The organism is Pseudomonas sp. Mn2068, assembly GCF_049319725.1.
GTDB lineage: Bacteria > Pseudomonadota > Gammaproteobacteria > Pseudomonadales > Pseudomonadaceae > Aquipseudomonas > Aquipseudomonas gingeri.
This window is the reverse complement of record NZ_JBMOUG010000015.1, coordinates 56,061-112,485: the sequence shown is the minus strand read 5'-3', so window position 1 is coordinate 112,485 and position 56,425 is coordinate 56,061. Positions and strand designations below refer to the sequence as shown.

Annotated in this window: 55 protein-coding genes, 2 tRNA genes and 3 pseudogenes (1 of these 60 running past the window's edge); 20 read left to right on the top strand and 40 right to left on the bottom strand. The window is 60.4% G+C overall.

All coding sequences use genetic code 11. The annotated features are described in order from the left end of the window. Together ACL9RJ_RS26870 and ACL9RJ_RS26865 are read left to right on the top strand one after the other, a co-directional pair. Positions 1-133, top strand: the final stretch of a protein-coding gene (locus ACL9RJ_RS26870) for an MFS transporter (protein ID WP_017124575.1). It extends 1,094 nt beyond the left edge of the window; 133 of the gene's 1,227 nt are visible here — the last part of the coding sequence; the start codon falls outside the window, past its left edge; it ends in the stop codon at positions 131-133. Positions 134-586: 453 nt separating this feature from the next. Then, positions 587-1,072: a LasR-specific antiactivator QslA gene (locus tag ACL9RJ_RS26865; protein ID WP_177088625.1), complete on the top strand. Its 486-nt coding sequence runs from the start codon at positions 587-589 to the stop codon at positions 1,070-1,072. Positions 1,073-1,147: 75 nt separating this feature from the next. Here the strand turns inward: ACL9RJ_RS26865 and ACL9RJ_RS26860 are convergent, their stop codons facing one another. The 7 genes from ACL9RJ_RS26860 to dapA form a co-directional block, all read right to left on the bottom strand. Further along, positions 1,148-1,681 (bottom strand): hypothetical protein, encoded by a 534-nt coding sequence (locus ACL9RJ_RS26860; RefSeq protein WP_146049258.1) that lies wholly within the window; start codon positions 1,679-1,681, stop codon positions 1,148-1,150. Beyond that, the gene (locus tag ACL9RJ_RS26855) at positions 1,674-2,153 is read right to left on the bottom strand and encodes a Panacea domain-containing protein (protein WP_017124578.1); all 480 of its coding nucleotides are present in this window, start codon (positions 2,151-2,153) and stop codon (positions 1,674-1,676) included. The genes ACL9RJ_RS26860 and ACL9RJ_RS26855 overlap by 8 nt, the downstream gene beginning before the upstream one ends. Before the next feature lie 338 nt (positions 2,154-2,491). Continuing rightward, a tRNA-Ser gene (locus tag ACL9RJ_RS26850) sits at positions 2,492-2,581 on the bottom strand. An 84-nt stretch (positions 2,582-2,665) separates the two neighbouring features. After that, positions 2,666-3,376, bottom strand: coding sequence for a phosphoribosylaminoimidazolesuccinocarboxamide synthase (gene purC / locus ACL9RJ_RS26845; RefSeq protein WP_017124579.1), 711 nt, complete (start codon positions 3,374-3,376; stop codon positions 2,666-2,668). A gap of 28 nt (positions 3,377-3,404) precedes the next feature. Further along, positions 3,405-4,163, bottom strand: coding sequence for an MBL fold metallo-hydrolase (locus ACL9RJ_RS26840; RefSeq protein ID WP_017124580.1), 759 nt, complete (start codon positions 4,161-4,163; stop codon positions 3,405-3,407). 5 nt (positions 4,164-4,168) lie between these two features. Then, positions 4,169-5,281, bottom strand: a complete 1,113-nt coding sequence (gene bamC, locus ACL9RJ_RS26835; RefSeq protein WP_017124581.1) for an outer membrane protein assembly factor BamC — start codon at positions 5,279-5,281, stop codon at positions 4,169-4,171. A 17-nt stretch (positions 5,282-5,298) separates the two neighbouring features. Next, positions 5,299-6,177: a 4-hydroxy-tetrahydrodipicolinate synthase gene (dapA, locus tag ACL9RJ_RS26830; RefSeq protein ID WP_017124582.1), complete on the bottom strand. Its 879-nt coding sequence runs from the start codon at positions 6,175-6,177 to the stop codon at positions 5,299-5,301. 327 nt (positions 6,178-6,504) lie between these two features. On the opposite strand from dapA, the gene ACL9RJ_RS26825 reads away from it, so the two are divergent. Further along, positions 6,505-7,065: a glycine cleavage system protein R gene (locus tag ACL9RJ_RS26825; protein WP_017124583.1), complete on the top strand. Its 561-nt coding sequence runs from the start codon at positions 6,505-6,507 to the stop codon at positions 7,063-7,065. A gap of 9 nt (positions 7,066-7,074) precedes the next feature. After that, a complete protein-coding gene (locus ACL9RJ_RS26820) occupies positions 7,075-7,548 on the top strand; it encodes a peroxiredoxin (protein WP_017124584.1) in 474 nt (157 codons plus the stop codon). A 167-nt stretch (positions 7,549-7,715) separates the two neighbouring features. Here ACL9RJ_RS26820 and ACL9RJ_RS26815 read toward each other — a convergent pair whose 3' ends face one another. Next, on the bottom strand, positions 7,716-8,786 hold the full coding sequence (locus ACL9RJ_RS26815; protein ID WP_017124585.1) for an AI-2E family transporter: 1,071 nt from the start codon (positions 8,784-8,786) through the stop codon (positions 7,716-7,718). Positions 8,787-8,829: 43 nt separating this feature from the next. Beyond that, positions 8,830-9,069, bottom strand: a complete 240-nt coding sequence (locus tag ACL9RJ_RS26810) for a sulfurtransferase TusA family protein (RefSeq protein ID WP_177088630.1) — start codon at positions 9,067-9,069, stop codon at positions 8,830-8,832. Between the two features lie 128 nt (positions 9,070-9,197). Here ACL9RJ_RS26810 and ACL9RJ_RS26805 point away from each other — a divergent pair, with 128 nt between their 5' ends. Beyond that, positions 9,198-10,631, top strand: coding sequence for a M48 family metalloprotease (locus ACL9RJ_RS26805; protein ID WP_017124587.1), 1,434 nt, complete (start codon positions 9,198-9,200; stop codon positions 10,629-10,631). 75 nt (positions 10,632-10,706) lie between these two features. Here the strand turns inward: ACL9RJ_RS26805 and nadA are convergent, their stop codons facing one another. Next, positions 10,707-11,765 (bottom strand): quinolinate synthase NadA, encoded by a 1,059-nt coding sequence (nadA, locus tag ACL9RJ_RS26800; protein ID WP_017124588.1) that lies wholly within the window; start codon positions 11,763-11,765, stop codon positions 10,707-10,709. Between the two features lie 248 nt (positions 11,766-12,013). Here nadA and coaA point away from each other — a divergent pair, with 248 nt between their 5' ends. Continuing rightward, positions 12,014-12,940, top strand: coding sequence for a type I pantothenate kinase (gene coaA, locus ACL9RJ_RS26795; protein ID WP_017124589.1), 927 nt, complete (start codon positions 12,014-12,016; stop codon positions 12,938-12,940). A gap of 58 nt (positions 12,941-12,998) precedes the next feature. On the opposite strand, the gene ACL9RJ_RS26790 is transcribed toward coaA, so the two are convergent. Further along, entirely contained in the window at positions 12,999-13,541 is a 543-nt protein-coding gene (locus ACL9RJ_RS26790; protein ID WP_422765847.1) for a hypothetical protein, read from the bottom strand. Positions 13,542-13,789: 248 nt separating this feature from the next. On the opposite strand from ACL9RJ_RS26790, the gene gspE reads away from it, so the two are divergent. The 13 genes from gspE to ACL9RJ_RS26725 all read left to right on the top strand — a co-directional run bounded on the left by gspE (position 13,790) and on the right by ACL9RJ_RS26725 (position 24,860). Further along, the gene (gene gspE, locus ACL9RJ_RS26785) at positions 13,790-15,493 is read left to right on the top strand and encodes a type II secretion system ATPase GspE (RefSeq protein ID WP_177088634.1); all 1,704 of its coding nucleotides are present in this window, start codon (positions 13,790-13,792) and stop codon (positions 15,491-15,493) included. Between the two features lie 2 nt (positions 15,494-15,495). Further along, on the top strand, positions 15,496-16,704 hold the full coding sequence (gspF, locus tag ACL9RJ_RS26780) for a type II secretion system inner membrane protein GspF (protein WP_422765846.1): 1,209 nt from the start codon (positions 15,496-15,498) through the stop codon (positions 16,702-16,704). Positions 16,705-16,716: 12 nt separating this feature from the next. Further along, positions 16,717-17,139, top strand: coding sequence for a type II secretion system major pseudopilin GspG (gspG, locus tag ACL9RJ_RS26775; protein ID WP_422765845.1), 423 nt, complete (start codon positions 16,717-16,719; stop codon positions 17,137-17,139). Positions 17,140-17,141: 2 nt separating this feature from the next. Further along, complete coding sequence (locus ACL9RJ_RS26770; RefSeq protein ID WP_422765844.1) at positions 17,142-17,597, top strand: GspH/FimT family pseudopilin; 456 nt, start codon at positions 17,142-17,144, stop codon at positions 17,595-17,597. Further along, the gene (locus ACL9RJ_RS26765) at positions 17,594-17,965 is read left to right on the top strand and encodes a type IV pilus modification PilV family protein (RefSeq protein WP_422765843.1); all 372 of its coding nucleotides are present in this window, start codon (positions 17,594-17,596) and stop codon (positions 17,963-17,965) included. Before ACL9RJ_RS26770 ends, ACL9RJ_RS26765 begins: the two co-directional genes overlap by 4 nt. Next, positions 17,962-18,591, top strand: coding sequence for a prepilin-type N-terminal cleavage/methylation domain-containing protein (locus ACL9RJ_RS26760; RefSeq protein WP_422765842.1), 630 nt, complete (start codon positions 17,962-17,964; stop codon positions 18,589-18,591). The genes ACL9RJ_RS26765 and ACL9RJ_RS26760 overlap by 4 nt, the downstream gene beginning before the upstream one ends. After that, a complete protein-coding gene (locus tag ACL9RJ_RS26755; RefSeq protein ID WP_177118573.1) occupies positions 18,588-19,298 on the top strand; it encodes a general secretion pathway protein GspK in 711 nt (236 codons plus the stop codon). The genes ACL9RJ_RS26760 and ACL9RJ_RS26755 overlap by 4 nt, the downstream gene beginning before the upstream one ends. Then, entirely contained in the window at positions 19,295-20,356 is a 1,062-nt protein-coding gene (locus tag ACL9RJ_RS26750) for a PilN domain-containing protein (RefSeq protein ID WP_422765841.1), read from the top strand. Before ACL9RJ_RS26755 ends, ACL9RJ_RS26750 begins: the two co-directional genes overlap by 4 nt. A gap of 1 nt (position 20,357) precedes the next feature. Next, complete coding sequence (gene gspM, locus ACL9RJ_RS26745) at positions 20,358-20,981, top strand: type II secretion system protein GspM (RefSeq protein ID WP_422765840.1); 624 nt, start codon at positions 20,358-20,360, stop codon at positions 20,979-20,981. Beyond that, the gene (locus ACL9RJ_RS26740) at positions 20,978-21,478 is read left to right on the top strand and encodes a hypothetical protein (protein ID WP_422765839.1); all 501 of its coding nucleotides are present in this window, start codon (positions 20,978-20,980) and stop codon (positions 21,476-21,478) included. The genes gspM and ACL9RJ_RS26740 overlap by 4 nt, the downstream gene beginning before the upstream one ends. A 55-nt stretch (positions 21,479-21,533) precedes the next feature. After that, positions 21,534-23,819 (top strand): type II secretion system secretin GspD, encoded by a 2,286-nt coding sequence (gspD, locus tag ACL9RJ_RS26735; RefSeq protein WP_422765838.1) that lies wholly within the window; start codon positions 21,534-21,536, stop codon positions 23,817-23,819. 121 nt (positions 23,820-23,940) lie between these two features. Further along, positions 23,941-24,396, top strand: a complete 456-nt coding sequence (locus ACL9RJ_RS26730) for a glucosaminidase domain-containing protein (protein ID WP_017124600.1) — start codon at positions 23,941-23,943, stop codon at positions 24,394-24,396. Further along, entirely contained in the window at positions 24,390-24,860 is a 471-nt protein-coding gene (locus ACL9RJ_RS26725; RefSeq protein ID WP_017124601.1) for a hypothetical protein, read from the top strand. The genes ACL9RJ_RS26730 and ACL9RJ_RS26725 overlap by 7 nt, the downstream gene beginning before the upstream one ends. Before the next feature lie 72 nt (positions 24,861-24,932). Here ACL9RJ_RS26725 and ACL9RJ_RS26720 read toward each other — a convergent pair. The 27 genes and pseudogenes from ACL9RJ_RS26720 to ACL9RJ_RS26590 all read right to left on the bottom strand — a co-directional run. Next, a pseudogene (locus ACL9RJ_RS26720) lies at positions 24,933-25,103 on the bottom strand (VapC toxin family PIN domain ribonuclease); the annotation flags it as partial. Between the two features lie 306 nt (positions 25,104-25,409). After that, positions 25,410-25,799, bottom strand: coding sequence for a barstar family protein (locus ACL9RJ_RS26715; protein WP_177118569.1), 390 nt, complete (start codon positions 25,797-25,799; stop codon positions 25,410-25,412). A 186-nt stretch (positions 25,800-25,985) separates the two neighbouring features. Next, positions 25,986-26,687 (bottom strand): transposase, encoded by a 702-nt coding sequence (locus ACL9RJ_RS26710; protein ID WP_177118567.1) that lies wholly within the window; start codon positions 26,685-26,687, stop codon positions 25,986-25,988. An 81-nt stretch (positions 26,688-26,768) separates the two neighbouring features. Next, positions 26,769-27,116: an immunity 8 family protein gene (locus tag ACL9RJ_RS26705; RefSeq protein ID WP_422765837.1), complete on the bottom strand. Its 348-nt coding sequence runs from the start codon at positions 27,114-27,116 to the stop codon at positions 26,769-26,771. A gap of 434 nt (positions 27,117-27,550) precedes the next feature. Next, the gene (locus ACL9RJ_RS26700) at positions 27,551-27,898 is read right to left on the bottom strand and encodes a hypothetical protein (protein WP_422765836.1); all 348 of its coding nucleotides are present in this window, start codon (positions 27,896-27,898) and stop codon (positions 27,551-27,553) included. Next, complete coding sequence (locus tag ACL9RJ_RS26695; protein ID WP_422765835.1) at positions 27,895-28,242, bottom strand: hypothetical protein; 348 nt, start codon at positions 28,240-28,242, stop codon at positions 27,895-27,897. Before ACL9RJ_RS26695 ends, ACL9RJ_RS26700 begins: the two co-directional genes overlap by 4 nt. Before the next feature lie 582 nt (positions 28,243-28,824). Further along, positions 28,825-29,607: pseudogene (istB, locus tag ACL9RJ_RS26690) on the bottom strand (IS21-like element helper ATPase IstB). Then, a pseudogene (locus ACL9RJ_RS26685) lies at positions 29,604-29,918 on the bottom strand (IS21 family transposase); the annotation flags it as partial. The pseudogenes istB and ACL9RJ_RS26685, both read right to left, overlap by 4 nt. Before the next feature lie 386 nt (positions 29,919-30,304). Continuing rightward, on the bottom strand, positions 30,305-40,441 hold the full coding sequence (locus ACL9RJ_RS26680) for a filamentous hemagglutinin N-terminal domain-containing protein (RefSeq protein WP_422765834.1): 10,137 nt from the start codon (positions 40,439-40,441) through the stop codon (positions 30,305-30,307). Positions 40,442-40,794: 353 nt separating this feature from the next. Then, a tRNA-Lys gene (locus ACL9RJ_RS26675) sits at positions 40,795-40,870 on the bottom strand. 63 nt (positions 40,871-40,933) lie between these two features. Further along, a complete protein-coding gene (gene queC / locus ACL9RJ_RS26670) occupies positions 40,934-41,623 on the bottom strand; it encodes a 7-cyano-7-deazaguanine synthase QueC (RefSeq protein WP_422765833.1) in 690 nt (229 codons plus the stop codon). Between the two features lies 1 nt (position 41,624). Further along, a complete protein-coding gene (queE, locus tag ACL9RJ_RS26665; protein ID WP_212809999.1) occupies positions 41,625-42,272 on the bottom strand; it encodes a 7-carboxy-7-deazaguanine synthase QueE in 648 nt (215 codons plus the stop codon). Between the two features lie 165 nt (positions 42,273-42,437). Beyond that, entirely contained in the window at positions 42,438-43,262 is an 825-nt protein-coding gene (gene ybgF, locus ACL9RJ_RS26660; RefSeq protein WP_178991267.1) for a tol-pal system protein YbgF, read from the bottom strand. Positions 43,263-43,268: 6 nt separating this feature from the next. Next, complete coding sequence (pal, locus tag ACL9RJ_RS26655) at positions 43,269-43,766, bottom strand: peptidoglycan-associated lipoprotein Pal (RefSeq protein ID WP_083875268.1); 498 nt, start codon at positions 43,764-43,766, stop codon at positions 43,269-43,271. 52 nt (positions 43,767-43,818) lie between these two features. Next, positions 43,819-45,069 (bottom strand): Tol-Pal system beta propeller repeat protein TolB, encoded by a 1,251-nt coding sequence (gene tolB, locus ACL9RJ_RS26650; protein WP_370590988.1) that lies wholly within the window; start codon positions 45,067-45,069, stop codon positions 43,819-43,821. A 47-nt stretch (positions 45,070-45,116) separates the two neighbouring features. Beyond that, positions 45,117-46,196 carry a cell envelope integrity protein TolA gene (gene tolA / locus ACL9RJ_RS26645; RefSeq protein ID WP_017124281.1) on the bottom strand — a complete coding sequence of 360 codons (1,080 nt, stop codon included), beginning with the start codon at positions 46,194-46,196 and terminating at the stop codon, positions 45,117-45,119. Further along, positions 46,196-46,648 (bottom strand): protein TolR, encoded by a 453-nt coding sequence (gene tolR, locus ACL9RJ_RS26640; protein WP_017124282.1) that lies wholly within the window; start codon positions 46,646-46,648, stop codon positions 46,196-46,198. Before tolR ends, tolA begins: the two co-directional genes overlap by 1 nt. 14 nt (positions 46,649-46,662) lie before the next feature. Beyond that, entirely contained in the window at positions 46,663-47,358 is a 696-nt protein-coding gene (gene tolQ / locus ACL9RJ_RS26635; protein WP_103033137.1) for a protein TolQ, read from the bottom strand. After that, positions 47,348-47,815 (bottom strand): tol-pal system-associated acyl-CoA thioesterase, encoded by a 468-nt coding sequence (gene ybgC / locus ACL9RJ_RS26630; RefSeq protein WP_017124283.1) that lies wholly within the window; start codon positions 47,813-47,815, stop codon positions 47,348-47,350. Before ybgC ends, tolQ begins: the two co-directional genes overlap by 11 nt. Positions 47,816-47,943: 128 nt before the next feature. Further along, positions 47,944-49,002 (bottom strand): Holliday junction branch migration DNA helicase RuvB, encoded by a 1,059-nt coding sequence (gene ruvB / locus ACL9RJ_RS26625; RefSeq protein ID WP_017124284.1) that lies wholly within the window; start codon positions 49,000-49,002, stop codon positions 47,944-47,946. Next, positions 49,003-49,617, bottom strand: a complete 615-nt coding sequence (gene ruvA, locus ACL9RJ_RS26620) for a Holliday junction branch migration protein RuvA (RefSeq protein ID WP_017124285.1) — start codon at positions 49,615-49,617, stop codon at positions 49,003-49,005. A gap of 114 nt (positions 49,618-49,731) precedes the next feature. Continuing rightward, positions 49,732-50,256: a crossover junction endodeoxyribonuclease RuvC gene (gene ruvC, locus ACL9RJ_RS26615; RefSeq protein ID WP_177088222.1), complete on the bottom strand. Its 525-nt coding sequence runs from the start codon at positions 50,254-50,256 to the stop codon at positions 49,732-49,734. Between the two features lie 148 nt (positions 50,257-50,404). Next, positions 50,405-51,151 carry a YebC/PmpR family DNA-binding transcriptional regulator gene (locus ACL9RJ_RS26610; RefSeq protein ID WP_017124287.1) on the bottom strand — a complete coding sequence of 249 codons (747 nt, stop codon included), beginning with the start codon at positions 51,149-51,151 and terminating at the stop codon, positions 50,405-50,407. 133 nt (positions 51,152-51,284) lie between these two features. Further along, positions 51,285-53,060 (bottom strand): aspartate--tRNA ligase, encoded by a 1,776-nt coding sequence (aspS, locus tag ACL9RJ_RS26605; RefSeq protein ID WP_177088220.1) that lies wholly within the window; start codon positions 53,058-53,060, stop codon positions 51,285-51,287. Positions 53,061-53,154: 94 nt separating this feature from the next. Then, positions 53,155-53,376, bottom strand: a complete 222-nt coding sequence (locus ACL9RJ_RS26600) for an FmdB family zinc ribbon protein (protein ID WP_003193872.1) — start codon at positions 53,374-53,376, stop codon at positions 53,155-53,157. A 211-nt stretch (positions 53,377-53,587) separates the two neighbouring features. After that, positions 53,588-53,923, bottom strand: coding sequence for a ribbon-helix-helix domain-containing protein (locus ACL9RJ_RS26595; protein ID WP_042934596.1), 336 nt, complete (start codon positions 53,921-53,923; stop codon positions 53,588-53,590). A gap of 225 nt (positions 53,924-54,148) precedes the next feature. Next, positions 54,149-54,619 carry a Dps family protein gene (locus ACL9RJ_RS26590; RefSeq protein WP_017124291.1) on the bottom strand — a complete coding sequence of 157 codons (471 nt, stop codon included), beginning with the start codon at positions 54,617-54,619 and terminating at the stop codon, positions 54,149-54,151. A 461-nt stretch (positions 54,620-55,080) separates the two neighbouring features. Here ACL9RJ_RS26590 and ACL9RJ_RS26585 point away from each other — a divergent pair, with 461 nt between their 5' ends. Further along, complete coding sequence (locus ACL9RJ_RS26585; protein WP_017124292.1) at positions 55,081-55,683, top strand: cold-shock protein; 603 nt, start codon at positions 55,081-55,083, stop codon at positions 55,681-55,683. 76 nt (positions 55,684-55,759) lie between these two features. Here the strand turns inward: ACL9RJ_RS26585 and ACL9RJ_RS26580 are convergent, their stop codons facing one another. Both ACL9RJ_RS26580 and ACL9RJ_RS26575 read right to left on the bottom strand, forming a co-directional pair. Continuing rightward, entirely contained in the window at positions 55,760-55,966 is a 207-nt protein-coding gene (locus tag ACL9RJ_RS26580; protein ID WP_017124293.1) for a SlyX family protein, read from the bottom strand. Then, complete coding sequence (locus ACL9RJ_RS26575) at positions 55,963-56,394, bottom strand: HIT family protein (protein WP_177130809.1); 432 nt, start codon at positions 56,392-56,394, stop codon at positions 55,963-55,965. Before ACL9RJ_RS26575 ends, ACL9RJ_RS26580 begins: the two co-directional genes overlap by 4 nt. Positions 56,395-56,425: the final 31 nt, after the last annotated feature.

The following is a 56,425-nucleotide window of genomic DNA, read 5'->3' as shown; positions in this document are numbered from 1 at the left end:
CGGCCGGATCGTCGATCAGTTGGGCAGCTCGGTGCTGCTGAGCCTGGCCACGGCCCTGGTGGGCTGCGGCTTTGCCACGGTGCTGGTGCTGGGGCGCAACGTCAGCAATAGCCTGGTGGCCCAACCCGGCTGACCGGTAGCGTTCAGGCGCTGTCTGAAACTATCTGGCAGGAAAAAGCCTACAAGATAATAAGACCCAGGCCTCTATTGCCTAGTCCATGCCTGACTATTAGATTGGCAGCGCCGCCACTAGCCTAGTCCCGCCACAGTCAATCCTGTGGCCGGGTGTGACAACCTGAAAGTGTTCGAGGCGCGGTATCGCGTCATGGCTGTTTGGCTGCCGCATTATTGCGCTCGGTTAGTACACCTATGGCGGACCGTGTGGGGCAGGCTTCGGCCTGGCCGGTTCCCTCGGACGCCGGTTTGTCACCCTCGCACGGTCTGCCTCCCTACTCCGCGTGACAACGGTGGGAGTCAGTTCCTCAATCGTCCGAGGAGACAAGGAGAATGGCTTACCCCCCTTTTACGCACGGGCACCGCCCGCTACGTCCAGCCTTGCCGCACCGCGATCACGGAGGTCCCCTCCATGATTGATCGCTCGCTACTGTCCCGTCTGCCACCGCCCGACCTGATCCGGTTGGCCTCCCTGCATCCCAGCGAGGCAGCCGCTCATTTCCGTGTCGCGGCCAGATTCTGCCTGGACGGTGCCCGTTGCGTGGCCTTTCGTGACCCGGAACAGGAGCGCCTGGCCCATCGCCTGATCGCCGACGCCATCGCGCTCTACACCCTGGCCTTCCAGCGGTTCGACTCGCCACCGCCCCGCCCCATCACGATTCCGGCGACACGCCGCGCCGCCAACGATGCCAACGAAGGCCCGACGCCCTGGGACACCCACTTCGCCCGGGAGCTCGCCGATGGTGCCCGCGAGGCCGAGCGATGGCTGAACGGGCACGGCACATCGCCGCTGTGGACCGAACTGGCTCAACGTCGCCGACTTTATCTGAAGAAACAGTGCCGAGAGGCCTTCGAAGCAGGGTTTCTGCGACGGATTCAAGGCTATCTGAAGGCCTGAACCCTGTGCTTTTGGAAAGCGGTCTTGGTCTGGCGGGTTCTGGCAGGACAAGACCGTACTTGCTGAGCTGCCTGGTCAATCTTTTGCATCATCCCTCTTCTGCCTGTCGCTCTTATCGGACTTCAACGGTGGCTTTTTCCCGTAAAGCCAGTAGGCAGCAATACCATATAAGCCAAGAACAGTGGCTGTAGTTGACGTCATGAACGCGACTATCACCGTATTGGACAGAGCGAACCGGAGATACTTCTCGTCAGGTCCCGGAGCCGGAAAAGGTAAAAACCATTGCCCAAATCCTTGCAAAAGAACCACCAACCAAATCACCCCCACCCATCCAACAGTCAACCCAAACAAAAGCCATGCATGCTTGGTACGGATCGAATGGAGGTCGCGACGCTCAGACAATTGTTGTGATAAGTCATCAATCTCTGTTTGAAGTCGCTTGAATTTGTAATCGTCAAGGCTGGCTGCTGGGTCTTCTTGAACGATAGAAGTCAGCCTGGATGAGGGCGTGAAGTCCTCCGGAATGACTTCAATGTCGAGAGGCGGCAAACCTTCGAGGCTTGCCGCCAATACATCCTGTGGCGAGGGAGAGGGGTCCTGATCAGGCAACCTGTGACGCCCCTGTGTGCTTCACTCGGTCAGAGTAATAACTACGGATCAGGTCGTTTGGAATATCGCAGTAGTGCATACGGCGTTTATTCCAAACCGCATCCCAAGGAGATCCCTCCTGATGGGAAATCTCGGAAAGGGACCAGCCGTCACGATTCCCGTAGGCTTTCCAGACAGCGCGGATAGCCTGAAACTCTTTACCGGATGGATCAAGGGTACCTCTTGTTTCCGGTGCCAGGTCTCTTGAAACATCCCCCCGACCAAACCTGCGAAGCTTCTCATATAGAGCGGGAATGACAGGGCCAAAATCCCATGCCTTCACAGGTTCCTCAATAAGCGAATCACCAAATGCAGCGAGATGAATCCCGTGCGAGAAGAACACGAGTTTCTGCAGTTGCATGTTCGTGAGAGACCGCCTCTCCTTGGCTGCCAAGTCAAGGAAAGCTTGTGCGACAGCGATTGCTGAAGTCATATGCCTGTCCTCTGGTTTTTTTGGGGCGCGGAATTCTAAAGCAAAATCATACCAATACAAGCCCCTGATTGGCCGAAGGTACACCCCCTTGATGCGTTCAAGCAAGGACGGTATCAGCCTTTTACAATTGGGATTCAAGCGACGTTTTCAACCGATTTCACCTGCTCCCCCGGCATACCGGTTGCACTGGCACAGCCCTCTCCCTGATGGACCACGGGAGGTCTGCGGGGCCGCCTTGGCGCCCTGAAAATGCCCTGAAAATGCCCTGAACAAAACGCCGAAAACGAAAAAGCCCCTGAAAACTTTAACGTTCTCAGGGGCTTAGTCGTATTCAATAATGGCGGAGAGATAGGGATTCGAACCCTAGGTACCGGTGAAGGTACAACGGATTTCGAATCCGTCCCATTCGGCCACTCTGGCATCTCTCCAACGGCGCGCATCATAACAACACTTTTGCCGGAAGCGAAGCCCCAATTGCAAAAAAATTACGTGCTATCAGATGCTTGCGTCGATTACAGCGGTACGCCCAGGCGATTGGCGACTTCTTCGTAGGCTTCGATGACGTCACCGAGGCCCTGGCGGAAGCGGTCCTTGTCCATCTTCTTGCGGGTTTCCTTGTCCCACAGGCGGCAACCGTCCGGGCTGAACTCGTCACCCAGGACGATCTGGCCGTGGAATACGCCGAACTCCAGCTTGAAGTCCACCAGCAGCAGGCCGGCGTCGTCGAACAGCTTGCTCAGCACTTCGTTGACCTTGAGCGACAGTTCCTTCATGCGGACCAGTTGCTCGGCGGTGCCCCAACCGAACGCCACGACGTGGGATTCGTTGATGAACGGGTCGCCCTTGGCGTCGTCCTTGAGGAACAGCTCGAAGGTGTAAGGGTTGAGCTTCAGGCCTTCCTCGACACCCAGGCGCTTGACCAGGCTACCGGCCGCGTAGTTACGCACCACGCATTCCACCGGGATCATGTCGAGCTTCTTCACCAGGCACTCGTTGTCGCCCAGCAGCTTGTCGAATTGGGTCGGCACGCCGGCTTCTTCGAGTTTCTGCATGATGAAGGCGTTGAACTTGTTGTTCACCATGCCCTTGCGGTCGAGCTGTTCGATGCGCTTGCCGTCGAACGCCGAGGTGTCGTTGCGAAACAGCAGGATCAAGCGGTCGGCGTCGTCGGTCTTGTATACCGACTTGGCTTTGCCGCGGTAGAGTTCTTCACGTTTTTCCATGATGGGCTCCGCTTGTTAAGTTGTTGGGCTAGGCGATATGTCGCCAGTCGAGCCCTGAATCTTGATCGGCCAGTTGCAGCCAGTCCGGGTCGCACCCGAGGGTGTCGACAAAACATTGCCGGGCCAGCTGCGGCAGGTTGTTCTTGCTGCTCAGGTGGGCCAGCACCAGGTGTTGCAGGTCTTGCCAGCCCAACTCGGCCACCAGGCTTGCGGCCTGGTGGTTGTTCAGATGTCCCAGTTCACCACCGACCCGCTGCTTGAGGAAGGTCGGGTAATGCCCCCGCGCCAGGCGGTCCCGGCAATGATTGGCCTCGACCATCAACGCATTGAGGCCACTGTAGCTGTCCATGACGCTTGCACAATACGATCCCAGGTCGGTCAGCAGGCCGAAACGCCGCTGGCCGTCATCGAACACATACTGCGTCGGCTCCAGGGCGTCGTGGGCCACGGCAACCACATCGATGGCCAGCGCGCCGACCTGCAACCGCTCGCCGCCCGCCACGAAACCCGCGGGCTCGATGGGCTTGCGCATCCCGCGCAAGGTCCCGCGACTGAGATACACCGGTAGATTGTAGCGCCGAGACAGCAAACCCACGCCATGCACGTGGTCGGCATGTTCGTGGGTCACCAGGATCGCGCTCAGTTGCGCCGGGCTCATGTCCAGGCGTGCCAGGCGCCGCTCGGTTTCACGCAGGGAGAAACCACAGTCGACCAGCACGCAGGTATCGCCACTGGCTATCAGCGTGCCGTTCCCCTGGCTACCACTGCCGAGAACGGCAAAACGCATGGCAATCAGCCCAGGTTGTCTTGAATCACGCCCAACACCTTGCGCGCGACATCCGCCGGCGCCACGGTGTTGATGTCCTTCTCGACAGTCACCTGCACGTTGTCGCCGACCTTGCTCAGGCGAACCTGGTAACGCTCGGCACGGGCTTCGATTTCTTCCTTGGCCGGCTTGCTGCCGAAGAGTTTGCCGAAGAAGCCAGGCTCTTCGTTTTTCTTCTCGGCTTTTTCCGCCAGGTTGATGTAGTACAGGCCCAGGCTGCGGTTGATGTCTTCAACGCGCCATTCGCCCTGCTCCAGCGCGCGGCCGACGCTTGACCAGGCACGGTCGAGGTCTTCGCCGACGTTGAGCACCGGGTTGCCGCTGCCGTCCTGGCTCAGGCTGACACGGCTCGGGGTGTCGAAATCGCGGGCCGCCAGCAGGGACACCGAACCGCCCTTCTCGGCGCTGCGGCTCATGCTGGACAGCATTTCGTCGATCAGGATCGAGTCGCGACCGATATTGACCGAACGCGCGGTGAAGTCGACGTTCGCGGTGCTGCCAGCCGGACGCTCGGCGCTGACGACGTAGATTTCGCTGCTGTTGCGCTGCACGCCCGGCTCGATACGAACCCGTACGCGCGCTTCGGTATCGGCGGAGTTGCCGGTGCCCAGGCGCTTGGCCATGTTCGCGGAGAGCTCGCTGGCAGGCTGCCAGGCCGTGGTGAATTCACCGGTCTGCGGACGCTGGGAGTCGATACGGAAGCCGTTGTCCTGGAAGAACTGCATGGCCACCGGCCAGACCTCGGCCGGGGCGTGCTGGCCCATGATCCAGCTCGAGTCGCCGCTTTTCTGCAAGGTGTAGTCGCTGGCACTGGCCGCGGCCTGCAACGGCTGCGGACGCGGGACTTCGTACTCGCCCTTGACGGTTTCGGTGGCGACGTTGCGTGGAATCGGCAGCAGCGGGTCAAGGCGTTTGCTGGTGGTGACATCCGGCGGCAACTGCATGGCTGGCGTCTGTTGCGCCTCCAGGTAATCGCTGCCGCGGTCGCGGAAGTAACCTTCCGGGCCCCAGATCCAGCCACAACCGCTGGTGCTGGAGATAATCAAGGCAAGTGCGGAAAGTCCGGCCAATCGCTTCATGCGGTGTATTTCCTCAATTAAACCAGGACGCCGGACTGGCGCATGGCCTGCCGCAGCGGTTCGTGACTCGGGGTGCTGAGCCAGGTGAGCGGCAGACGGATACCGTCCGGCATCAGGCCCATCTCATGCAGCGCCCATTTCACGGGGATAGGGTTGGATTCGATGAACAGGGTCTTGTTCAGCGGCATCAGTTTCTGGTGGATCGCCCGGGCGGTGACGGCATCGCCGCGCATCGCGGCGGCACACAGCTCGCTCATGTCACGCGGGGCGACGTTGGCGGTCACCGAGATATTGCCCTTGCCGCCGAGCAGGATCAGCTCGACCGCGGTGGCGTCATCGCCGGAATAGACCAGGAAGTCGCTGCTCACGCCGGCCAGGATCGCCTTGGCACGGTCCAGGTCGCCGGTGGCTTCCTTGATCCCGATGATGTTCGGCACGGTCGACAGGCGGATCACGGTCTCGGCCTGCATGTCGCAAGCGGTACGGCCCGGCACGTTGTAGAGGATCTGCGGGATATCGACGGCTTCGGCGATGGTGCGGAAATGCTGGTACAGGCCTTCCTGGGTCGGCTTGTTGTAGTACGGGGTCACCAGCAGGCAGGCGTCGGCGCCGGCGGTTTTCGCGTTGGTGGTCAGTTCGATCGCTTCACGCGTCGAGTTGGCGCCCGTGCCGGCGATCACCGGGATGCGCCCCGCCACCTGGTCGACCACGCGACGAATCACTTCGATGTGTTCGTGTACGTCAAGGGTAGCCGACTCACCTGTGGTGCCGACCGCGACAATGGCGTTGGTGCCGTTTTGCAGGTGGAAGTCCACCAGTTTGCTCAGGCTGTCCCAGTCAAGACGACCCTGTGCATCCATGGGTGTGACCAGTGCCACCATACTGCCCGCAATCATGCAACCGCTCCTGCCGGAAAAAGAGAGCGGTAATGGTACTGGCGCCATCAGCCTTGTACAAGCGAAGTACTCGCCATGAGCATTCCCCTTGGCGCTGCTTTTCGCTACCCTTCAGACTTTGATCGGTACTGAGTCAGTCACGTGCCGGGTTCCAGCCTCCCTTTTCGCTGCCCGAAACCCGATCCAGCCTTGCCATCGCCCGCTCTCGCCCGTGCCTGAGCCCGGCGCAAGCGTTCGATCCGCGGTCAGGTCAATGATCGGCGAACACCAGAACCCGACCCGCGACGCCCCTGTCGTACCGACCGCTCATCGCTTTAGGAATGCTGCATGTCCACCCCCACAGTCCGCGAACAATTCCTTGTCATCAGTGCCCTCGGCGCCAACCCCATGGAGCTGACCAACGTCCTGTGCCGCGCCAGCCATGAAAATCGCTGCGCCGTCGTGACCTCACGCCTGACCCGCCACGGCGAGTACAGTGCGCTGGTCCTGCAGATTTCCGGCAGCTGGGATGCCCTGGCCCGCCTCGAAGCCGGCCTGCCGAACCTGGCGAAGAAGCATGCCTTCATCGTCAGCGTGGTCCGCAGCGGCGCCCTGGAAAGCCGTCCCCAGGCACTGCCGTACGTCGCCTATGTCAGTTCGGCCTACCGCTCGGACATCATCAACGAGCTGTGCCAGTTCTTCATCGACCACAACGTCGAGCTGGAGAACCTCACCTGCGATACCTACCTGGCACCGCAGACCGGCGGCACCATGCTCAATGCCACCTTTACCGTGACCCTGCCGGCCGGCGTGCAGATCAGCTGGTTGCGCGACCAGTTCCTGGATTTCGCCGACGCGATGAACCTCGACGCGCTGATCGAACCGTGGCGCCCACAAAACCCCATGTAAGGAGCCAGCATGGCTGTTGTCATCAATGAAGCCGTTAGCGATTTCCAGGCCCCGGCCACCAGCGGGCAGACCGTCAGCCTCGCCGATCTCAAGGGCAAGCAGGTGGTGATCTACTTCTATCCGAAGGACAGCACCCCCGGCTGCACCACCGAAGGCCAGGGTTTTCGTGACCAGTACGCCGCGTTCAAGGCCGCCAACACCGAGATCTTCGGTGTTTCGCGCGACAGCCTGAAGTCCCACGAGAACTTCAAGGGCAAGCAGGAGTTTCCGTTCGAGCTGATCAGCGACAAGGACGAAGCCATCTGCCAGCTGTTCGACGTGATCAAGCTGAAGAAGCTGTACGGCAAGGAATACCTGGGCGTCGACCGCAGCACGTTCCTGATCGATGCCAAAGGCGTGTTGCGCCAGGAATGGCGTGGCGTGAAGGTGCCGGGCCATGTGGATGCGGTGCTGGCCGCGGCACAGGCGCTGAACAAGGCCTGAAGTACGCTTAGGAGTCGGGCTTGTGTGGGTGCGGGCGTGTGTGGGAGCGGGCTTGCCCGCGAAGAGGCCCCTGAGACCGCTGAAGAGCTTCGCGGGCAAGCCCGCTCCCACAAAAGGGGCCTCCCACCAGGCTCAGCGCCTACGCCCCTCCCCCTGAAACCCCCGCCCTACAGCAGCGGCGCCACCATCGGTTCCTTGCGCGGCCAGGCATCGAGCACCGCCTTGAACAGTGTCGCCAGGGGGATCGCGAAGAACACGCCCCAGAAGCCCCACAACCCGCCAAACAGCAGGACTGCGCAGATAATCGCCACCGGGTGCAGGTTCACCGCCTCGGAGAACAGCAGCGGCACCAGCACGTTGCCATCCAGGGTCTGGATGATCCCGTAGACTGCCATCAGGTAGATGAACTGGTCGCTCCAGCCCCACTGGAACAGCGCGATCAGCATCACCGGCACCGTCACCACCACCGCGCCGACATAGGGCACGACCACCGACAGGCCCACCAGCAAGGCCAGCAGGGCGGCGTAGTTGAGTCCCAGGGCGACAAAGGCGACATAGGTCACCCCGCCACAGATGATGATCTCGATCACCTTGCCGCGGATGTAGTTGGCGATCTGCCGGTTCATTTCCTCCGCCACCCGGGTGATCAGCGCCCGCTCCCGGGGCAGGTAGCCACGGACCCAGTCGCGGATGGTCGCCCGGTCCTTGAGGAAGAAGAACACCAGGATCGGCACCAGCACCAGGTAGATCATGATATTGACCAGCAGCGGCAGGCTGGACAGGGAAAACGTCAGCGCCCACTGGCCAAACTTGCCGATTTCCCCGCGCGCCACTTCGATCGCCTGCAGCACCTGCTCGTCGGACACCAGGTGCGGATAGCGCTCGGGCAGCAACAGCAGTAACGACTGCCACTTGGCCAACATCCCCGGCAGTTCGTTGAACAGGGTGATCAACTGGTGCCAGAGCAGCGGCACCACCACCAGCATGAACAGCAGCAGGCCGCCCATGAACAGCGCGAACACCAGGCCGACCGCCGCCGCGCCCGGCAGGCGCATGCGCTCCAGGCCGAACACCAGCCCCTGCATCAGGTAGGCGAGGACCATCCCGGCCAATACCGGGGCGAGCATCTTGCCGAGGGTCAGCACGGCAGTGAACGCCAGGAACAACAGGACCGCCAATACCACCGCTTCCTCATCGGAGAAATAGCGCTGGATCCAGTCTCGTAACACCTTGAACATCAATATTCCTTAAAAAATCGACGACGACGCTGAGACCGCGCCATCAGGCCTTGCGCAGCCAGTAACGATAGACCCCGGCCTCTTCCTCTTCACGCAACAGCGCATGCCCGGCGAGTTTGGCGAAGGTGCGGAAGTCGCGCTGCGAGCCAGCGTCGGTGGCGATGACCTTGAGCACGGCGCCGCTGGCCAGGCGATTGAGCTCCAGCTTGGCCTTGAGCAACGGCAGCGGGCAATTCAGGCCGCTGGCGTCCAGCTCGGCGTCATACTCTACAGCGTCGGTCATTGCTTCACTCCTGGCGGCGCGCCGGGTCGGTTGTTCGAGCCGTCTAGGATACCCCAAGCGGTGCCACCTCTGGTCGTCTGCGTGGTGTGCGGCTACAGTAAGGGCTTTGCCGAACTAGAGCCCTGTGCATGACTTTTCTGCGCCCCACCCTGTTGACGCTCGCCTGCCTGCTCGCCTCCCCCGGCTTCGCCGACGACCTGCCGTCACTCGGTGATGCCAGTTCCTCCATCGTCTCGCCCCAGCAGGAGTATCAACTGGGCCGCGCCTGGCTGAGCCTCCTGCGCAGCCAGGTCAAGCAACTGAACGACCCGCAGCTCAAGGACTACGTGGAAACCACGGTCTACAAGCTGGTGGAAACCAGCCAGGTGCAGGACCGGCGCCTGGAATTCATCCTGATCGACAGCAACCAGCTCAACGCCTTCGCCGCCCCCGGCGGGATCATCGGGATCAACGGCGGCCTGTTCCTCAATGCCCAGACCGAAGGCGAATATGCCTCGGTACTGGCCCACGAACTCGCGCACTTGTCCCAGCGCCACTTCGCCCGTGGCGTGGAAGCCCAGCAACGCATGCAACTGCCGATGATGGCGGCGCTGCTCACCGGGATCATCGTGGCCGCCGCCGGTGGTGGCGACGCGGGCATCGCGACCATTGCCGGGACCCAGGCCGCCGCCTTCCAGGAGAAACAGCGCTTCTCCCGGCAGAATGAACAGGAAGCCGACCGCATCGGCATTCTCAACCTGGAGAAGGCCGGCTACGACCCGCGCAACATGCCGACCATGTTCGAACGCCTGATGCGCATCTACCGCTTCGATGCCAAGCCGCCGGAATTCCTCCTGACCCACCCGGTCACCGAATCGCGGATCGCCGACACCCGCAACCGTGCCGAACAGGCCAAGCCCGGCGGCATCGAGGACAGCCTGCGTTATCAACTGATCCGCGCCCGCGTGATGCTCTCGTACGAGGACTCGCCGGGACTGGCGGCCAAGCGTTTCCGCGCCCAGCTGGACGAAAACCCCAAGTCCGATATTGCCCGTTACGGCCTGGCCATCGCGCAGATCAAGGGCAGCCAGTTGAATGAAGCCCGGGAGAACCTCAAGCCGCTGCTGGCCAAGTCCCCCAACGAGGTCATCTACAACCTGGCGCAGATCGAGCTTGATATCAGCAGCGGCCACCTGCCCGATGCCGTGGCACGCACCGACCGCATGCTGGCGCTGTTTCCGGGCAACTACCCGCTGAGACAGGTCAAGGTCGATCTGCTGGTCAAGCAGAACAAGCCGGCCGACGCGGAGAAGATCCTGGTGGACATGCTCAAGACCCGCTCGGAAGATCCGGATATCTGGTACCAGATCGCCGAAACCCGCGGCCAGGCCGGCAATATCATCGGCCTGCACCAGGCCCGGGCCGAGTATTTCGCCCTGGTCGGCGACTTCAAGCAGGCGATCCAGCAGTTGGACTTCGCCAAGCGCCGCGCGCCGAACTTCCAGCTGGCCTCGCGCATCGATGCGCGGCAGAAAGAGATGATCGACCAGGAACGCATGGTCAAGGACATGATGGGCGGCTAGCGACCCGCTCCACAGGTGACGCAGAGCGTCACGGGCCGCATTCCCACGCGAAGCGTGGGAACGATCAGCCAGTTATCAGGCGTTGCCGCTCAGTTTCAGGCGCGCGGCCTGGGTGAAGTCCAGCATGCGCTTGAGCGGACGAACCGCGCGGGGAACGATCGAAGGATCGACGAAGATCTCGTTGCTGCCCTCGCGCAGGCACTGCAAGGTGCGCTCGAGGGTGTTCATGGCCATCCACGGGCAATGCGCGCAACTGCGGCATGCCGCGCCATTGCCGGCGGTCGGCGCTTCGACAAAGACCTTGTCCGGGCACAACTGCTGCATCTTGTAGAAGATGCCGCGGTCGGTGGCGACGATAAAGGTCTTGTTCGGCAAGGTCTGCGCGGCCTTGATCAACTGGCTGGTGGAACCGACCGCATCGGCGAGGTCGATCACCGACTCGGGGGATTCGGGGTGCACCAGGATCGCCGCATCGGGATACAGCGCCTTCATGTCTTCCAGCTGCTTGGACTTGAATTCCTCGTGGACGATGCAGGCACCGTCCCACAGCAGCATGTCGGCGCCGGTCTGCTTCTGGATATAGCGTCCCAGGTGCTTGTCCGGTGCCCAGATGATCTTTTCGCCGTTATCCATCAGGCTTTCGACGATTTCCAGGGCGCAGCTGGAGGTCACCACCCAGTCGGCACGCGCCTTGACCGCCGCCGAGGTGTTGGCATACACCACCACCGTGCGCTCCGGGTGCTGGTCGCAGAAGGCGGAAAACTCGTCCACCGGACAACCCAGGTCCAGCGAGCAGGTCGCTTCCAGGGTCGGCATCAGGATGCGCTTTTCCGGGGTGAGGATCTTCGCCGTCTCGCCCATGAACCGCACGCCCGCCACCAGCACGGTCTTGGCCGGGTGGGCGGCACCGAAACGGGCCATCTCCAGGGAGTCGGACACGCAGCCGCCGGTTTCTTCGGCCAGGGCCTGAATCACCGGGTCACAGTAGAAGTGGGCCACCAGCACCGCGTCCTGAGCCTTGAGCTCGGCGGCGATCTCGGCACGGAGGGTCGCCTCCTGCTCGGCACTCAAGGGTTTGGGCTGCTTGGCGTCGAGATGGGCTTGAACCAGAAGGCGTTCGGAAATCTGCGTCATGTTCGCAAGACCTGCAAGCGCGTGAGCGCGAAAGTCGAGTATACCCCGGCCCCTGACTCTTTCCGAGGCAGGATATTTAGTTGTAGCGCGCGGCGACCGGGAAAGTGAATCCATCAGGCATGGAGTGCTTTTCAGCGCCGCAAGGCTACAGAATATCCAATGGATTCAAAAGATTATTCTGACCTTCGGACACGCGGGGGCAACTCGATGGATAATCCGCTCATTGACGAGACGTGGGACAGTAACCGATGACCGCTGATGACTACCTGGTAATGGACCGCACGGAGTGGGCCGGCCTGCGCGCCAACACGCCCCTGACGCTGTCGGAAGAGGACCTGTCGACCCTGCGCGGGGTGAACGAGGACATCTCCCTGGAGGACGTCGCCAACGTCTACCTGCCGCTGTCGCGGCTGATCAGCCTGCACGTCGGCGCGGCTCGCCATCTGGCCGGGATCAAGGACACCTTCCTCGGCCGGGCCAGCCCGCGGGGACCGTACATCATTGCCATCGCCGGTAGCGTCGCGGTGGGCAAGAGCACCTTTGCCCGGGTCCTGCAGGCGCTGATGGCGCGCTGGCCGGACCATCCGAACGTGGCCCTGGTGACCACCGACGGCTTTCTCTACCCCAACAGCAAGCTGGTGGCCGACGGCATCATGCACCGCAAGGGTTTTCCGGAAAGCTACGATCGCCGGCAGATGGTGAAATTCCTCGCCGACGTCAAGGCCGGCGAAGGCGAAGTCCGGGCGCCGATCTATTCCCACATCAGCTACGACATCGTGCCGGGCCAATACCAGACGGTGGATCGGCCGGACATCCTGATCTTCGAAGGGCTCAATGTCCTGCAGACGGACGGCACCGACGAACCCAAGCCGAGCACCATCGTCTCCGACTTCTTCGACTTCTCGATCTACCTCGACGCCGACGAACAGGATATCGAGCAGTGGTACGTTGATCGTTTCCTGTTGCTGCAGAAGACCGCGTTCCGTGCGCGTGGCGCCTACTTCCGCAAGCTGGCCGACCTGACGCCGGAGGAAGCGCCGGATGCGGCGCGGCAGATCTGGCGGGATATCAACCGGGTCAATCTGCTGGAGAATATCCTGCCGACCCGCGAGCGGGCCGACCTGGTGGTGCGCAAGGGCACCCATCATTCGGTGAGCGAGATCTGGTTGCGCTGAGATATTCAAGCTGAAACGGGGAGCATGGCTCCCCGTATTACAATGTGACAGTCGAATATCAATTCACATAAAAGGCGATGGGCGCCCCAAGTTGCGTGACCGGCCTCGAACCGGGCAGAAGGCATGCCAATAGGGCGAGGCTCAGGGGAGGGGCACTCACACTGATGGACATCGTATGGCCGACTTCGTGCGGACCGGTGAGGATCTTGAAGTTAGCCGCAAAGGGCCCCGCCGGCAGCCCGAAGACCGTCTGAGGTGATACATAAGTCGCCGTTCCCGTCGTACCGTCATCCCAGTCAATCGTCATGCTGGGCGTCCCGACCAAAGTGAAGCCCGTGCATGTTGCGTTGGTGAAGCTTGTAGTTATCGCGAGGCTGGCAGGTTGAACGGTCGTCCCGACGATGGCGCAATTCCCCCCTGAATTGACATTGCCCTGCGCCAATACGGTCGGGGCCTGCGGACTCGGCGAGAGGCCAGGCGAGACTACCGCCCCCAGTGTTCCGGTACAATTCAAAATAGCCGCCGAGGCCGGTACTGCGCACAAAAGACTCAACAACAAGAAAATCGAGCCCAGTATTTTTTTAGCAATTGAGTTGAACATGATTTCGCTCCTGCGAATCGGACCTTCGATCGACATGATCGAAAGAATGGAAACAACTGCCTTTCCATCGCCTCCAAACTATCCACGCCGCAAAAACGCTGCCTACTGTCATTTCTGACAGTTCGGACCAATGGCAATGTCGAACTGGCAACCGACCAACGGTCAGCAGAACTGTCATTTCTGACAGTAGTCGCCGCACCGCTTCAGGTTCAGGCTGTGCCAGAGGCATGGAGCCTGGAGAGAGCATCATGAACGCCCTGATGTCCCCCGACCCGGGCAGGCTGGCCATCGACTGGCTGGTCAACGAGGGTCGCCTGAAACTCACCGATGTCGACCGCGCCCAGCAGTTGCAGGACGCCAGCGCACGGCACGATTCGACCGAACTGCTGGCGCGCCTGGGCCTGGTGTCGGAGCAGGACCTCGCCCTGGCCTGGTCGACCCTGCTCGATACCCCCCTGCTGACCCTGGCGGATGCGCCCGAACTGCTGGAGGAGCCGCCCGAACTGGCGCCGCGCTTTCTCAAGGAGCATTGCCTGGTGCCGCTGTCCGCCGCCGGCAGCGAGTTGCATGTACTGATCGCCAACCCGAATCAGGCCGATGCCCTGCATGCGCTGGAATATGCCTGCCAATGCCCGGTGCGCCTGTCCATCGGCCAGCGCGGCGACATCGAGCAACTGATCGAGCGTTACTACGGCCGGGGCCGCAGCGCGATGGGCACCCTGATCGAGAACCTGGAAGAAGATCCCGGCAACCAGAAAACCGATATCGAGCACCTCAAGGACCTCGCGTCCGAAGCCCCGGTGATCCGCCTGGTCAACCTGCTGCTGCAACGGGCCGTCGAACAACGGGCCTCGGACATTCATATCGAGCCGTTCGAGAACCAGCTCAACGTCCGCTACCGGGTCGACGGTGTGCTCCATCTGGCCGAGGCACCGCCCGTCAGCTCCTCGGCGGCGGTGATCTCGCGCATCAAGATCATGGCGCGACTGGATATCGCCGAGCGCCGCCTGCCCCAGGACGGCCGCATCATGCTCCGCGTGCAGGGCAAGGAACTGGACCTGCGGGTCTCCACCGTGCCCACCGGTTTCGGCGAGTCGGTGGTGATGCGCCTGCTCGACCGCCAGACCGTGACCTTCGACTTCCAGAGCCTGGGCTTCGACGGCGCACGCCTGGATGCCCTGCTGAACGTGCTCGAACGGCCCCACGGCATCCTGCTGGTCACCGGCCCCACCGGTTCGGGCAAGACCACCACCCTGTACACCGCCCTGGCCCGGCTGAACACCTCCGAGCGCAAGATCATCACCGTCGAGGACCCGGTCGAATACCAGCTGGAGGGGATCAATCAGATCCAGGTCAAGCCGGGCATCGGCCTGGATTTCGCCGGGGTGCTGCGCGCCATCGTGCGCCAGGACCCGGACGTGATCATGATCGGCGAGATGCGTGACCTGGAAACCTGCCGGATCGCCATCCAGTCCTCGCTGACCGGCCACCTGGTGCTTTCCACCCTGCACACCAACAGCGCCGCCGCCAGCATCACCCGCCTGCTGGACATGGGCGTCGAAAGCTACCTGATCGCCTCGACGGTGAACGGCATTCTCGCCCAGCGCCTGGTGCGCCGGCTGGCCCCCGAATGGCGGGAAAGCTTCGAGGCCCCGCCGGAGCTGATCGCCGAACATCAACTGGAGCGTTTTACCGACGAACGCCCGATCCGCCTCTACCGTCCCCGCGCGGACGCCCCCGGCGGCGGTTATCGCGGACGCAGCGCCCTCAGCGAGTTGCTGGTGATGAACGACACCCTGCGCTCGCTGCTCATGCGCCACGCCGACGCCGCGACCCTGGAACAGGCGGCCCGCGCCGGCGGCCTGCGAACCCTGTACGAGGATGGCCTGCGCCAGGCCCTGGCGGGTATCACCAGCCTGGAAGAAGTCCTGCGCGTCACCCATGGCGATTAAGCATGGAACACTATCGCTATCGCGCCCTTGACCCGAGCGGCAGCCCACTCGACGGTGCACTCGACGCCGAGGATCACGACGAGGCCGCCAGTCAGCTGCAGGAGCGCGGCCTGCTGGTCCTGCAACTCGAACCGGCGTCGAGCGGCAGCGTGACCGCGGGGTCCTGGTTCAATCGTCCACCCCTGGCGGGTGACGAACTGGAGCGTTTCACCCAGCAACTCGCCACACTCCTCGACGCCGGCCAGCCGCTGGAGCGGGCCCTCGACACCCTGGTCCGCCAGCCGGGCAAACCCCAGGCACGCCGCCTGCTCGAACGGGTCCGCGACCGGGTCAAGGGCGGCCAGCCGCTGTCGGCGGCCATGGCCGTCGAAGGCCCGTCCTTTTCGCCGCTGTACCTCAGCCTGGTGCGTGCCGGGGAAGCCGGTGGGGCACTGGGCGATACCCTCGGGCAACTGGCGGCCTACCTGGAACGGACCCAGAAAGTCCGTGGCGAAGTGATCAACGCGCTGATCTATCCGGCCTTCCTGCTGGTCGGCGTGCTGGGTTCGCTGGTCCTGCTGCTGGCCTATGTGGTGCCGCAGTTCGTACCGATCTTCAGCGGCCTGGGCGTGCCCGTCCCGCTGATCACCGAGGCGATCCTCGCCCTCGGTCAGTTCCTCGGCGACTACATCCTCTATCTGCTCGGGGCCATGGCCCTGCTGTTCGCCTGGCTGGGGCGGCACCTGCGCACAGCCCGGGGGCGCCTGCAGCGGGACCGCCTGATGCTCCGCGCGCGGGTCGTCGGGCCGTTGCTGCTGCGCCTGGAAACCGCGCGACTGGCGCACACCCTGGGCACGCTGTTGAGCCAGGGCGTCGCCCTGATCAGCGCGTTCGACATCGCCCGCCAGGTCTGCCGCAACCAGGTACTGCGCGATGCGGTGGAACAGACCATCGTCAAGGTCAAGGACGGCAGCCGGTTGTCGGTCGCCATGGAGGCGACCGCGACCTTCCCGGAACTGGCGATCCAGATGATCCAGGTCGGCGAGGAATCGGGACAGCTGGACCGGATGCTGCTCAAGGTCGCGAGCATCTTCGACGCCGAGGCCAAGCGCCATATCGATCGCCTGCTCGCCGCCCTGGTGCCCACCCTGACGCTGGTGATGGCAGCGCTGGTGGGCGTGATCATGCTGGCCATCATGCTGCCGTTGATGAGCCTGACCAATAACCTCTGAGGGACGTCCACCATGGGTCGCGATCGTTCGCTGCGTCACCGCCACCAAGGCTTCACCCTGCTGGAAATGCTCGCGGTGATCGTGCTGCTGGGCGTAATCGCAACCATCGTCGTGCGCCAGATCGGCGCCAATGTCGACAAGGGCAAGTACGGCGCGGGCAAGGCCCAACTGGCCAGCCTGTCGATGAAGATCGAAGGTTATGCCCTGGATGTCGGCACCCCGCCCAGGGACCTCCTCGACCTGACGAGCGCGCCGGCCAACGTCCGCAACTGGAACGGCCCCTACGCCAAACCCAGCGACCTGTTGGACCCCTATGGCCACTCGTTCGGCTATCGCGCGCCTGGTGCCCATGGTCCCTTCGACCTGGTCTTCTTCGGCAAGGACGGGCAGCCCGGCGGCGACGGCTACAACGCCGACCAGGGTAACTGGGAATAGCCATGAACGACGTGGGCGCCACACGGGGCTTCACCCTGCTGGAGATGCTGGTGGTGATCCTGATCATCGCCATCGGGGCCAGCCTGCTGGCCCACAGTGTCGCCGGTGGCCTGGGAAACGCCCGTGAGCGCCAGGCCAAGCGCGAGCTGAGCCTGGCCCTGCGCAATGTCCGCAGCCACGCCGTACTGAGCGGACAGCCGGCCACCCTGCACTTCGACCTACTGCGCGGGAGCTACCGGATGGACGACCAGGCCGAGCATTTTCTGCCCGAGGGCATGCATCTGCGCCTGACCACCGCCGCCGACCTGTCGTCATCCCGCGAGGGGGCGATCGAGTTCTATCCGGACGGCGGCTCCAGTGGCGGCAATGTCTATCTGCAACGCGGTCCGAACAGCTGGCGGGTGGACGTCGCCTGGTTGACCGGCAAAGTCAGTTGGCAGGACGGGGCACAGCCATGAAAGCACCTGTCCAGGGCGGTTTTACCTTGCTGGAAATGCTCGCGGCCGTGGTCCTGCTGAGTGTCGGCTTCGCCGTTTATCTCAACGCCATGGGCACCACCGGCCGGGCCTTGCTGCGCGACGAGCAGAGCACCCGCATGGCGCTGCTGGCCAGGACCCTGTTCGACGACCGCAGCCGGGGGCTGCTCAAGCCGGGGCATTGGCAAGGCAGCCTGGCGCAGGTGCAATGGCAACTGATCGCTACCGCACAACCCGGCACACCGCCGACCGACCTCTATCGACTGGAACTGGTGCTGGAACAGGGCTCCCGGCAAGAGCGCTTCGTCACCTGGCGTGCCCAGGGACGGACAACGGGAGCACGGCCATGACTGCACGGTCGCGCGGCTTCACCCTGCTGGAAGTGCTGATCGCCCTGAGCCTGCTCGGGCTGCTGATGGTGCTGATCGCCTCGGCACTGACCGTCAGCAACCGCACGCAAGACTTCGGCGAACGCTATTCCAGCCGTCTCGACGAGATCCGTTCGACCCAGGTTTTTCTCCGAAGCTCGGTACAACAGGCCTATCCGGCGGTGTTTCAGCGCGATGCGCAGAACAACGACCGGGTATTCGAGGGCGAGCACGAACAGATGCGCTTTGTCGCCCCGCTGCCGCCACGGCTGGCAGGAGGCCTGCCGTTGCAGGTGTTTTCGGTGGTTGAAAACCGGCGCGGGTCAAGGGACCTGCAAGTGGCGTTCTTCCAGATCGACCAGCAGGGCCTGCATCCCTGGGGGGAGCCGCAGATCCTGCTGCGCGACCTGGACCACTGGCAATTGAGCTACCGTGGCCTGGACGACAACGGCTCCTCTACCGACTGGCTGCCCCGCTGGCCCTGGCCGGAGCGCCTGCCGCTGGCCCTGCGCATCGACTTGCAGGCCGCCGGCCCGATCGCCTGGCCGCCCCTGGTGGTCGTTATCCGCATGAACCTGGGCAGCAATGACGCCCAGGCCGCGCGATGAACCGCGCACGCGGGGCCGCCCTGGTCCTGGCGCTCTGGGCCCTGGCGCTGCTGAGCCTGATGATGGCCGTGGTGGTCGGCACCCTACGCCTGGAAAATCGCCAGAGCGCTTATGCCTTGCAGCACACCCGCGCCCTGCTCGCCGCCGAATCCGGCCTGGCAATGGTGGTACAGGACCTGTCGAGCAAAACGCCCGGCATGATCGCCGACGGCCGCCTGTATCGCCTGACGATCGAAGAGGCGCAGGTGAGCGTCGAACTGCACGGCGAACGCGGCAAGCTGGACCTGAACCAGGTCAGCGTCGAGGACTTCACCCGGGTCGTGCGTTACCTGGGCGCCAGTCCCGACCAGGGCAGGCGACTGGCCCGGGAACTGCTGGCACGGCGCAATGGCGGCACGCCGATAAGAAGCCTCGAGGAACTGCAACTGTTCGCTGCCATGGATCGTCGGCTGTATGCGCAACTGGCCCCGAACCTGACGCTGTGGACCGGCCTGGCCCAGCCCGACCCGAGTCTTGCCACCGAACCCTTGCGAGCCGCCCTCAAGCTGGCATCTCCCGTGCTCGCAGGCACCGCCGGACCGATCTACAGCGCCCGGATACAAGCCGCGGTGACTGCGACGACCTCGGCAAACCTGAACGTGACATTCCTGCTCAACCCACAGGCCGAGGGCACGCAACGCTATCGCGTGCTGCGGTGGCAGGAATGAAGGCCCTCGACAGCCGCCGGCTCGGCACCCTGCTGGAGACCACCCGCCAGCTCTCGCAACAGTGGCACGCCTCGCGCCTGCCGGTGTTCCTGCGCTGGTGGCAACGGGAACTGCTGGGCTGCCTGCCCCGGCGCTGGCGCGAGCGCCTGGCGTCAGCCAACCAGGAACAGCTGCTGCACTGGCACGCCGGGGGACTGCCCCAGGCGTCCGTTGCCGATGAGCCACCGGGAAATCGACGCCAGGTCCTACTGCTGCCCTGCGCACAGGTCCTCCTCGCCCGTGTGCAACTGCCCCAGGCAGCGGCCACGCAAGTTGAAGCGGCGCTGGCCTTCGAGATGGACAAGTACACACCGTTCAAGGCCGCCCATGTCTATTTCGATACGGTTCGCGATCCCCCCGCGGAGCAGGCCCGGCCCATGTTCGGACTGACCCTGGTGGTCGCCCTGCGCGAGCGGATCGACACGCTCCTGGACGAGGCGGCGCGAACAGGCTTGCGCATCGATGCAATCGACGTGCTGGATCGTGGCGGCTCGCGCTTGCATGTCAACCTGCTGCCGCCCCACCGCCGCCCCCAGACCCGTCACCCGACTCGGCGACTGCAACTCGCGCTGGCCCTGCTCGGCGCCGTCCTGTCGCTGGTCGCCATGCTGCTGTGGGTGCATAACCACCAGTCGGCCCTGGACGCCATGACCGCCGAGGTCAACACACTGCGCAACGACACCGGACAGATCCAGGTATTGCGCCGGCAACTCGATGAACTGCTCGACACCGGGCGCTATGTGCAGACACAGAAAGCCCTGTCGCTGTCCAGGACCGTCCTGTTGCAGGAACTGACCGCCTGCATACCCGCCGACACCTGGCTGGAGCAGTTGAACATCGATACCCAGGGCACTCTGATCCTCAGCGCGCAAAGCAGCCAGGCCAGTGACCTGATCGCCAAGATGAAGGCCTGTACGCACCTGCAGGACCTGCAATTCCAGGGCGCGATCCAGGCCGATGCCAGCACCGGCCAGGACCGTCTCAACCTCACCGCGCGCCTGCGGCCCCGGGAGAAATGACATGCCGCCACGCCTGACCCGCCGTGAACAACGGGCCGCGGCCCTGATCCTGGCCATGCTCGGCCTGATCGCCGGCTATTTCATCGGCATCCATTGGTGGTTCACCGCGCCGTTGCAATCGATCAGCGAGGAAATGACCACACTGCGCGCCCAGCATCAACGCTACCAGGCCCTGGAAGGCCAGCGCCCGCTATTGCAGGCGCAACTGGCCCAGGCCCGCAGCACACCGGCGAACAATGACAACCTGCTGCCGGACTCCGACGCCGGTGCCGCCACCGCGCAACTCATGCAACAGGTGGTTTCCAGGCTGCAGGCGCTGCCCCCGGACAGCGGCGGTTGCACGATGAGCAATCGCATGCCGGTCGCTGTCGACGAGACCGCGCCCTATCGCCAGGTCAGGGTCAGTATCAACCTCGACTGTGCCATCGAGCCCCTCGTGACCTTGCTCCACGGACTGGAAAACGGCCAGGTTTCACTGTTCGTCGAAACCCTCGGTATTCGCAAGGACGCGGTCCAGGCTCCCGCAAGCTCTCACCGCCTGGCGGTGCAACTGCAAATCAGCGCCTACCTGAACAACCCGCCGGGTAAAAGCGCACCCACCCGCAAAGGGGAGCCGGCCACATGAAGACCCCGGACAGACTCACGCTCTGGCTGGGCGTTTTCGTGACGTCGACAGCGGCCCTGTGCCTCGCCTTGTTCGAGGGACTGGGCGCGGGGGTCGAATGGGATCCCGAGCAGATCCAGCCGCCAGCGGCAGCGCCTCCAGCCAGCGTGGCGGTCGAGGCGCCGCCACCGCTGTCGTCCTATGCCGGCATCTGGGAGCGCTCGCTGTTCAACCGCGACCGCAAGCCCGACCCGGCGGCCCCGATCGCCACAGGCGAACACGATACACAGTCGCTGGCTGGCCTTTCGCTGAACGGCGTCGCCGTCTCCGCAGCCTTGCGCCGGGCGCTGTTCAAGACCCGCGAGGGCAAGAGCCTGAGCGTCGCGGAAGGCGAAACCCTACCCAATGGCTGGCGGGTCGAGCGGATCAGCGCGGAAAAAGTCTCGTTGAGCTTCAAGTCCACCGAGCAGGAGCTGAGCATCCCCGTTTTGAAATTGCCGGCCACCGCCGTGCACTGAGACCACCCCGGTGCCTGGCCCCTGGATGCCGGGCACCGCACAAGGATGAATCAATGTGATCGAACGCATCGCCCGTCCCTGTCTTATCGGTTTCATCCTGCTCTCGGGCTGCGTCTCGCCCGTGACCGACGAGGTGCATGACGACCTGCTGCTCCGTCAAGGCCTGGCCGGCACCGGCGAGGATCGGGCCCGCCAGGAGGCAACCACGCTGCCCGCCGCCGTCGCCCCGACGACCACCCAGACGCCAGCCGCTTCCAGCTCGCCGATCATCCGCGGCAGCCAGAGCCTGGTGGCCCGTGACAGCTCCCCGGTGAAAGCCCGTCCGGCGCCCACGGACACCACCGGGACGATGTTCAACTTCGCCGGCGTGCCGATCCAGGCGGTGGTCAACACAATCCTCGGCGATGTGCTCAAGGAGAACTACAGCATCGGCCAGGGCGTGACAGGGGATGTGACCTTCTCGACCTCCAGGCCGGTGGGCAAGGCCCAGGCCTTCGCCATTCTCGAGACTCTGCTGTCCTGGACCAATAACGCGATCATCCGCCAGGGCGACCGTTATCTGGTCCTGCCGGCCAACCAGGCGGTCGCGGGCCAGCTCACGCCCCGGCAGTCCATTCCGGAACCGGGCAGTGGCCTGAGCGCGCGCTTTTTCGTGCTGGACTACATCTCGCCACTGGAAATGCAGAAGCTGCTCAAGCCGTTTGCCCGGGAAAATGCCTTCCTGGCCGTCGACACCTCGCGCAACGTGCTGGTGATGGCCGGCACCCCGGACGAATTGAACAATTACCAGCAGACCATCAACACCTTCGACGTCAACTGGCTCAAGGGCATGTCCATCGGGGTCTTTGGTCTCAAGCGCGCCAACGTGGGCCAATTGATGCCCGAGCTGGAGCGCCTGTTCGGTGCCCAGAGCGCGACCCCGCTGGCCGGGATGCTGCGTTTCCTGCCCATCGAGCGGACCAATGCGATTGTCGTCATCTCGCCGCAACCGGAGTACCTGAACGACGTCCGCCGCTGGATCGACACCATCGACCAGGGCGGCGGCGACGAACCGCAGATGTATGTGTATGACGTGCGCAACATGAAGGCCACCGACCTGGCCCGTTACCTGCGCCAGATCTACAGCGATGAGTCGGTCACCGAGGACGCCGCGGCCCAGGTCGCCCCGGGTCTGCGCACCGTGACCCTGACCAGCAACGGTTTCGGCAACGGACCGGGCAATGCCCCTGGCAACGGTTCCGCGGGCAACTGGGGCTTGCCCGGCAATACGGGTGGCACCCAGGGCCTGCCGCCGCCCATCAGCAGCAGCGCCGACACCCGGACCTCGCCGGACAGGGCCTCGGACGACCTGCAACTGGGCCCCCCTGGGCAAACGAATGGCGGCAGGGCCCCGGTCAATGCCAACAACCCGACGAACTCGGTGCGGATCACCGCGCAGAAAAGCAGCAACCAGTTGCTGGTGCGCAGCCGGCCCACCCAATGGGCGGAAATCCAGTCGGCCATCCAGCGACTCGACAACCCGCCGATGCAGGTGCAGATCGAAACCCGGATACTCGAAGTCGGCCTCACCGGCTCGCTGAACCTGGGTGTGCAATGGTATCTCGGGCGCCTGGCTGGAAACTCGGCCACCAAGGGCATCGAGAACGCCTCCGGCAGCCAGGGCGCGCTGGGTCGAGGCGGCGCGGCGCTGGGCGCCACCGACTCACTGTTCTACTCGTTCGTCAGCAACAACCTGCAAGTCGCCCTGCACGCACTGGAAACCAACGGTAATACCCGCGTGCTGTCGGCGCCCTCGCTGGTGGTCATGAACAATCAACAGGCGCAGATCCAGGTGGGCGACAACATCCCGATCAACCAGACCACCATCAACACCAACACCACCACCATCAGTACCAGCTCGGTGCAATACATCCAGACCGGGGTGATCCTCGACGTGGTGCCCCGGATCAATCCGGGTGGCCTGGTGTACCTGGATATCCAGCAGCAGGTCAGCGACGCCAGCACCACCGTCGACGCCAACGGCAACCCGACCATCTCGACCCGCGCCGTCTCGACCCAGGTGGCGGTGCAAAGCGGCCAGACCGTCTTGCTCGGTGGCCTGATCAAGCAGAACGAAAACGGTACCGACAACAGCGTGCCGTACCTGGGACGGATCCCCGGCCTGCACTGGCTGTTCGGCAACACCCAGCGTCAGCGTGGCCGCTCGGAACTGATCGTGCTGATCACGCCCAGGGTGATCACCGGCAACAGCGAGGCCCGGCAGATTACCGACGAATATCGCCAGCAGCTGCAATTGATGAAGCCGATCGAGGCCAGGCCCAGGGCAGGCTCCCCGCCTTGAGTCGCGCCGGAATCTGACCACGTTGAGACGCGGTTCCTGTAACGCGGATCAACCCTGTCCTATACTTGCCAGCGATTCAGGCAACACCAATGGAATTGACCGATCACTCGAGGGAAGAGCCGTGAGTGCCGCACTCTGCAACAACATTGCCGCCGTGACATTCGTCAGCAAACACAAGGCGGTTTGCCAGCCGATCGCCGATCAACTGGAACTGCCGGTGGAGAACATCCTCGGCCTAGCCGCCCAGGAGAGCCAGTACGGCAGCGGGCGCATCGCCCGGGAGCTGAACAACTATTTCTCCATGCACGCCCCGGCGCCGTTGCAGATCGGCTCGGAAGCGCCGATGGGCAATGCCCGGATCCAGGTGGCGAAGTATTCGTCCTTCCAGCAATGCGCCCAGTCCTTCGCCACCCGCTATGGCGCGGCGGTCAGGGGCAAGAAAGACCCACTGGAATTCGCCCAGACCCTGGTGAAGATCGGCTTCAACACCGGCAACGCCGCCACGGGCGGGCGCGACGGGTTCGCCAAGTACCTGGCGCAAATCATTATCGCAGTCAAAGGACGAATGGCGTGCTGATCAAGACGACCGCTGCATGGCTGTTCACCCTGGGCCTCGCCTGCACCACCCTCTCGGCGTGCGCCGCGCAGGCCTTGCAGCCCGACCAGGTCAAACCCCAGGGCCTGAGCCGCGAACAGGCCCAGCAGGTGCTGGAAGTGGCGCTCAAGCATGAAGACTACAAACTGGGCAAGCCCGGAGTCTTTATCGACGGCGACCTGGCCGACGAAAACGGCAACCCGCCTCATCCGGGCTATTTCGACTTCAGCCTGGGCTACAACGACCCCAAGGCCGGCGCCACGGAGTACTGGGGATTGTTCTCGGTCAGCACCACGACCGGGGATGTCTGGGAAATCAACAGCTGCAAGCGCCTGACGGGACCTGAGCTCAAGCAACTGCAAGGTCGGATCATGAGCAGGACCGGGAAGAGCCTGGGTGATGAGAAGGTGCAGCGTGAGGGGTTGGGGTGTGACGAGGAGCCGTAGCGGCTCCAGGCCAGCGGGCGGCCTGGACGGTTAATCCGAGGGTGCGAATTAGCGACACAGGCTGCTCGCGAGTCATACCTGACCCGGGGCTTGCGTTTCCGATACCCAGTCTTCAATGCGCAGGCCCGGAACGCGGTCAAACTCGCGTGAATTATTTGTCACCCGAATCAATCCTTGTGAACGGGCGTGTCCGGCAATCATCTGATCGCAAGGGCCCAGCGGGGTGCCGGCTGTTGCCAGCTCCGTGAAATAGGGGACAGACCCTGAGGAATCCCCACAAATCAATTTGATCGCTCCCACGCTCCAGCGTGGGAGTGTCTCACTGGACGCTCTGCGTCCGCCCTTTGTGACGCAGAGCGTCACGGGCTGCATGCCCACGCAGAGCGTGGGTACGATCGAAAATTGGATGGCTTGCATGAGTTCGGGGTCTTGCTTTTGTGTGGTGCAAACCAAGCTGACGACTCAGGCAGGCTGCTTCAATATTCCAACCTCTTGATTTCATATAGGAAAAAGTGGGGATTCCTCAAGGTCTGCCCCCAATTCCTCCACTCACACCTCAACCGCATTACCCTTTAAAATTTCGTCAATTATTACCTCATCGGCGCACCGAAATACCACCTCAAGCTCATGGGTTTCATCTTCATACCAGTCAATTACCGAATCACGTAATATTTCCAAGTATATTTTTAGATCGCTTCGATCCAGCAAAGGCAACGTCTCATGAAAAATCACAATCTTATAACAAGGAATCCACTCCAAATCCCTCAAGCAATCATATAACGCATCCCAATTAAACCCAAAGTACCCAGGAAACCAAAGCAAATAATACAATGACTTTATAAGTTCATCCGGCACTTCTATACCAGGATCAATCCTTACATAAAAAACATTTGCCGAATCATAGGAAGGAGCCCGATCTTTAAAAGTAAAAGGTAACATATTCGAAAGCCTCAATTTTTTATCGGAACAAATGTTTTATAATGATCCGGCGTGTAATACATTTCACCGCCTTTCCCTACCACTATGCGCTGCGGCCCCACCCCTGAAATCCAAGCACAAAAAGGGGACCACAAAAAGGGGACAGATTTATTTTTCCACAAAAAGGGGACCAAAAAGGGGACAGATTTATTTTTCCGGATTACCCCTTGGCCGACCTTGCCCTCGGTTTTCTATTCGCAGCCCAGTAATCCGTTCCGCCTCCTCCACAAAACGACTCGTCCCTGTCAATTGACCGCGCTGCAAGGCATCACGGATAACTCTGATCTCGTCTGCGGAAATGGTTTGTCGTACAAATGCCTCGTAGCGATGACACCATTCTATCGCTGTATTACCCAGAGCCACGAAGCAAGGGTCAGCATCCAGCCACCGACCATCCTCCATCTCGCTTCCCCGGGTTTGATAGCTCGACCAAGGGTAATCTGCAGGATCAGCCACCATACCAGCGCGCACAGGATTCAATTCGATGTAACGGCAACAGGCAAGCAGATAAGAGTCTGATTGCACAACACTGGACTTGTATCGACTTTCCCATAAGGTGCCTGAACGCCATTCTAACCGATTGCGATAGCGCGTCATTCGTGCCGCCAGCCCCTTCATCATTTGCCCCAACCCACTGCTCGCATCACCAGGGGCCAGCAAAAGATGAACATGATTGGTCATCAGACAATAGGCGTAAACCTTCACGCCGAATGCTTCCTTGAGTTCACGCAGATTCGCGAGATAACACTGATAGTCTTCCGTACCCGCAAACACTATCTGACGGTTATGACCGCGTTGTACTACATGGTGCAGGTAGTTTGGTAAGACAATACGTCCCATCCTGGGCATACCTGAAGCCTCCTTCCATTGAAGCTTTCAGAGTAGCAAACAGATCAGAAAATAAATCCGTCCTCGTTTCCGCGCTATTAATTATAATTGGTAATCATCAAACTCCCAGGAAAATACCTTCCCCAGTTTTATCACGATAGTTTCCCAGCTATCCCCCTCGCAGCGACTCACATACTCATGAATCAATCCATTAACAATCGAAAAATCATATTCTCGAACAATTAATAGACCTCTCCCCCAACGAGGCTCCCACATTGTCTCTTCTAGCCACCTTGGAGTGCAGATGAAAAGCTCAAAATCATCTGCCCCTTGCGTACAATCAAGTCCAATTCGAATACGAAGACTTAAAGAAAAGTTTTCCACGCTCTCAGGAACGTAGGTTTCGACATCAAAAAAATCATTAGAAATACCTTTTATAACAGCACGCATCACTCCTCCTAGTCAGCCACATTCAGATGACCGTTACTTACTTTTACGCGCTGGCCTGTTACCGGGTTGATGTTGTACATTTCAAAATTGGCCTGCACGCCTGTCGTTGCAAAAGATGAATCTTTGGGTGTTGGCGGCCTATATAAACGAGTGCCGTCTGCACTAATCAAACCAAGCCCATCACTTGTTTTTTTGTCGCACCATCTCCAAACCAGGTTTACCCAACTGATTAGCTTCGGAAGATGTACCTTGACCTATAGAGAAGTTCGGATTTTTCGTTCCACTGCCGTTCACAGTCGCAGCTAATCTTGAGTCCTGAGCCGCAATATTGCTCAGGTTTTCTTGTATCAGTTGATCCTTAAGTTTTGGATACAAGGCCGCATTTTCAGCGCCGGAGCTAGCAGTTCCACCTTTTGCACCACTAGAGAAAACCTCTAGCTAGCGTAATTTTCCTTCATCAGATCAATCGCAACCTCGAGCTTTCGGCGGTTCTCAATGGAAAGGCGGCGCTCCTTATATTTATTTAAATCTAACACTTCGACTGATACGTCCTCCAAGCTACTACTTAATCGCGAGATTTCTACAGTTGCAATACGATCTAAGTCGATCAGCACCCAGTAAATATCCTCAGCCTGTTCAGGAATCCAGTTTACGATCAGAGCAAAAGACAACCAGGGAAACGCCGCTTTAAGACCAGCCAACAGCAGAGGATTAGTGCCGCCTGAAAACATCGACGCCATAGAGCTCAGCAAATCCGCTCGCACTTGGTCACGAGAGCTCATTTGAGCCCCCCTGGAAATGCTGTTACTAGATTCCCAAATTTATCAGTCATAACAGTCATTATCGAGGTTGACTGCCCACCACTGAATTTATCCGTACCAATAGAACGCCCAACATCAACTTCGCGCACATAGCGCACACCATCAGCACTGTCTACCATTCGTGTGACAGGTGTACTCACAACCGCTTTGCTTTGCAGAAGACCACGCAACTGAGGCTCCCCGATAGAAAACTGGCTTGCATTTACTTTGCCCGACAAGTGACGTGAAGCCAAGTGCTCCATACCATCATTAGCTAAGTTGACTCGGGACTGGACTCGACCAGGAACACCTTCCAAGGTATTCAAAGATCCTTTTACACCCTCTCCCGAAACCGCAACCGGCCGCCCATCAATCGAGCATGGTGCATTAGTACCAGTATTATGCACCCACGTTTTCAGCTTACCAACATAAAAAAAGGGGACAGATTTATTTTTCCGGATTACCCCTTGGCCGACCTTGCCCTCGGTTTTCTATTCGCAGCCCAGTAATCCGTTCCACCTCCTCCACAAAACGACTCGTCCCTGTCAATTGACCGCGCTGCAAGGCATCACGGATAACCCTGATCTCGTCTGCGGAAATGGTTTGTCGTACAAATGCCTCGTATCGATGACACCGTTCTATCGCTGTATTACCCAACGCCACGAAGCAAGGGTCGGGGATGCGGCGGAAATCTTGGACTATCTGGAGGTAGTTCATGTATTCATACGAAGACCGCATCCGAGCAGTCAAGCTCTACATCAAACTGGGAAAGCGCACCGGGGCAACTATTCATCAGTTAGGCTACCCGACGAAGAATTCTCTGAAGAGCTGGCATGAAGAGTACGAGCGATGCCTCGACCCTTTCACTCATTTTTCGCTGATTGAAATTTGCCCCCCTCGGCCTGTTTCTAAACGGTTTTCACTGCACGTGTTGGGCTGGTGCCGCCCTTAGGTTTGTCCTTGAGGCGATAGCTGTCGCCCGAGATTTGCACGATGTGTGCGTGATGTAACAGCCGATCGAGCATCGCTGCCGTCAGCGTTTGGTCATCCGCAAAGGTGCCGGCCCACTGAGTAAACGGCAGGTTGCTGGTGAGGATCATGCTGCCACGCTCGTAGCGCCGGGCGACGACGTTGAAGAACAGATTGGCTTCGTCGCGCCCCAAAGGCAGGTAGCCAATTTCGTCGATGACCAGCAGTCGAGGCCCCATCACCGCGCGGTTGAAATACTCCTTCAGGCGATCCAGGCGATGTGCGACAGCGAGTTACAGCATCAGGTCGGCGGCGGTGATGACGCGAATCTTGATACCGGCCAGGGTCGCACGATAAGCCAAGGCGCAAGCCAGGTGCGTCTTGCCTACGCCACTGGGCGCGAGCAGGACGATGTTCTCGGCACGCTCGACGAAGCTCAGTCCAGCTAACTCCTGCACTTGCGCTCACGGTGCACCGCTTGCGAAGGCGAAATCGTATTGCTCCAATGTCTTGAGGGCAGGTAGTGTCGCCATCTTCAGCAAGGTCTGTCGCGAGCGCTCAGTGCGTGCCTCGGCTTCAGCGCGCAGCAACTGCTCCAGGAAATCGGCGAAGCTCTGTTCCTGAGTTGCCGCTTGCTGTGCCAAGCCAGCCCAGTCCACCGCCATCCGTTCAAGCTTGAGCTGTTGGCACAGCTCGATGATGCGGGCATGTTGCAGGTTCATCGGCTCCACTCCAGCAACTCATCGTAGACCGAAAGCGGGTGCTGCAAGCTCTCGTACGGTAGAACCTGCCCCAGCTGTAGCGAGCTGATCGCTGGGGCTGTAGTAACCCTGCCGGCTGGCAGGGGCAGCAAGACATCACGCTCTTCAGCCAGCCGTGTCGCTGGTTTTACTCCGGTGGTGCCATGAATCCGCTGATGCGCGATTTCGTCGAGCCAACGACCGATATGCGCGTTGGCGGTGGTCACATCCAAGGGCAAGCCCACGCTCTTGAGCGTGGCGGCCAACGGCGTGATGAAACTGCCCTTGAGGTATATGATGCGGATAATTTGGTAAAACAACACGCCCCATTCTGGGCATCACTAGCTCCACCGTCCATGGAAGCTTTCAGGGGTAGCAAATAGATCAGAAAATAAATCCGTCCCCGTTTCTGCTGGCACTGGGAGCATATGAGGCCACAAAAATCGAGAATCGTGGTCTGCCTCCCTATTCCGACCAACTCACCTCATAATCTTCCAACTGAGCCTTAAGTTCATACTCATGCTCAAACCAATAATCGAACCCACTCTCACCGACTTTACTCAGATAAATATAGTAACCACCTGTACCCCCCTTTCGATCATCATCTATAGTTATAGACCACCCTAAAAAATCGCCTGATATAACCACTCCAACTTTAACTATAGCCATCTCTACCCCTTTACTCAATATACGGAACATGATTGTTCGCCACATACTTTCCAGTAGCAGGATCCTTGACCCCAAAATGGACGTGCGGGATACCAGGATCATGGGCTCCAGCAAGAGACCCCGAATCAATACGAAATTCCCTTATACCATCCGCGCTATGAAAAACTCCAGAGCCCGGCTTTCCTATTTCTTTATACTCAGAACCAAGATATTTTTGCGCAGCCAACAATACCTCATCCGCAGTCAATATTAATGCACTCTTGAAATTCTTCTTCCCCAACAATGTCTCATTAATTACATCATCAACTTTTTGAGCAGAGATAGCCCCTAACTGTATTTCTTTTTCTGCGCTAAGAAAAATTTTCCAATTTTCTGTTGGTCCAGCCAAGGGAGTTCTTGGAACTGAGTCTGGATGATCTAAGCCCCCATCTGGTACCTTATCACCATTCTTAGCCAACAATTTCCGTTCACTGGCATCTTTGAGAATCTCATCCAGCTTTTTGCCAACCTCTTCACTGACCTTTTCAGCAACCTTCGCTCCCGCCTTTCCTGCCGAAGCAGCTCCGGTTACCGCTGAAACCGTGCGCATGAAGAAGAGCGCTTGTTGGGCAGTGGATACATCCACCCCATAAATCGCGTTGAGCTTGGCGGTAATGTCATCATTAAAAGCTACTGCCGCACCTTCCGCAATGGCATGACCGTTTTCTATAAAGCCGTCCGGGATGGTAACAAATGCTTCCTTGACGCCATTCCAGATACCAGCAACAGCGGCTCCCGGATTCGCAGCCGCGAACTTGACCAGGTCCAAGGTGCCATCTTTCATATCGACGCCTGAGTCCTGCATCTCCTTGAGCAAACCCTGGGTAAGGGTACGACTCACACCACTCTGTACAAACTGGCGGTAGAACTGCGGATCAGCCGTGTCAGCGAACATCTCCGGTCGAAACAACTGCTGACCTCTGGCCGTAAACAACGCCTGCTGCTCACCCAGGTCGTTGGTAAAGGTCTTGCCGGTACTGGCCAGGAACTTCGCAGCAGCATCATCCGAACCATCGGTCAGCAAGGCACGCCACAGATAGTCGACATCCTTCAACGCCTGCTGGCCCAACCGTTCAGCCGCCTGCTGTTCGCTGATGCCCTGGCTGGCGGCAAATTCCTTCGCATGCTCGCGGATCCATTTATCTTCATCCGCATGCAGCTGGCGGTTGTACTGACTGGCATTTTTTGCAACCCAGCCACCTTTCTCCATCTTGCTGGCGTCGGTATCCCGCTGGGCTACCGCCGCCAGGACACCAACGATCTGCGACGACATGGTCAACAGCCCCTTGTCTTTATGGACCAGATCGCTCAGTTGATTGATCAGAAGCTCGTTGGCACCTGCGGCCAGTGCACCTGTCTTGAAGTCGCCGCCCGTGGCCTGCGCCAACAATCCGCCGACCATCGCATGAATAGCCACCTTCTGTGGCGAACCTTCATCGTACTTTCCAAGGGTGTAATCGCCCACGGCACTGAAGCTGACAGCCGCCAATGTATTGAACAACGCGCCCTTCAGCGCATCTCCCACATTGGCATCGTTGCCTAACGCCTTGCTCAATAACGCAGAAGTACCACTTTGAAGAGCCTGATTCGCCGCAAAACTGCCAACATTCGCCCATGTGTTCAGAGGCATATTGGGCGTTGTCCCTGTCCAGGCGCCGAAATACCCCTCGGTCAAACCCGCCGTCAGCCCTGAAATGGCATAGCCTTTCAATGCATCCGGCGACGTCACATCCTTGAATACCGCCCCCAGATTCCCGCCGTTATTGATAAAGCTGACTGTCGCATTGGTTGCCGCACCTACCGCAACCGCACTGAGACCAGCACTCATACCAGCACTGAGTCCCAAGCCTGTCCCCGTTGCAGCGCCTGCAACCGCACTCCCGCCGGCTGCGGCTGTTGCGCCCACTCCAGCCCCCAATGCATTCATGGCCATGGGCCCGAGAACCGCTGCCATGACGATCGCGATAATCAACTGTGAAGCGGGCCCAAGTCCTGAGCTACTGTATTTATAGGAGTCGTGGATTTCCTTCACTTGCCGCCAATCCACGTCGCCGCGCTTCTCGGCTTCCTTGAGCCAAGCCAATTGTGGATCGGCCGCCACCATTGCATCGATAGCCTGGCTTACCGATTGTTGATTGACCTGTTTGATATCAACCGTCAGGCCTTCGACAGCCTTGATGGTGATAGTGCCGGCAGCCACCATCTGGGTCTGGCGCAAGGTCTCGTCGGTCTTGCCACTGCCCTTGGATGAATTCCAGAAAGCGTTGTTGTTGGTCTTCTCATGACTTTCCTGGGAGAGATCCTTCACGCCTTCGAAGGTAATAGCGCCACCACTGTCGATGGTCAGGTCCTCGCCGCTCTCCAGCTTGGCAACCTGATAACGCTGGTCGCTCCCACTTTTGAGCGTCAGATCGCCTCCGGTCTTGATCTCGCTCCCGACATTGACCACGTGAGTCACTTCATCGTGACGGGTCTGCAACTTGCCGAAACTGCCTTTCTTTTTCTTGTCATACAGTGAGTAATCAGTGTCCTGCGCCGCCAGTACATTCAGCTCGCCAGTGGCCGTGAGACGGGCTTCATCGCCTGCATCGATCCGGCTCGACACCAGCGTCATGTCCTTGCCAGCATTCAGGGTCACATCACCGCCCGCCGTCAGGCTGCTCATGATCTGCTTGACGTGATCTTCCTGAATCGTGAGTTTCTTGGACTTGTAGTCAGCGTGACTTTCGTTGGCCGCGGAACTCAACGTCAGATTTTCAACGGCATCCATGGCTATATCGCGCCTGGCGTCGATGCTGCTGCCCACCACCGCCAGATCCCGACCTGCCTGCACTTTCAGATCCCGACCGACATCCACATCGGAGCCGTACTGGCTGACGCTGTTGCTCTTCACCCGCCCGATCATGGTGCTGTCGTGCTGCTCGGCGGAAACGATGTTCACATCGCGCCCGGCCTTGATGCTGGTATCGCCGCCGCTTTTCAGCACGCCACCGCTATTGCTGACGTCCCGGGCCACGTTAAGGCTCAGGTTATTCGCCGCTTCGATACGGGCAGCGCTATCGGCTACATCGTTGCGATACAGGTAGCCGTCAATGGTGTTGGTGAAGGTATTGACCGTGCGCTCGTTGACCACGTCGCCCGCGAGGGAGGTCAGGCTGACGTCACGCCCGGCGATGATGCCGCCGGCCTTGTTGACGACGTTGTTGATCGACAAGACATCCAGGCGATTGCCCGCTTCAGCCAGTCCGGCGTTGACCAGATCGTTACCGGCGGAGAGGGCCAGATTGTTGCTGGCGCGTAGGGTGCCACTGTTTTCCAGATTCGCCCCGGCGATCAGGTTGACGTCCGCGCCCTGGATCAACGCCCCATTCGGCGCCAGGCGATTATTGGCCTGGGCCAGGTAGAGCACCGGTACCAGCACCTCCTCGCCGTTCACCACCTGTTTTTCCATCCAGACGATGTCGTGGGTCAGGGCCGCAACCTGCTCGGAGGTCAGGCTCACGCCCACGCTGAGGTTCAATTGCTGCTTGCTGCTGACAGCGTTGTCCATCAGGTACTTGAACAGGCTTTCATCCGAGGTCTGGCCATCGATGAAACGCTGTCCGGTACGCGCGACCACCGCTTGCTGGATCAGTTTCTGCTCATAGAAACCATCGCCCAGGCGCTTGGTACTGTCTTCGTCGTTGTAACCGAGCCTCGACAGCAGGTAGTCCGAACTCACGAATTGCTTGAGGTCGGCGAACGCCGGGTTGGTTTCGATCAGGTATTTCTGCGGACGGGACTGGCCGGCGCTGCTGGGCAGGCCCTGGACACGGGCAAGAGGCAACGGGCCGGTGCTGCCGGTCTGGGTGTTGTCCGAGAGCGCGACCGCTGTCAGTTGCGCAGCGGGCTGAATCTGTTGTCGTTGGGCGGTGCTCAGGCTGGTGCCGCTCAGGGTCCAGCTTTGAGGGCCTTGGTCGGCTGGGGAGCTACTCGCCGCATCACTGAGGCGGAACAACCCATTTTGCCCGGTAGGCAGGCTGAAGCCAGGAAGTGCCAGCGGGTTGACCTGTTGCTGAGCAAGGTCAGGGGGCAACTGGCGATTGATATTGACGAGGGTAGCGGTGCTGTTACCTACCTGTGTCGAACCCACTCGGGAGGCGACACCGTCGATTACCACGCCTTCACGGATGACGCTGTTGGTCAGGTTTTGCGTTGCCGTGATATTGACCGCACCACCCGCCTGCACAACTGCGTTGGCATAGGTAGATGGGCTGTTGTAGGTAATCGTGTTGTTGAAAGGCGTGGCCGCCTGCATCTCCCAAGGTCCGGTAGCAGCACCGACGCTGGGATCGACTCGGTCGCCATGATCCTCAAACCACAATGGACCAAATATGGCGTAGCGCGTTGTCTCCCTGCCACCACCACGCCCCCTCTCCTGGACAAGAGATTCAGCGCCGGAGCTGGTCCAAACATGAAGATATTTTCCCGTACCGTAGGCTGGATCATGGGCGGCGTTGTAATTCATCACCGTACGCATGAATGGCAATCCATCGTAGGTATTGATCCATGAGTTGATAGCGGCAAAGGAATAGGATCGCCGCACGCTGTAGTCACCTACAGAAGCACCTTGATTGGTAAAATTCTGAAAGTTAAGCGTCAAGTTGCTAGCGGCGCTGAGGGTCGAAGCCTGGTTTATGAAGTCACCGCCTGTGGCGGTAAAATTACGTCCGGCCGCTATGCTGGAAGATGCCGAATCCTGGATGATTTGAGACTTGTAGTTTTCAACCCAAACCAAGTAGTTGTCTTCAGGGCCACTGACATTGTTAGAAGTGGTGGAGGAACAGAAATAACACTGCACCCCGATATAGGCTGATACCTGCGCGCCCGTCGCCTCAAATACATCCTTGCGGTTCTCGATATGAGCAGCCGAGAGACTCAGATCACCACCGCTCTCTATCGTCGACGAGATATTGTTGATCGATGAACCCTGGCCATTGCTGTCATCCTTGGCAATGCCGAGGTTGCCGAAGCTGTACACATCGGCATAACGATTGGTGAACGTATCGGTGCGCAGCGCCATGTCGCCGCCACTGAAGATCAGCCCTTTGTCGTTCAGCAGATTCGCTGTACTCAGACGCAGGTTACCGGTGGTGCCCAGGGTGCCGTAGTTGTTGATCCCACCAGCAGTGACCGTCATTCCCGCCGCGGATGTGATCCGGCCATAGTTGCCAAGCAGCCCCGCCACATTGATTGTGGTGTCTGCACCGCCCGCGATACTTGCGTTGCTACCCAGGCTCACCGTTGCGGTATTCAGGCCCAGGGTGCCCAGGCTGCTGTAGCGCCCGTTGCCGCTGTAGCTGCCGGTCAGGCTCAGGTCGGAGCTGCCATCACTGGCGATCAACCCGTCGTTGTTCCAGTTGCCACCGGTACCGCTCAGGCGGGTGGACGCCAGCAACTGGGCGCCGGCGATCTGGTTGAGCGTGCCGATATTCAGGGTCAAACGCCCAGCCTGGATGATGCTGCTATTGGTCCAGCTGTCCGCGACAAGGGTCAGGTCGCCCCGGGTCACCAGACTGCCACCGGCGTTCAGTACATTCGCAGTGGCGATATCCAGGGTCCCATTACCCAAGTGCAGCAGGCTACCACCCTGATTCTGGAAACCGGCCGCGTCCAGGCTCAGGTCGCTATTGGCGATTTCCAGTTGGCCACTACGGTTATCGAACAGGCCGCCAATCTGGAACTCGGTCTTGCCGCTGGCACCCAGCGCGCGGAGCTGGCCGTTCTGGTTGTCGACACTGGCCGCGGCAATCGAAAGGTTACTGCTGCTTTCGATGATGCCCTTACGGTTGTTCAGGTCGCCGTTGAGCCTCAGGTCGATCTGGCCTGCGGCAAGCTGTCCGCCGCTGTCACCGCTGTTGTCGAGGCTGTTACCGCTGGTCTTTATCAGCCCCGTCGCATAAACACCGCCATTGCGGTTGTCGACGTTGCCGGTACCCGCGTCGATCACGGTATCGCCTGCCTGCGCGGCGATGCGACCGCCGTAATTATCGACACCACCGAATGCGCTCAGGCTCAGACGCTGGGCCTGAACGAGCCCGCCTTGCCGGTTGTTGTCGAGGTCATAGCCGTTTTTCAAGACCCCGACGACATGTGCCTCAAAGGCCCCCTTGATGCTGGAGAGCACGCCCCCGCGACTGTCGAGATTGGCCGCCTTGATAAACAGATCACCATCCTGGGCGATGATCTTGCCGCTCTGGCTATCGATATCGCCGCTCACGTCGAGATCGACTGCCCCCTTGCCCTGGAGCGAACCCTTGGCGTTACCGAGACTGGCGGCTTTCAATTGCAGGTCGCCATTGCGGCTGGCGATCAGCCCACCCTTGTCGTTCAAGACAGCGCCAACGGCATCAACGGACAACTTGTCGTTGGCGCCCAGCGTGCCATTGGTATTGGTCAACGTCCCCAGCAGATCCAGGGTCACGCCAGCGGCGCCGGTGAGGACGCCATTGCTGTTATCGAGATGGGTGCCGGTAAACGCCAGCGCCTGCTGGGCGTTGATCGTCCCGCCGTTGTTCAGGGCCATGGCCTTCAGCGTCAGCAGCGCGCCGCTGTCGATGGAACCGCCCGTGGCGTTGTTCAACAAACCGCTGACCGTCAGGGTCTGTCCCTGGGCGCTGGAGAGGATGCCCTGGTTGCTGTTATCGAGACTGGCGGCGTTGACAGTCAGGACCTTCTGGCTGACCAGCGCCCCGGCATTGCCGTTGAGCAGCGCGCCTCCCAAGGTTACGTCGACGTTGCCGTTGCGACTGGAGACCGTACCGTTGTTGCGGTTGTCCAGACTGCCGCCCGTGAGCGTCACCCCCTCCCAGCCCGAGAGCAGGCCACCGTCCTGGTTGATCAGGCTGTCGGCCGTCAGGTCCAGCAGGTTGGTGCTGATCAACTTGCCGCCGTGGCTGTTGTCCAGGGTCCGACCCTTCAGTTTCAGGCTCTGGGTGCTGGTGAATTCACCGCCCTGGTTGTTCAGGTCGCGCAGGTGAGCGACGGTCAGGTTGCCGGCCGTGGTGATATGCCCGCCGGCGTTGTTCAGGTCACCGGTGGCAGCACCGAAGTCGATGGCAATCGCACTGCCCAGCAGCGAGCCGCCCTGGTTGTCGAGGCTGGCGCTGTCGAGGCTCAGGCCGTTGCTGGCGTTGATCAGGCCCTGGTTGCGGTTGCTCAGCTGGCCGTCCACGGTCAGGTCGAGCCCGGCCCGGCTGGTCAGGGTGCCGCCACTGTTGTCGAGGCTGCCGGCGTGCACATCCAGCGCAGCCGCCGCGATCATGCCCTTGAGGCTGGTCATCGCCTGATCGATGCGCAGGGTCAAGGCCTGGTTGCTCAGCAGCTTGCCGGTGTCGTTGTTCAGGCTGTCGGCTGCCAGGGTAAAGGCCTGGGCACTGGAGATTTCCCCGCCCTGGTTGTTCACGCCCCTGAGGTTGTTCAGGACCAGCAACGGTGCGTTGATCAACCCGCCCTGGTTGTTCAGTTGACCGTGGTTGAGGTCCAGGCTGACCGAGGTATCGCCCTTGAGCTGGCCGCCCTGCTGGTCCAGGCCGGTGACGCTGGCGGTCAGGGCCTTGGCGGCGCCGATGCGCCCACCATTCTGGTTGGTCAGTTGCGCGGCCGTCAGGTCCAGGCGATCGCCGCTGCTGAGGAAGCCACTGTGGCTGTTGTCGAAGTCGCCGGTGTTGATCGACACCGCGCCCTGGCCGCTGATCGTGCCGCCCTGACGGTTGTCGAGACGGCTGCTGTGCAACTCGATGCCGCTGTCGGTCACCAGTCGGCCACCCTGGTTGACCAGAGCGCCATCGCTGGTGATCTTCAGTTGCCCGGCGGTGGAAAAACTGCCCCCCGAGTTATCCAGGCTGCCAGCATGGGCCGTCAGGGTGCCTTCGCTGCTGATCAGACCCGCGAGCTGGTTGGTCAGGGCACCGTCGAGGGTGATCACCAGGCCGGACTGCGCACTCAGTTTGCCGCCGCTGTTGTCCAGGCGGCTGCCGGTCAGCGTGGTGCTGCCCTGGCTGACCAACTGGCCCAGGCTCTGGTTGATCACCTGCGCGACCTTGAGTCCCAGCGCGGTGTCGGAGAGGACCTTGCCGCCTTCGCTGTTGTTCAGCGTCTGGCCGGCCAGGTTGACCGCCTGCACGCTGGAGATCTCGCCGGCCCGGTTATCGATGCGGTCGACGTTGAGGGTCAACTGCTGTTTCGCCGAGACCAGGCCGGCATTGCGGTTGTCCAGGCTGCTACCGGTCAGGCTCAGGTTGCCTTCGGTGAGCAGGGCACCGTCCTGCTGGTTGAACGTCGTGACGGTAGCGGTCAGGTCGTCCTTGCTGGAGATACGTCCCCTGGCGTTGTCCACGGTGTCGGCGCGCAGGGTCAGCGGGCCGTTGGTGATCAGCGAGCCGTCCGAGTTGTCGAGGTGAGTGGCGGTCAGCTCCAGCTTTTGCTGGGCGGTGATGCGACCCTTGGCAGTGTTGTCCAGGGCCTGGCCCTTGAAGCTGAAGGTGTGGTTCGAACCGAGGCGACCGCCCTGATTGTTCACCGCGCCGGTGGCTGTGATGTCGAGGATGTTCTCTGCCATGACCAGGCCGGTGAGGTTATCCATCGAGCCCAGCACCAGCGTGCTGCTGTCTTGGCTGGAGACTTCACCGCCATTGTTGTTCAGGTGCCCCAGGGTGGCGGTCAGCTGGCTGGCGCTGTTGATCAGGCCGCCCTGCCCGTTCAGTGCCTTGTCGGCGGTCAGGTTGAGTTGCGCAGCGCTGAGTACCCGGCCCTTGTTCTGGTTGTCGAGGGTGCCGGCGGTGACCGTGGTCTGCCGCTGGCCGCTCAGGGTGCCGCCCTGGTTGTTCAGGGTTTGCGTCGTGGTAACGGACAGATCACGGCTGGCAATGATGGTCTTGCCGGCGTTGCTGAGGTTCTGCGCCGTGACGCTGACGTCGCCTTCGCTGTTACGGGTGTTATCGAGATTGACCCCGGCTTCGATGATACCGTTGTTGCTCAACTGGCCGCCGCTGTTCAGGGTGATGCGATCCTTGGCGACCAGGTTGTTCTGGCTGCTCAGATCGCCTTGGGTTTGCATATCCAGGGTCGTGCCGGCGTAGACCGGGCCCTTGGCTTCCAGACTCTGGGCCTTGAGGTTGACAGCACCGGTCGCCGCCGTGTCGACCATGCTCAGATGACCGTTGGCATCGAGCTGGATATCGCCACCACTGGCGACCATCTTGCCGTCGAGCTTGACCCCGACACCGGCTTCGGTGCCCACCAGCTTGATCGCCCCGGCGTACATGCCGCCCAGTGCCGAGGAATCGATCGCCAGTTGTGGGGCATTGGCCGGATTGGCGGTGCGGGCGGTGGCCTTGAGGGTCTTGGCATCGACATCGTTGGCGCCGGCAATGATCGCCAGGTTCTTCGCCTGGATCTCGGCATTGAGCCGGGCCGAGCGGGTGATGATTTCGAACTGGTCGATATTGTTGGCGTTGAGCCCGGCGCCTTCGATGGACACGCTGCCCTGGTCGACCTGATAACCCGACACCTGGCCGTTGCTGATCACCGGTTTACCGGTGGTGAGCGTTGCCTGCGGCGTGTTGATAAAGCCGCAACCGCTGCAACTGATGCCGTAAGGGTTGGCGACGATCACATGGGCCGACTGCCCCGCCACTTCGGTGTAGCCGCGCAACTGGCTGGGGCTGCCGCCGTTGACTTCGTTGAGGATGGTGGTGGCGGCACGACCGTTGAGGTTGCTGTTGCCGATGATGTAGCCACCCAACTGGGTGCTTTGCAGGTTCTGCGTCGAGTTGTTGAGGATGACCCCGTTGGCGCCGACGTTGTAATCCTTGAATTGGTTGTGCGACAGGCCGCTGGCATTCGGTGCAGCGATATTGACGATAGGTACGCCGTTTGCCGCTTGCCCAAGCGAAGTCCCTGGTGCACTGACCACGATGCCGTCCGCCTGGGCCAACAGTGGCTGCCAGAACATGGCGTTCGCCAACACGAACGCCAGGCCGCGCTTGGGCAGTCCCAGGAAGTGCTCACGTTTTTTCAGGGCCGCAGAAGGTTGACCCGCGAGAAAGGCGAACTGACGGACGTCCATGTGGTGTCTCGATGCGCGAAGGCGTGAAGGAGTTCACAGCGCACAGCCTCGTCATGAAGACGAGTGCAAACAGCCCCGATCCCTCGAAACAAAAGTTGATATCAATATGATGTCACGATGGTAGAGAGACGCATCTCTGGCGTCAACAAATGTTGCACATTGTGTCCATTCAGATACAGGCTGCAGAGCAGACGCACGATGCATCCGCCCATTTGCTGAGAGCAGACGGGATCCGGAAGTGATACGCAGGAGGATGCGCTAGACAGAGGAAGATCATTCGCTTTGTGGCAGGCAAAAAAAATCCGGAAATCCTCACTTGCGTGGGCTTTCCGGATTTTCTTCTACAACAAATATGGTGGGTCGTGTGGGATTCGAACCTACGACCAATTGGTTAAAAGCCAACTGCTCTACCAACTGAGCTAACGACCCGCTGTGTGGTGGCGCGTATAATACTGATTTCTAACGGGAATTCAACACCTTAAATGAAAAAAATCAAAAATAACGCGTTGGGTCGCTGATTCCGGCTGCTGCGAAGCCTTCAGCACGCAGGCGGCAGCTGTCACATTTCCCACATGCAAAGCCGTTAGCATCCGCCTGATAGCAGGATACGGTCAGCGAATAGTCGACTCCCAGCTTGATCCCGGCCTGGACGATATCGGCCTTGCTCAGGTTCTGCAGCGGGGCCCGGATACGGAAACCATCGCCCTCGACGCCAGCCTTGGTCGCCAGGTTGGCCAGGGTTTCGAAGGCCGCGACGAACTCGGGACGGCAATCCGGGTAACCGGAGTAATCCACCGCGTTCACACCGATAAAGATGTCGCGTGCGCCCAGCACTTCCGCCCAGCCCAGCGCCAGGGACAGGAACACGGTGTTGCGGGCCGGCACGTAGGTCACCGGAATGCCCTCGCCCGGCGTCTCGGGCACATCGATGGAGCTGTCGGTCAGGGCCGAACCACCGATACCGTTGAGGTTCAGGCCGATGACCTTGTGCTCGATCACGCCCTGGTCCCGTGCCACCCGCTCGGCGGCCTGCAACTCGGCGCGGTGACGCTGGCCGTAGTCGAAACTCATGGTGTAGCAGCTGTAGCCCTCGGCGCGCGCCATGGCCACCACGGTCGCCGAATCAAGGCCGCCGGACAGCAGGATTACCGCTTTCTTTTCAGTGCTTGCTTGCATGGTCATATCAACGTCCCGGTTCATCATTCCAAAGATATTTGTGCAACTGCATCTGCAAGCGCACGGGAAGATTGTCCGCCACGATCCAGTCCGCCAGTTCACGCGCCGGCAAATCGTGATGGCTCGGCGAGAACAACACTTCGCCGGCCCGCTTCTCCAGACCGTACTGGATCAGCTTGGACACCGACCAGTCGTAGTCTTCACGGGAACAGATGACGAACTTGACCTGATCATTGGCGGTCAGCAACTCGATATTCTCGTAGCGGTTGCGATGCGCCTCCCTGGAGCCCGGTGTCTTCAGGTCGACCACGCGGCTGACGCGCGTATCCACCGTCGAGATATCCAGCGAGCCACTGGTTTCCAGGGAAACCTCATAGCCGGCGTCACAGAGCCGCTTGAGCAGGGGAATGGCGTTGGGCTGGGCCAGCGGCTCACCGCCTGTCACGCAGACATAGCGTGGCCGGTAGCCAGCAACCTGGTCGAGGATGCTGTCCAGCGACATCAACGTGCCGCCGCTGAAAGCGTAGGCGCTGTCGCAGTACTGGCAGCGCAGGGGGCAGCCCGTCAGGCGCACGAATACCGTGGGCAGCCCAGCAGTCCGCGTTTCACCCTGTAATGAGTAAAAAACTTCGGTAATTCTCAATGTGTCTTGCATATCCGCCACGGGCGTAACAGCTAAACAGGCTGTCCGCCTCCGTCAGGCACCGCAATGAACCTGCGATCGCATAGTCCAGAGCAGCGTGTTTCATAAAAAAGGGCATCAATTCTAACGAAAAAACCCGCGACAAGCGCGGGTTTCTTGATTCGAGCCTTCAGCACATCACATGCGCTGCAGGTCCCGTTGAGCCAGCTGGGCAGCCGATGTCCCCGGATACTGGGAAACCACCTGCTGCAGAATGCCCTTGACCTTGTCGGTATGACCCAGGCGACGCTCTACGTCAGCCAGCTTGTACAGCGAGTCAGGCACCTTGGCATGCTTGGGATACAACTGGCTGACCTTGGCAAACGCCTGGCCGGCACCTTGCAGGTCACCCTTGGCCAGGTTCACTTCACCCAGCCAGTATTGCGCGTTGCCCGCGTACTGGCTGTTCGGGTATTTGCGCAGGAAAGCGCTGAACGCCTGGCTGGCCTTGTCGAAATCCTTGGCCTTGATCAGGTCGAAGGCGGCGTCGTAGTACAGCTTTTCCTTCGCTGGATCGCCTGGTTCGCTGCTGGCCGCAGGGGCCTGAGCAGCAGGTGCAGCACCGGCGGCGGCATTGACATCGCCACCGCTGGAAGAATTATCAGGAGCCGCAGCCGCCGGAGCGCCGCCACTGCCTATGCGCCGGTCAAGATCCTGGTATCGCTCCAGGTTTTCCTGCTTCATGCGCGCTACATCATTTTGCAGAACTTCGATTACGCCCTGTTGCTGCGCAAGTTGTTCCTGCATGCGTTGCAATTGGTTGAACAGTTCGCCCTGTGCCGAGACAGGGGCCGAAACCCCTCCCCCGGCATAGGCGCCGTTCGTACCGTAACCCGCTGGAGGATAACTCCCACCGCCATTGTTATAGCCGGAGTTGTCATCGACCACAGGAACCGCAGCCCACACCGCAAGCGGCATGAGGCTGAGAGCCAATACAGTTACAGCACGACGGCACGTTCGCATGACGAATTACTTACGCAGTTCGACGCGACGGTTTTGAGCCCAGGACTGTTCGTCGTGGCCAGTAGCAACTGGACGCTCTTTACCGTAGGAAACCAGTTCCAGCTGAGCTGGGGAAACACCTTGCAGTACCAGGTAGCGCTGAACGGCTTTCGCACGACGCTCGCCCAGTGCCATGTTGTACTCACGAGTACCACGTTCGTCGGTGTTGCCTTCCAGAACGACGCGAGCGCCGTTGGCTTTCAGGTCCTTGGCGTGAACGTCCAGAGCGCGCATGGCTTCTGGCTTCAGGTCCGAGCTGTCGTATTCGAAGTAGAAGGTGGTGATTGCGCGCAGAGCAGCTTCTTCGCTCAGGGAGCCATCAACAGCACCAGTGTTAGCGCCGTAACCAGCGTTTGGATCAACAGCGCCTTGACCGGCGTTGTCGCCGCCTTTGGACGAGCAACCTACAGCTACAGCCATGGCCAGAGCCAGCGCAGCAAATTTACCAAACTTCAGCATTTCCATCGTGAAACTCCTAATGAACCCCAGTGTGTTAAGTAAAACGTATAGCGCCGCGTCAGTTCAGGTAAGGGGACCAGGAAGGTTCTCTGACTTCGCCTTGTGCGGTAGGAAGCGGGAGCCTTACGCGTCCGTTGATGGACACGAGCATCAAGACTCCCCGGCCCTGCTGGGCGGTGGCGTAGATTACCATGGTGCCGTTGGGCGCGACAGTAGCTGACTCATCAAGGTTGGTGTCTGTAAGGATTTTTACGCTACCGCGCTGCAAATCCTGAGCCGCCACGCGGAAATTGGTGAAGCCATCCTGACGATGGATCATCACCAGCGTTTTTTCATCGGCCGACAGTTTCGGGTTGGCGTTGTAGTTACCGATGAAGGTCACACGCTCGGCACCACCGCCATTGACGTTGGTCTTGTAGATCTGTGGCTTGCCGCCGCGGTCGGAGGTGAAGTAGATGGTCGAGCCATCCTTGCCCCAGAACGGCTCGGTGTTGATGCCGGGACCGCTGGTCACGCGACTGATCTGACGCGAGGCCAGGTTCATCACGTAGATATCCGGGTTACCGTCCTTGGACAGCACGAACGCCAGGCGCGTGCCATCCGGCGACCAGGCTGGCGCACCGTTCAGGCCTTCGAAGTTGGTGATCTGCTCACGACGACCGGTGTCGATGTGCTGGACGAAGATCCGCGGACGCTTCTGCTCGAACGAGACATAGGCGATACGCTTGCCGTCCGGCGCAAAACGCGGCGAAAGGATCGGCTCGCGCGATTGCAGCAGGGTCACCGCACGCGCTCCGTCGTAGTCAGAACGCTGCAGGGTGTAGCGGGTGTTGTTCACCGAGAAGCGTTCGGCCGTCACGTACAGCATGCGGGTGGAGAACGCACCCTTGATGCCGGTGAGTTTTTCGAACGACTGGTCGGCGATGTAGTGCGACATGTCCCGCAGTTGCTCGGCCGTGCCCGACACGCTGCCGGTCAGCACTTGCTGCTCGGTGGCGACGTTGAACAGCGCGTACTGCACCTGCAGGCGACCGCCCGCAGGAACAATGCTGCCGACCATGATGTACTGGGCGCCCAGGGCCTTCCAGTCACGGTAGATGACTTCGCTGGCCTGGGTCGGCAGGCTGATCATGTTCTGCTTCGGGATCGGCGAGTAGTAACCGGAGTTACGCAGGTCGTCGCCGATAATCTGGGCCATGTCGTCCGGCAGGACGCTGCCGCCCTGCCAACCGAACGGAACCACCGCGATCGGCGTGGCCCGGTCACTGCCACTGGTGACCAGAATGTTCTTTTCATCTGCTACCGCCATCCCTGCCAGGCAGCAGATCACGACAAGCATTCCTCGAAGAAGGTTTCTCACAAGGCTAGATCCTCAGGTGTGAATGTCATCTTGAATGAACGATAAGGAGCGAAGTCGCTCGGTTTCATTCCCTGCATTTCTGTCAAACGACCAATATTCTTGACCGCCGCTACCGCCGATGCGTCAAACGGACCGTCACCACTGGACTTGGCCACCGAGACCGTAGTCACGGTACCGTCCGGCAACATGCCGATCTGCAGCACCACCGTCATCCCTTTACGTGCCGAAGGCGGACGAGCCCAACCTTCCGCGGCACGGGAGCGAATCAGATCGTCGAAACTGCCCGCGGTTTCATCGCCCTGCTCATCCGCCAGGGCCTGCTGACGCTGCGGCGTATCGGAAAGCAAATCGGCCAGGGCTTGCGCCTTCTTCTCTTCGGCGGATTTACGCGCGGCGTCCTGCGACTTTTTCTTCGCCGCATCGGCTGCTGCTTTCTTCTTCGCGTCTTCGGCGACTTTCTTCTTCGCCTCTTCAGCTTCAGCTTTCTTCTTGGCGTCTTCCGCGGCTTTCTTCTTCGCGTCTTCGACTATCTTTTTCTTCGCTTCGTCAGCGGCCTTTTTCTTGGCCTCTTCTTCAGCGGCCTGCTTGGCTTCTTCTTCGGCTTTCTTCTTGGCTATATCAGCCAATTGTTTCTCTTCAGCCTTTTTCGCTTCGGCAGCCTTCTTCGCGTCGTCGGCTTTCTTGGCTTCGTCAGCCTTCTTCGCCTCATCCGCTTTCTTGGCTTCGTCAGCCTTTTTCGCTTCTTCGGCCTTTTGAGCCGCCTCTTCTTTCTTTTGTTCCGCTGCCTTTATCGCTTCCTGCTCGACCTTCTTCTGTTCCATCTGCTCGACTTCGGTCTGGCGCGCGGCGGATTTCTTCGCCTCACCCGCAATCTTCTGATTGGTCTGGGTGGTTGCCTGACTTTTCGATTTCAGCTGGTACAGGGTCGCCTGGACGATCGGCTTGGCCGGCGGCAGTTCCGGAGTCATGGCGAAGCTGGCGAACAGCATGCCAAAAATCAGGACGTGCAGACCTATCGCCCAGACGCTGGGCCAGAAGTAGCTTTCCGAGGCGGACGGCTCTCGCTGTTGGTGCATCAGGGCGCCTCGGTAATCAAGCCAACATTACCGACCCCAGCTTTCTGCAGACCGCCCATGGCACCCATGACGGCGCCGTAGTCAACGGTCTTGTCGCCACGAATGAAGACCTGGGTATGCTTGCCGCCTTCGTTGCCGGCGCGAATGATCTTGGTCACGGCGTCGGTCATCTGCGGCAAGGTCATGGCCTTGTCCTGCTGCTTTTCGGTGTCGACTTCACTGCCAAGGTTCCAGTAGTAGGTCTTGTCAGCCTTGATCGAAATGGTCAGGACCTGGGTGTTGTTGTCCTGCGGCAAGGCTTCGCTGGAAACCTTGGGCAGATCGACTTTCACACCCTGGTTGAGCATCGGTGCGGTAACCATGAAGATAACCAGCAATACCAACATCACGTCGATGTATGGCACCACGTTCATCTCGGCAACCGGCTTGCGTTTGTGGCGAACTCGGGCCATGGGGATTTACCTGCTCACTCTTCGCTGGTGTGCACTTTACGGTGCAGGATCGCCTGGAACTCGTCGGCGAAGGTGTAGTAACGGCTGATCAGCGTTTCACCGCGGGCGGCGAAGCGGTTGTAGGCGATAACCGCCGGGATCGCCGCGAACAGGCCGATCGCCGTGGCCACCAGGGCCTCGGAGATACCCGGAGCCACGGTGGCGAGGGTCGCCTGCTGGGCAGTCGCCAGGCCACGGAAGGAGTTCATGATCCCCCAGACGGTGCCGAACAGGCCGATATACGGGCTGACGGAACCCACGGTCGCGAGGAACGGCAGGCTCTGCTCGAGCTTTTCTTCTTCACGGGAAATGGCGACGCGCATGGCACGGGACACACCTTCCATGACCGCTTCCGGATCGACACCCGGTTGCTGGCGCAGGCGGGAGAACTCCTTGAAGCCGGCGCGGAAGATCTGCTCGACACCCGAATCCGGATCCGGGTTGCTGCCGGCCTGACGGTACAGCTTGGACAGGTCGATACCCGACCAGAAGCGCTCCTCGAAGCTCTCCAGGGCGCGACGACCGGCGCGCAGCAGGTTGCTACGCTGGAAAATCATGATCCACGAGGTGACTGAGGCAGCCACCAGGATCAGCATGACCAATTGCACCACGATGCTGGCATTGCTGACCAAGCTCCACATGGAGGAATGGTCGACGACGTTAGCTTCCACGCTTTATCTCCTGCTCTAAGTGAGTACCCGCGCCGCTTGAGTCGGCAAAGGCCGACCGCAAGGCTTCTGGAATGGCCCGGGGTTTCAAACTGTCGGCGCGTACACACGCCACCAGAAACTGCCCTTCGCAGAGCAGCGTTAAATCCGTTGCCCGCCGAACCTGCTGCTTGAAACGCAGGCTCGCACGGTTCAATTCAATGACATCCGCGCTGATCAACAGCTCGTCGTCCAGTCGCGCCGGCACGTGGTAACGCGCTTCGCTGGAATGCACGACGAACAACAGGTTCTCCCCCACCAGCTCGGATTGGGCAAAGCCCAGTTCCCTCAGCCGCTCGGTTCGAGCCCGCTCCATGAACTTAAGGTAATTAACGTAATACACGATGCCGCCGGCATCGGTGTCCTCGTAATAAACGCGACAGCGATGTGCGAACGACTGAACCCCGTTTTGCGCGCGCATACTCTAGTGCTTACTCCTCAGGTTGCCAATCCGGCCAGGCAACTGTTTTTCATACTTTTGCATGAAGATTCGTGACACGTGCCCTTCGGACAACGCAAACACCGAATAAATCAGCCCCTGTCCCGTCTTTACTCATCCAGCGCATCCAGAAACTCGTCTGCCACGGGCATTTCACCCAGGCGCGAGGGAATGTTCAAACCGAAGTGCAGGTACGCATGCCGGGTGACCACGCGACCACGGGGGGTGCGCATGATGTAGCCCTGCTGGATCAGGTAGGGCTCCAGCACATCCTCGATCGTGTGCCGCTCCTCGCTGATCGCCGCCGCCAGGCTGTCCACGCCCACCGGGCCACCGTCGAACTTCTCGATCATGGTCAGCAACAGGCGCCGATCCTGATGATCGAAACCGTGTTCGTCGACATCCAGCAGGTTCAACGCCAGGTCCGCGACCGCCTTGGTGATATGCCCCTTGGCCCGCACCTCGGCGAAATCACGGACCCGCCGCAGCAGCCGGTTGGCAATCCGCGGCGTACCGCGGGCACGCCGGGCGATCTCGAAGGCACCGTCGGGATCCAGCGGCAACCCGAGGATCCCCGCCGAACGACTGACGATGGTCGCCAGATCCGCGGTGCTATAGAACTCAAGACGCTGCACGATACCGAAGCGGTCACGCAACGGGTTGGTCAACATCCCCGCACGGGTGGTCGCGCCGACCAGGGTGAACGGCGGCAGATCCAGCTTGATCGAGCGCGCGGCCGGGCCCTCGCCGATCATGATGTCGAGCTGGAAGTCTTCCATGGCCGGATACAACACCTCCTCGACGATAGGCGACAGGCGGTGGATTTCGTCGATGAACAGCACATCATGGGGCTCGAGGTTGGTCAGCAGCGCCGCCAGGTCCCCCGCCCGTTCGAGCACCGGTCCGGAAGTGCTCTTGATCGACACGCCCATTTCCTGGGCAATGATATTGGCCAGGGTGGTCTTGCCCAACCCCGGCGGCCCGAAGATCAGGGTGTGGTCGAGGGATTCGTTACGACCGCGGGCGGCCTGGATAAACAGCTCCATCTGCTCCTTGACCGTGGGCTGACCGATGTACTCGGCCAGGCTCAACGGACGAATCGCCCGGTCCTGGACCTCCTCGCGGTCACGCCCGCTGGAAGCGGCTATCAAACGATCGGCTTCAATCACTTAAATCATTCCCTTCAGGGCGCGACGAATCATATCTTCGCTGCTCAAGCCTTTCTCTTTGATGGCAGACACGGCCTTGCTGGCTTCCTGTGGCTTGTAGCCCAGGGAAATCAGCGCGCTGACCGCATCGGTCTCGGCGCTGGCGACCGGCACCGGCGGCGCACCGTCCGGTTGGTTCGGTACCAGGGCAAACATGCTCGGCACGGTCTCCCAGGCCTTGAAGCGGTCCTTGAGCTCGACCAGCAGGCGCTCGGCGGTCTTCTTGCCCACCCCCGGCACCTTCACCAACGCCGAGGTGTCCTGGGCCGACACACAGCGCACCAGCTCATCGACCTCCAGGCTGGACATCAACGCCAGTGCCAGCTTGGGCCCGACACCATTGAGGCGGATCAGCTCGCGAAAGAAGTCGCGCTCACGCTTGCCGACAAAGCCATAGAGTAACTGGGCATCCTCACGCACGACCAAATGGGTGTGCAGCGTCAGCGGTTCGCCGACCGACGGCAGGCGATAGAGCGTGGTCATCGGGACCTCCAGCTCATAGCCGAGGCCATTCACATCCAGGATAAGGTGCGGTGGCTGTTTTTCAGCCAGGGTGCCGCGCAAGCGTCCAATCACGTATCAGATCCTTGTTTCCGGCCAGGCCGGGGGCTGATGAACAGAACGATAGACCTGCCATCATCCGGCAAGACACTCTATCGGCAAGCAAAATTGTTTAAGCTGATGATGCTATCAGAGACGCAGGCGACCGCCACGGGTCCGTGCCGCCCCCAATCCATGGGGCAACAGGCTCGAACGCGTGTGCGCATGGCACAAGGCGATCGCCAGGGCGTCCGAGGCGTCAACCTGTGGCTTGCTGGTCAATTTGAGCAGGTGCATCACCATCATCATCACCTGTTCCTTGTTGGCGCCGCCCGTACCGGCCACCGCCTGCTTGACCTGGGTCGCCGTGTACTCGGCAATCTCCAGGTTCTCCTCGGCACCGGCGACAATCGCCGCGCCGCGCGCCTGGCCGAGCTTGAGCGCCGAATCGGCGTTCTTCGCCATGAACACCTTTTCGATGCCCATGGTCACCGGGCCATAGGTCTGGATCACCTCGCGCACGCTGCGGTAGACCACCTGCAAGCGCTCGTGCAGCTCGCCGCTGCCGGTGCGGATGCAGCCCGAGGCCACATAGACACAGCCACGCCCGGTGTCGCGGACCACACCGTAACCGGTAATCCGCGAACCCGGGTCGATACCAAGAATAAGAGTCATAACGCCTGCGGTTTGATCGAGAAAGCCTGCCAATGACGCGCAGTATCTACTGTATATGCATGCAGGTCGATAGAGTGCTGCCCAGAGGACACCCGCCCCTCCCCGCGGCAACCGGAGAATGCCCCTGCCACGCAGGGGCATGTGTCGCTCAGCCGAGCTGTTCCAGCACGGCCTCGGGAATCTCCGCGTTGGAATACACGTTTTGCACGTCATCCAGGTCTTCGAGCATATCGATCATCTTCAGGACCTTTTCCGCGCCCTCGAGATCGAGTTCGGCACTGGTGGTCGGCAGCATGACGATTTCCGCGTCACCAGCCTTGAACCCGGCCGCCTCCAGGGCGTTGCGCACCGCGTAGAAGCCGGCAAACGAGGTGAAGACATCAATGGAGCCGTCTTCGTTGGTCACCACGTCATCGGCATCGGCCTCCATCGCGGCTTCCATCAGGGCATCCTCGTCGACGCCCGGGGCAAAGGAGATCTGCCCCTTGCGTTCGAACAGATAGGCCACGGAGCCATCGGTGCCGAGGTTGCCGCCACACTTGCTGAAAGCATGACGCACGGCGGCGGCGGTGCGGTTGCGGTTATCGGTCATGCATTCGACCATGACCGCCACACCGCCCGGACCATAGCCTTCATAGCTCAGCTCGACCATGTCGTCGGTGTCGGCGGCACCGGCACCACGGGCGACGGCACGATCGATGATGTCACGACTCATGTTCGCGCCCAGGGCCTTGTCCAGGGCCAGGCGCAGACGTGGGTTGGAGCCCGGCTCAGCACCACCCTGGCGGGCAGCAACGGTCAGCTCGCGAATCCACTTGGTGAAGATCTTGCCCTTCTTGGCATCCTGACGTTCTTTGCGGTGCTTGATGTTCGCCCACTTGGAATGACCCGCCATAACTCGCTCCGGTGCTCTTTGAAAGATTGCCTTGAAACATTGCCCGCCACGCAGTCGGCGCCGGCCGGCAAACAGAATTTTCGACCTGTATAAAAGAAAGGGCGCATCCGAGGATGCGCCCGCCAGGACCGGGTTACTCGGCCTTGGGTGTTTCGCGCAGGCGGATATGCAGCTCGCGCAGTGCCTTGGCGTCCACCAGGCCCGGTGCCTGGGTCATGACACAGGCCGCGCTCTGGGTTTTCGGGAAGGCGATCACTTCGCGGATCGACTGGGCACCGGTCATCAGCATCACCAGGCGGTCGAGACCGAAGGCCAGGCCACCGTGGGGTGGAGCACCGTACTTCAGTGCATCGAGCAGGAAGCCGAACTTCTCTTCCTGTTCCGCTTCGCTGATACCCAGCAGGCGGAATACCGCCTGTTGCATTTCCTTGCGATGGATACGGATCGAACCGCCACCCAGCTCGGTGCCGTTCAGGACCATGTCGTAGGCGCGGGACAGCGCGGTGGCCGGGTTGGCCTCCAACTCTTCCGGCGAGCACTTCGGCGCGGTGAACGGGTGATGCAGGGCGGTGAAGCTGCCGTCTTCGTTCTCTTCGAACATCGGGAAGTCGACGACCCACATCGGCGCCCACTGGCTGGTCAGCAACTCGAGGTCATGACCGACCTTGATCCGCAGCGCGCCCAGGGCCTCGCTGACGATCTTGGACTTGTCGGCACCGAAGAACACGATATCGCCATCGACCGCACCGACGCGATCGAGGATCACGTTGAGGTTGGCCTCGGGGATGTTCTTGACGATCGGCGATTGCAGGCCTTCCACGCCCTTGGCGCGCTCGTTGACCTTGATGTACGCCAGGCCCTTGGCACCGTAGATGCCGACGAACTTGGTGTAGTCGTCGATCTTGCTGCGCGGCATGCTCGCCGCACCCGGCACGCGCAAGGCTGCCACACGGCATTTCGGGTCGTTGGCCGGACCGCTGAACACCTTGAATTCGACATCCTTGAGCTGGTCGGCAACGTCCACCAGTTCCAGCGGGATACGCAGGTCCGGCTTGTCGGAGCCGTAGCGACGCATGGCCTCGTCCCAGGTCATGTGCGGGAATTCGCCGAATTCCAGATCCAGCACTTCCTTGAACAGGTTGCGGATCATGCCTTCGGTCAGCCCCATGATGTCTTTTTCATCGAGGAAACTGGTCTCGATGTCGATCTGGGTGAATTCCGGCTGGCGGTCGGCACGCAGGTCTTCGTCGCGGAAGCACTTGGCGATCTGGTAGTAACGGTCGAAACCGGCCACCATCAGCAGTTGCTTGAACAGCTGTGGCGACTGTGGCAGGGCGAAGAAACTGCCGGGGTGGGTACGACTCGGTACCAGGTAGTCGCGGGCGCCTTCCGGAGTCGCACGGGTCAGGATCGGCGTCTCGACGTCGAGGAATCCGTTTTCGTCCAGGTAACGACGAATGCTGGTGGTCATGCGCGAACGCAGGCGCAGCTTCTCGGCCATTTCCGGGCGACGCAGGTCGATAAAGCGATAGCGCAGGCGGGTTTCCTCGCCGACATCGGAGTACTCGTTGAGCGGGAACGGCGGGGTTTCCGCTTCGTTCAGCACTTCCAGCTCGTAGCCCAGCACTTCGATTGCACCGGAAGCCATGTTGGCGTTGCCGGCACCGGCCGGACGCAGGCGCACCTTGCCGGTGATCTTCACCACGTATTCACTGCGCACGCGATCGGCGGCGGCAAAGGTGTCGGCGCGATCCGGATCGAAGACCACCTGGGCCAGACCTTCGCGGTCACGGATATCGAGGAAAATCACCCCGCCATGGTCGCGACGACGGTGGACCCATCCGCAAAGGGTGACTTCCTGGCCTTCCAGGCTCTCGTTCAGTTGGCCGCAATAATGGCTGCGCATCATGGTCGTGGTTTCACTTCTCGTAATTCGAATTCGGTGGAGGTCTTGCGTACTGTAGTGCCTGTAGCGCGCAAGAGCCCGCTCGTGTGACTCATTTTCAGTCGGCTTTGTCGCCACCGGCCAGGTTTTTCTTGGCACCGGTCTTGAAATCGGTTTCGTACCAACCGCTGCCGCTGAGGCGGAAGCCGGGCATCGAAAGCATCTTTTTCAATTCTGGCGCCTGGCAGGCAGGGCAATCGACCAGAGGGGCGGCGCTGATTTTCTGAATGGCTTCCAACTGATGACCACAGGAAGCGCATTGGTAGTCGTACATGGGCATGGGGCGTCTCGACAATCAGATAACGACATCACTGCTGCCCGAGCCCAGAGTCGGGCCATGCAGCAAAGAGCGGGATTATATCTGTTAAATCGAGGCTTTGCAGCCGTATGACCGGCCATCCCGCTCAGCGTATCCAGCGACCGCCGACAGGCGCCGCCTTTCAGGACCTTCGACGACCGACAGTCCGACCGGGGGCGCCGCTCCCCCGCCATCACGCCGAACGGTGCAAACCACCCAGGGTCAGGAGGTGCACCATGCACACGACACGAATCAAGCCACTGAAGTTCTTCACCCCCCCATAGCGCAGATGAACCTCCATATCGACGTTGGACAGCAGCGCATTAACCGTGCACTGGTTGATACCGGCCATATCGGCCAGTACTTTCCAGTACACCTCCTCCAGGCGCAGACAGGTTGCAAATCCATTCAGGCGCACCGACCGCGAAACCGGCTTTGCCAATCCGATATCAAACTCCAGCAACATGGGATCCGTCCTGGTTTTACGAAACAAACCAGCCTCCCCCCCACACTGACTTAACTGAACCATCTTCCTCGCACTCCGTCGCCACATGTCCTTGAATAAGGACATTCCTGGAAAATCTCTCTCACATAAAACATTAAGTAAAAGTTCTTATCCAGCGGACCGAACCATGACAACTGTAGGATGATGCGACGAGAAAATGCAGAACCACGATATTGCGCGGCAGGAACGAAACAGCAGGCCCGGCAATCGCACGAATGAAGCCCCGTGGGCCTCATCCGCGCCCCTGCCTCAGCCCTCCAGCAGCGCCCGCAGCATCCAGGCGGTTTTCTCATGCACCTGCATACGCTGGGTCAACAGGTCGGCGGTCGGCTCATCGCTGACTTTATCCAGCAGCGGAAATATGCCACGCGCCGTACGGGTAACGGCCTCCTGCCCCTGCACCAGCTGCTTGATCATTTCCTCGGCACTCGGCACACCTTCTTCTTCCTTGATCGAAGACAACCGTGCATAAGTTGAATAAGTACCCGGCGCCGGAAATCCCAGTGCCCTGATTCGCTCCGCAATCAGATCCACCGCCAGGGCCAGTTCATTGTATTGTTCTTCAAACATCAAGTGCAGGGTCCGAAACATCGGGCCGCTGACATTCCAGTGGAAGTTGTGGGTCTTCAGATAAAGTACATAGGTATCCGACAACAGACGGGAAAGCCCCTCGACAATGGACTTGCGATCCGCTTCGCTGATACCGATATCAATAGCCATATGCATCCCCTTGATGTGATTGAGATCACCCTTGAAGGTGTAGGACCACTCTAGCAAGAGTCCGCACGGCATGCAGCCCGCACGCCACGATCCACCTGCGACAAATCCGCCACACCTGCCAGCCCGACACCTGCGAAAGCGAAGGAAAAAACCGGGCTCGCCGGCCTTTACCTTGAAACATCTCGGATCAACGGCCTGCAAACGTCTAGATCAGGCCTCTCCCCGCCCCTTGGGCAATCACGACCGGCATTCACCCGCAATGCCACTGATAGTCGGCCAAGCCACTGATTTGAGAAGGTTCGGGCTTTGCTGTTAAATAGAGTCTGTGTCGTCGCAACCCCATTTTCTGGGCGCGGCGCATAGGCTGATTGGCGCGCGTGCTCACCGCCTCACCTTTTTTCAGAAGCGAACCGGGTGCCTTCAGCTCTTCCTTGCGATCTATCTTGAGTGAGTTAATCAAAATGTTGAAAATCGTCCATCTGCTAACGGGCGCCGTCGCCCTGCTGCTGTCCTTTATACCCAGCCTGCGATCCGAAGCCCTGCCCTACCTGCAACAACCCGATGCGCTTTACCTGGCATTCTTCGGCTTGCTCAACCTCATCCTCGCTCCGGTCATTCCCTACTGGAACAAGGGTCCACGTCACCAATTGCAAAACCTTGTCAGCGCCTTGCTGATCCTCGCGGTTGTCCTGCAAATCCTGGTACTGCTCGCCCCCCTGCCGATGGTCGCAGGTCAACCCGCCGTACTGCTGAGCCTGGCAGCCGCGGTGATAGCCGTGCTTCTGCACCTGGTCGTGAGTTTCTACAGGTCCTCGCCCGCCGCGGCTTCCCACAACTACGACATGACCAACCGCGATACCGGCACCGTGAAGTGGTTCAATACCTCCAAGGGTTTCGGCTTTATCTCGCGGGACTCCGGTGACGATATTTTCGTGCACTTCCGCGCCATTCGTGGCGAAGGCCACCGCGTCCTGGTCGAAGGCCAGCGCGTGGAGTTCTCGGTGATGAACCGCGACAAGGGCCTGCAGGCTGAAGATGTGATCGCCGCCTCGCCGCGTCGCTGATTCCCGCCTGAAAAAAAACCGCGACGCCATTTGACGGCTCGCGGTTTTTTTACGCCTGCTGGCTGCGCTCCCCCCCTCAATAGTGTGGCGGCGGGGCCTCCTCTTCGGAAGACTCGAACTGCCCCATCATTTCTTCATGACGTTTGAGCAGGGCCGCCATCTGCAGTTGCAGACGTTCCACCACTCGCTGCTGTACCACCAGCACATCGTTCAGCGACTGGATGGTGTCATCCTGAAAGGCCAGACGGGTCTCCAGTTCCGTCACGCGCTCCTCGAGGCTCATGATTGCGCCTGCACATAGGAGAAACCCTCGGCCAGGGCCACGCCCAACTGCTGGCGAATCACACTGACCTGCGCATCACTGTAGGGCTGTGCCGGATGCTTGCCCCAGACCGGGGCTGGCCAGGCGGCGTCACTCTGCCGACGAACGATGACATGCATATGCAGTTGGCTGACCACATTGCCCAGCGCCGCGACATTCATCTTGTCCGCCTCGAAAGTATCCTTGAGCACCCGCGCCAGCTCGGTGGTTTCACGCCACAACTGTTCCTGGTCCGCCGCCTCCAGTTGAAACAGCTCACTGATGTCCGCGCGCCGGGGCACAAGAATGAACCAGGGATAATTCGAATCATTGGATAACAGCAGACGACACAACGGAAAGTCGCCCATCGGCAAAGTGTCTTGTTGAAGACGCGAATCGAGAACGAACACCGTAAACACTCCTGCTTGACTGATTTTCCTG

Coding starts and splice junctions, on each gene's coding strand:
- ACL9RJ_RS26865 (WP_177088625.1), top strand. CDS start 587: ATGATTGATCGCTCGCTACTGTCCCGTCTGCCACCGCCCGACCTGATC.
- ACL9RJ_RS26855 (WP_017124578.1), bottom strand. CDS start 2,153: ATGACTTCAGCAATCGCTGTCGCACAAGCTTTCCTTGACTTGGCAGCC.
- purC (WP_017124579.1), bottom strand. CDS start 3,376: ATGGAAAAACGTGAAGAACTCTACCGCGGCAAAGCCAAGTCGGTATAC.
- ACL9RJ_RS26840 (WP_017124580.1), bottom strand. CDS start 4,163: ATGCGTTTTGCCGTTCTCGGCAGTGGTAGCCAGGGGAACGGCACGCTG.
- bamC (WP_017124581.1), bottom strand. CDS start 5,281: ATGAAGCGATTGGCCGGACTTTCCGCACTTGCCTTGATTATCTCCAGC.
- dapA (WP_017124582.1), bottom strand. CDS start 6,177: ATGATTGCGGGCAGTATGGTGGCACTGGTCACACCCATGGATGCACAG.
- ACL9RJ_RS26825 (WP_017124583.1), top strand. CDS start 6,505: ATGTCCACCCCCACAGTCCGCGAACAATTCCTTGTCATCAGTGCCCTC.
- ACL9RJ_RS26820 (WP_017124584.1), top strand. CDS start 7,075: ATGGCTGTTGTCATCAATGAAGCCGTTAGCGATTTCCAGGCCCCGGCC.
- ACL9RJ_RS26815 (WP_017124585.1), bottom strand. CDS start 8,786: ATGTTCAAGGTGTTACGAGACTGGATCCAGCGCTATTTCTCCGATGAG.
- ACL9RJ_RS26810 (WP_177088630.1), bottom strand. CDS start 9,069: ATGACCGACGCTGTAGAGTATGACGCCGAGCTGGACGCCAGCGGCCTG.
- ACL9RJ_RS26805 (WP_017124587.1), top strand. CDS start 9,198: ATGACTTTTCTGCGCCCCACCCTGTTGACGCTCGCCTGCCTGCTCGCC.
- nadA (WP_017124588.1), bottom strand. CDS start 11,765: ATGACGCAGATTTCCGAACGCCTTCTGGTTCAAGCCCATCTCGACGCC.
- coaA (WP_017124589.1), top strand. CDS start 12,014: ATGACCGCTGATGACTACCTGGTAATGGACCGCACGGAGTGGGCCGGC.
- ACL9RJ_RS26790 (WP_422765847.1), bottom strand. CDS start 13,541: ATGTTCAACTCAATTGCTAAAAAAATACTGGGCTCGATTTTCTTGTTG.
- gspE (WP_177088634.1), top strand. CDS start 13,790: ATGAACGCCCTGATGTCCCCCGACCCGGGCAGGCTGGCCATCGACTGG.
- gspF (WP_422765846.1), top strand. CDS start 15,496: ATGGAACACTATCGCTATCGCGCCCTTGACCCGAGCGGCAGCCCACTC.
- gspG (WP_422765845.1), top strand. CDS start 16,717: ATGGGTCGCGATCGTTCGCTGCGTCACCGCCACCAAGGCTTCACCCTG.
- ACL9RJ_RS26770 (WP_422765844.1), top strand. CDS start 17,142: ATGAACGACGTGGGCGCCACACGGGGCTTCACCCTGCTGGAGATGCTG.
- ACL9RJ_RS26765 (WP_422765843.1), top strand. CDS start 17,594: ATGAAAGCACCTGTCCAGGGCGGTTTTACCTTGCTGGAAATGCTCGCG.
- ACL9RJ_RS26760 (WP_422765842.1), top strand. CDS start 17,962: ATGACTGCACGGTCGCGCGGCTTCACCCTGCTGGAAGTGCTGATCGCC.
- ACL9RJ_RS26755 (WP_177118573.1), top strand. CDS start 18,588: ATGAACCGCGCACGCGGGGCCGCCCTGGTCCTGGCGCTCTGGGCCCTG.
- ACL9RJ_RS26750 (WP_422765841.1), top strand. CDS start 19,295: ATGAAGGCCCTCGACAGCCGCCGGCTCGGCACCCTGCTGGAGACCACC.
- gspM (WP_422765840.1), top strand. CDS start 20,358: ATGCCGCCACGCCTGACCCGCCGTGAACAACGGGCCGCGGCCCTGATC.
- ACL9RJ_RS26740 (WP_422765839.1), top strand. CDS start 20,978: ATGAAGACCCCGGACAGACTCACGCTCTGGCTGGGCGTTTTCGTGACG.
- ACL9RJ_RS26715 (WP_177118569.1), bottom strand. CDS start 25,799: ATGTTACCTTTTACTTTTAAAGATCGGGCTCCTTCCTATGATTCGGCA.
- ACL9RJ_RS26710 (WP_177118567.1), bottom strand. CDS start 26,687: ATGCCCAGGATGGGACGTATTGTCTTACCAAACTACCTGCACCATGTA.
- ACL9RJ_RS26705 (WP_422765837.1), bottom strand. CDS start 27,116: ATGCGTGCTGTTATAAAAGGTATTTCTAATGATTTTTTTGATGTCGAA.
- ACL9RJ_RS26700 (WP_422765836.1), bottom strand. CDS start 27,898: ATGAGCTCTCGTGACCAAGTGCGAGCGGATTTGCTGAGCTCTATGGCG.
- ACL9RJ_RS26680 (WP_422765834.1), bottom strand. CDS start 40,441: ATGGACGTCCGTCAGTTCGCCTTTCTCGCGGGTCAACCTTCTGCGGCC.
- queC (WP_422765833.1), bottom strand. CDS start 41,623: ATGACCATGCAAGCAAGCACTGAAAAGAAAGCGGTAATCCTGCTGTCC.
- queE (WP_212809999.1), bottom strand. CDS start 42,272: ATGCAAGACACATTGAGAATTACCGAAGTTTTTTACTCATTACAGGGT.
- ybgF (WP_178991267.1), bottom strand. CDS start 43,262: ATGCGAACGTGCCGTCGTGCTGTAACTGTATTGGCTCTCAGCCTCATG.
- pal (WP_083875268.1), bottom strand. CDS start 43,766: ATGGAAATGCTGAAGTTTGGTAAATTTGCTGCGCTGGCTCTGGCCATG.
- tolB (WP_370590988.1), bottom strand. CDS start 45,069: ATGGCGGTAGCAGATGAAAAGAACATTCTGGTCACCAGTGGCAGTGAC.
- tolA (WP_017124281.1), bottom strand. CDS start 46,196: ATGCACCAACAGCGAGAGCCGTCCGCCTCGGAAAGCTACTTCTGGCCC.
- tolR (WP_017124282.1), bottom strand. CDS start 46,648: ATGGCCCGAGTTCGCCACAAACGCAAGCCGGTTGCCGAGATGAACGTG.
- ybgC (WP_017124283.1), bottom strand. CDS start 47,815: ATGCGCGCGCAAAACGGGGTTCAGTCGTTCGCACATCGCTGTCGCGTT.
- ruvC (WP_177088222.1), bottom strand. CDS start 50,256: ATGACTCTTATTCTTGGTATCGACCCGGGTTCGCGGATTACCGGTTAC.
- ACL9RJ_RS26610 (WP_017124287.1), bottom strand. CDS start 51,151: ATGGCGGGTCATTCCAAGTGGGCGAACATCAAGCACCGCAAAGAACGT.
- aspS (WP_177088220.1), bottom strand. CDS start 53,060: ATGATGCGCAGCCATTATTGCGGCCAACTGAACGAGAGCCTGGAAGGC.
- ACL9RJ_RS26600 (WP_003193872.1), bottom strand. CDS start 53,376: ATGCCCATGTACGACTACCAATGCGCTTCCTGTGGTCATCAGTTGGAA.
- ACL9RJ_RS26595 (WP_042934596.1), bottom strand. CDS start 53,923: ATGGTTCAGTTAAGTCAGTGTGGGGGGGAGGCTGGTTTGTTTCGTAAA.
- ACL9RJ_RS26590 (WP_017124291.1), bottom strand. CDS start 54,619: ATGGCTATTGATATCGGTATCAGCGAAGCGGATCGCAAGTCCATTGTC.
- ACL9RJ_RS26585 (WP_017124292.1), top strand. CDS start 55,081: ATGTTGAAAATCGTCCATCTGCTAACGGGCGCCGTCGCCCTGCTGCTG.
- ACL9RJ_RS26580 (WP_017124293.1), bottom strand. CDS start 55,966: ATGAGCCTCGAGGAGCGCGTGACGGAACTGGAGACCCGTCTGGCCTTT.